Origin of the sequence: Streptomyces sp. A5-4, assembly GCF_051131715.1 — a bacterium.
Classification (GTDB): domain Bacteria; phylum Actinomycetota; class Actinomycetes; order Streptomycetales; family Streptomycetaceae; genus Streptomyces.
In genome coordinates this window covers 2,631,937-2,687,369 of record NZ_CP178591.1, presented here as the reverse complement: position 1 = coordinate 2,687,369, position 55,433 = coordinate 2,631,937, and the positions used below count along the sequence as shown (strand labels likewise).

At 70.7% G+C, this 55,433-nt stretch carries 51 protein-coding genes and 3 tRNA genes (2 of these 54 only partly in view); 22 read left to right on the top strand and 32 right to left on the bottom strand.

What is annotated here, in order from left to right; all coding sequences use genetic code 11:
• The 5 genes from ACLLJJ_RS12260 to ACLLJJ_RS12240 form a co-directional block, all read left to right on the top strand.
• A protein-coding gene (locus tag ACLLJJ_RS12260) for a lytic polysaccharide monooxygenase auxiliary activity family 9 protein (RefSeq protein ID WP_434589931.1) crosses the window boundary here: on the top strand, nucleotides 1-492 show its 3' portion. 99 nt of this gene lie to the left of the window's left edge; 492 of the gene's 591 nt are visible here — the last part of the coding sequence; its start codon lies beyond the left edge, outside the window; the stop codon is at nucleotides 490-492.
• A 26-nt stretch (nucleotides 493-518) separates the two neighbouring features.
• Nucleotides 519-2,192 (top strand): AMP-binding protein, encoded by a 1,674-nt coding sequence (locus ACLLJJ_RS12255; RefSeq protein ID WP_434589930.1) that lies wholly within the window; start codon nucleotides 519-521, stop codon nucleotides 2,190-2,192.
• A gap of 245 nt (nucleotides 2,193-2,437) precedes the next feature.
• The gene (locus ACLLJJ_RS12250) at nucleotides 2,438-3,355 is read left to right on the top strand and encodes an SGNH/GDSL hydrolase family protein (protein WP_434589927.1); all 918 of its coding nucleotides are present in this window, start codon (nucleotides 2,438-2,440) and stop codon (nucleotides 3,353-3,355) included.
• Between the two features lie 128 nt (nucleotides 3,356-3,483).
• On the top strand, nucleotides 3,484-4,767 hold the full coding sequence (locus tag ACLLJJ_RS12245; protein WP_434589924.1) for a sensor domain-containing protein: 1,284 nt from the start codon (nucleotides 3,484-3,486) through the stop codon (nucleotides 4,765-4,767).
• On the top strand, nucleotides 4,740-5,399 hold the full coding sequence (locus ACLLJJ_RS12240; protein WP_434589921.1) for a response regulator: 660 nt from the start codon (nucleotides 4,740-4,742) through the stop codon (nucleotides 5,397-5,399). Before ACLLJJ_RS12245 ends, ACLLJJ_RS12240 begins: the two co-directional genes overlap by 28 nt.
• 66 nt (nucleotides 5,400-5,465) lie before the next feature.
• On the opposite strand, the gene ACLLJJ_RS12235 is transcribed toward ACLLJJ_RS12240, so the two are convergent.
• From ACLLJJ_RS12235 to ehuB, 7 genes are all read right to left on the bottom strand, one after another.
• Nucleotides 5,466-5,539: transfer RNA gene (locus ACLLJJ_RS12235), tRNA-Lys, on the bottom strand.
• A gap of 56 nt (nucleotides 5,540-5,595) precedes the next feature.
• Nucleotides 5,596-6,354, bottom strand: coding sequence for an IclR family transcriptional regulator (locus tag ACLLJJ_RS12230; protein ID WP_434589919.1), 759 nt, complete (start codon nucleotides 6,352-6,354; stop codon nucleotides 5,596-5,598).
• 35 nt (nucleotides 6,355-6,389) lie between these two features.
• Nucleotides 6,390-8,009, bottom strand: a complete 1,620-nt coding sequence (locus ACLLJJ_RS12225; RefSeq protein ID WP_434588209.1) for an IS1634 family transposase — start codon at nucleotides 8,007-8,009, stop codon at nucleotides 6,390-6,392.
• 287 nt (nucleotides 8,010-8,296) lie between these two features.
• Nucleotides 8,297-9,121 (bottom strand): ectoine/hydroxyectoine ABC transporter ATP-binding protein EhuA, encoded by an 825-nt coding sequence (ehuA, locus tag ACLLJJ_RS12220; RefSeq protein WP_434589916.1) that lies wholly within the window; start codon nucleotides 9,119-9,121, stop codon nucleotides 8,297-8,299.
• Nucleotides 9,111-9,761, bottom strand: a complete 651-nt coding sequence (ehuD, locus tag ACLLJJ_RS12215) for an ectoine/hydroxyectoine ABC transporter permease subunit EhuD (protein WP_434589913.1) — start codon at nucleotides 9,759-9,761, stop codon at nucleotides 9,111-9,113. Before ehuD ends, ehuA begins: the two co-directional genes overlap by 11 nt.
• A complete protein-coding gene (ehuC, locus tag ACLLJJ_RS12210; protein ID WP_434589910.1) occupies nucleotides 9,761-10,501 on the bottom strand; it encodes an ectoine/hydroxyectoine ABC transporter permease subunit EhuC in 741 nt (246 codons plus the stop codon). The genes ehuD and ehuC overlap by 1 nt, the downstream gene beginning before the upstream one ends.
• On the bottom strand, nucleotides 10,498-11,421 hold the full coding sequence (gene ehuB, locus ACLLJJ_RS12205; protein ID WP_434589907.1) for an ectoine/hydroxyectoine ABC transporter substrate-binding protein EhuB: 924 nt from the start codon (nucleotides 11,419-11,421) through the stop codon (nucleotides 10,498-10,500). The genes ehuC and ehuB overlap by 4 nt, the downstream gene beginning before the upstream one ends.
• A gap of 150 nt (nucleotides 11,422-11,571) precedes the next feature.
• Here ehuB and ACLLJJ_RS12200 point away from each other — a divergent pair, with 150 nt between their 5' ends.
• Complete coding sequence (locus ACLLJJ_RS12200; RefSeq protein WP_283515961.1) at nucleotides 11,572-12,084, top strand: DUF3830 family protein; 513 nt, start codon at nucleotides 11,572-11,574, stop codon at nucleotides 12,082-12,084.
• Here the strand turns inward: ACLLJJ_RS12200 and ACLLJJ_RS12195 are convergent.
• Nucleotides 12,059-13,471: an amidase gene (locus ACLLJJ_RS12195; RefSeq protein ID WP_434589904.1), complete on the bottom strand. Its 1,413-nt coding sequence runs from the start codon at nucleotides 13,469-13,471 to the stop codon at nucleotides 12,059-12,061. The genes ACLLJJ_RS12200 and ACLLJJ_RS12195 overlap by 26 nt on opposite strands.
• Nucleotides 13,464-14,414, bottom strand: coding sequence for a D-2-hydroxyacid dehydrogenase (locus tag ACLLJJ_RS12190; protein WP_434589902.1), 951 nt, complete (start codon nucleotides 14,412-14,414; stop codon nucleotides 13,464-13,466). Before ACLLJJ_RS12190 ends, ACLLJJ_RS12195 begins: the two co-directional genes overlap by 8 nt.
• 98 nt (nucleotides 14,415-14,512) lie before the next feature.
• Here ACLLJJ_RS12190 and ACLLJJ_RS12185 point away from each other — a divergent pair, with 98 nt between their 5' ends.
• The 3 genes from ACLLJJ_RS12185 (at nucleotide 14,513) to ACLLJJ_RS12175 (ending at nucleotide 17,209) form a co-directional block, all read left to right on the top strand.
• Nucleotides 14,513-15,340 (top strand): maleate cis-trans isomerase family protein, encoded by an 828-nt coding sequence (locus ACLLJJ_RS12185; RefSeq protein ID WP_434589900.1) that lies wholly within the window; start codon nucleotides 14,513-14,515, stop codon nucleotides 15,338-15,340.
• The gene (locus tag ACLLJJ_RS12180) at nucleotides 15,337-16,056 is read left to right on the top strand and encodes a maleate cis-trans isomerase family protein (RefSeq protein ID WP_434589897.1); all 720 of its coding nucleotides are present in this window, start codon (nucleotides 15,337-15,339) and stop codon (nucleotides 16,054-16,056) included. Before ACLLJJ_RS12185 ends, ACLLJJ_RS12180 begins: the two co-directional genes overlap by 4 nt.
• A gap of 85 nt (nucleotides 16,057-16,141) precedes the next feature.
• A complete protein-coding gene (locus ACLLJJ_RS12175; protein ID WP_434589895.1) occupies nucleotides 16,142-17,209 on the top strand; it encodes an LLM class flavin-dependent oxidoreductase in 1,068 nt (355 codons plus the stop codon).
• A gap of 141 nt (nucleotides 17,210-17,350) precedes the next feature.
• Here the strand turns inward: ACLLJJ_RS12175 and ACLLJJ_RS12170 are convergent, their stop codons facing one another.
• The gene (locus ACLLJJ_RS12170; protein WP_434600388.1) at nucleotides 17,351-19,162 is read right to left on the bottom strand and encodes a putative bifunctional diguanylate cyclase/phosphodiesterase; all 1,812 of its coding nucleotides are present in this window, start codon (nucleotides 19,160-19,162) and stop codon (nucleotides 17,351-17,353) included.
• Between the two features lie 316 nt (nucleotides 19,163-19,478).
• On the opposite strand from ACLLJJ_RS12170, the gene ACLLJJ_RS12165 reads away from it, so the two are divergent.
• On the top strand, nucleotides 19,479-20,759 hold the full coding sequence (locus tag ACLLJJ_RS12165) for a M6 family metalloprotease domain-containing protein (RefSeq protein WP_434589892.1): 1,281 nt from the start codon (nucleotides 19,479-19,481) through the stop codon (nucleotides 20,757-20,759).
• Nucleotides 20,760-20,825: 66 nt separating this feature from the next.
• Here ACLLJJ_RS12165 and ACLLJJ_RS12160 read toward each other — a convergent pair.
• From ACLLJJ_RS12160 to ACLLJJ_RS12135, 6 genes are all read right to left on the bottom strand, one after another.
• Nucleotides 20,826-20,899 (bottom strand) — tRNA-Lys (locus ACLLJJ_RS12160).
• On the bottom strand, nucleotides 20,890-21,582 hold the full coding sequence (locus ACLLJJ_RS12155) for a hypothetical protein (protein ID WP_434589891.1): 693 nt from the start codon (nucleotides 21,580-21,582) through the stop codon (nucleotides 20,890-20,892). The genes ACLLJJ_RS12160 and ACLLJJ_RS12155 overlap by 10 nt, the downstream gene beginning before the upstream one ends.
• Nucleotides 21,583-22,076: 494 nt before the next feature.
• Nucleotides 22,077-22,418, bottom strand: a complete 342-nt coding sequence (locus ACLLJJ_RS12150; RefSeq protein WP_434589889.1) for a hypothetical protein — start codon at nucleotides 22,416-22,418, stop codon at nucleotides 22,077-22,079.
• A 75-nt stretch (nucleotides 22,419-22,493) separates the two neighbouring features.
• On the bottom strand, nucleotides 22,494-23,852 hold the full coding sequence (locus tag ACLLJJ_RS12145; protein ID WP_434600387.1) for an AAA domain-containing protein: 1,359 nt from the start codon (nucleotides 23,850-23,852) through the stop codon (nucleotides 22,494-22,496).
• Nucleotides 23,852-25,441: a hypothetical protein gene (locus tag ACLLJJ_RS12140; RefSeq protein WP_434589886.1), complete on the bottom strand. Its 1,590-nt coding sequence runs from the start codon at nucleotides 25,439-25,441 to the stop codon at nucleotides 23,852-23,854. Before ACLLJJ_RS12140 ends, ACLLJJ_RS12145 begins: the two co-directional genes overlap by 1 nt.
• Entirely contained in the window at nucleotides 25,432-26,685 is a 1,254-nt protein-coding gene (locus tag ACLLJJ_RS12135; RefSeq protein WP_434589883.1) for a hypothetical protein, read from the bottom strand. Before ACLLJJ_RS12135 ends, ACLLJJ_RS12140 begins: the two co-directional genes overlap by 10 nt.
• A gap of 339 nt (nucleotides 26,686-27,024) precedes the next feature.
• On the opposite strand from ACLLJJ_RS12135, the gene ACLLJJ_RS12130 reads away from it, so the two are divergent.
• A complete protein-coding gene (locus tag ACLLJJ_RS12130) occupies nucleotides 27,025-27,621 on the top strand; it encodes a histidine phosphatase family protein (RefSeq protein ID WP_434589881.1) in 597 nt (198 codons plus the stop codon).
• Nucleotides 27,622-27,783: 162 nt separating this feature from the next.
• Here ACLLJJ_RS12130 and ACLLJJ_RS12125 read toward each other — a convergent pair whose 3' ends face one another.
• On the bottom strand, nucleotides 27,784-29,205 hold the full coding sequence (locus tag ACLLJJ_RS12125) for a hypothetical protein (RefSeq protein ID WP_434589879.1): 1,422 nt from the start codon (nucleotides 29,203-29,205) through the stop codon (nucleotides 27,784-27,786).
• A gap of 355 nt (nucleotides 29,206-29,560) precedes the next feature.
• On the opposite strand from ACLLJJ_RS12125, the gene ACLLJJ_RS12120 reads away from it, so the two are divergent.
• Both ACLLJJ_RS12120 and ACLLJJ_RS12115 read left to right on the top strand, forming a co-directional pair.
• Nucleotides 29,561-29,941, top strand: a complete 381-nt coding sequence (locus ACLLJJ_RS12120; protein WP_434600386.1) for a hypothetical protein — start codon at nucleotides 29,561-29,563, stop codon at nucleotides 29,939-29,941.
• A 15-nt stretch (nucleotides 29,942-29,956) separates the two neighbouring features.
• Nucleotides 29,957-30,826, top strand: a complete 870-nt coding sequence (locus tag ACLLJJ_RS12115; RefSeq protein WP_434589876.1) for a spermidine synthase — start codon at nucleotides 29,957-29,959, stop codon at nucleotides 30,824-30,826.
• 25 nt (nucleotides 30,827-30,851) lie between these two features.
• Here the strand turns inward: ACLLJJ_RS12115 and ACLLJJ_RS12110 are convergent, their stop codons facing one another.
• Nucleotides 30,852-31,409, bottom strand: coding sequence for a hypothetical protein (locus tag ACLLJJ_RS12110; RefSeq protein WP_434589873.1), 558 nt, complete (start codon nucleotides 31,407-31,409; stop codon nucleotides 30,852-30,854).
• A 77-nt stretch (nucleotides 31,410-31,486) separates the two neighbouring features.
• Between ACLLJJ_RS12110 and ACLLJJ_RS12105 the strand changes: the two genes are divergently transcribed.
• The 4 genes from ACLLJJ_RS12105 to ACLLJJ_RS12090 all read left to right on the top strand — a co-directional run bounded on the left by ACLLJJ_RS12105 (nucleotide 31,487) and on the right by ACLLJJ_RS12090 (nucleotide 35,388).
• Nucleotides 31,487-32,176 (top strand): response regulator transcription factor, encoded by a 690-nt coding sequence (locus ACLLJJ_RS12105; protein ID WP_434589870.1) that lies wholly within the window; start codon nucleotides 31,487-31,489, stop codon nucleotides 32,174-32,176.
• Nucleotides 32,173-33,609, top strand: coding sequence for a sensor histidine kinase (locus ACLLJJ_RS12100; RefSeq protein WP_434589867.1), 1,437 nt, complete (start codon nucleotides 32,173-32,175; stop codon nucleotides 33,607-33,609). The genes ACLLJJ_RS12105 and ACLLJJ_RS12100 overlap by 4 nt, the downstream gene beginning before the upstream one ends.
• A gap of 209 nt (nucleotides 33,610-33,818) precedes the next feature.
• Nucleotides 33,819-34,880 (top strand): chitinase, encoded by a 1,062-nt coding sequence (locus ACLLJJ_RS12095; RefSeq protein WP_434589864.1) that lies wholly within the window; start codon nucleotides 33,819-33,821, stop codon nucleotides 34,878-34,880.
• A 214-nt stretch (nucleotides 34,881-35,094) separates the two neighbouring features.
• Nucleotides 35,095-35,388 carry a hypothetical protein gene (locus tag ACLLJJ_RS12090; RefSeq protein WP_434589862.1) on the top strand — a complete coding sequence of 98 codons (294 nt, stop codon included), beginning with the start codon at nucleotides 35,095-35,097 and terminating at the stop codon, nucleotides 35,386-35,388.
• A gap of 123 nt (nucleotides 35,389-35,511) precedes the next feature.
• On the opposite strand, the gene ACLLJJ_RS12085 is transcribed toward ACLLJJ_RS12090, so the two are convergent.
• Nucleotides 35,512-35,952 carry a CBS domain-containing protein gene (locus ACLLJJ_RS12085; protein WP_434600385.1) on the bottom strand — a complete coding sequence of 147 codons (441 nt, stop codon included), beginning with the start codon at nucleotides 35,950-35,952 and terminating at the stop codon, nucleotides 35,512-35,514.
• A gap of 197 nt (nucleotides 35,953-36,149) precedes the next feature.
• Here ACLLJJ_RS12085 and ACLLJJ_RS12080 point away from each other — a divergent pair, with 197 nt between their 5' ends.
• A complete protein-coding gene (locus ACLLJJ_RS12080; RefSeq protein WP_434589859.1) occupies nucleotides 36,150-36,977 on the top strand; it encodes an alpha/beta fold hydrolase in 828 nt (275 codons plus the stop codon).
• 61 nt (nucleotides 36,978-37,038) lie between these two features.
• Here the strand turns inward: ACLLJJ_RS12080 and ACLLJJ_RS12075 are convergent, their stop codons facing one another.
• The 7 genes from ACLLJJ_RS12075 to ACLLJJ_RS12045 all read right to left on the bottom strand — a co-directional run bounded on the left by ACLLJJ_RS12075 (nucleotide 37,039) and on the right by ACLLJJ_RS12045 (nucleotide 46,985).
• Entirely contained in the window at nucleotides 37,039-38,691 is a 1,653-nt protein-coding gene (locus ACLLJJ_RS12075) for a bifunctional aspartate transaminase/aspartate 4-decarboxylase (RefSeq protein WP_434589856.1), read from the bottom strand.
• A gap of 16 nt (nucleotides 38,692-38,707) precedes the next feature.
• Complete coding sequence (aspT, locus tag ACLLJJ_RS12070) at nucleotides 38,708-40,411, bottom strand: aspartate-alanine antiporter (RefSeq protein WP_434589854.1); 1,704 nt, start codon at nucleotides 40,409-40,411, stop codon at nucleotides 38,708-38,710.
• 2 nt (nucleotides 40,412-40,413) lie between these two features.
• On the bottom strand, nucleotides 40,414-42,090 hold the full coding sequence (gene aspT, locus ACLLJJ_RS12065; protein WP_434589851.1) for an aspartate-alanine antiporter: 1,677 nt from the start codon (nucleotides 42,088-42,090) through the stop codon (nucleotides 40,414-40,416).
• A 157-nt stretch (nucleotides 42,091-42,247) separates the two neighbouring features.
• A complete protein-coding gene (locus ACLLJJ_RS12060; RefSeq protein ID WP_434589849.1) occupies nucleotides 42,248-43,666 on the bottom strand; it encodes a glycoside hydrolase family 1 protein in 1,419 nt (472 codons plus the stop codon).
• Nucleotides 43,667-43,702: 36 nt separating this feature from the next.
• A complete protein-coding gene (locus ACLLJJ_RS12055; RefSeq protein ID WP_434589847.1) occupies nucleotides 43,703-44,623 on the bottom strand; it encodes a carbohydrate ABC transporter permease in 921 nt (306 codons plus the stop codon).
• Nucleotides 44,620-45,654 (bottom strand): carbohydrate ABC transporter permease, encoded by a 1,035-nt coding sequence (locus ACLLJJ_RS12050; RefSeq protein WP_434589845.1) that lies wholly within the window; start codon nucleotides 45,652-45,654, stop codon nucleotides 44,620-44,622. Before ACLLJJ_RS12050 ends, ACLLJJ_RS12055 begins: the two co-directional genes overlap by 4 nt.
• Nucleotides 45,654-46,985 carry an ABC transporter substrate-binding protein gene (locus ACLLJJ_RS12045; protein WP_434589842.1) on the bottom strand — a complete coding sequence of 444 codons (1,332 nt, stop codon included), beginning with the start codon at nucleotides 46,983-46,985 and terminating at the stop codon, nucleotides 45,654-45,656. Before ACLLJJ_RS12045 ends, ACLLJJ_RS12050 begins: the two co-directional genes overlap by 1 nt.
• A gap of 259 nt (nucleotides 46,986-47,244) precedes the next feature.
• Between ACLLJJ_RS12045 and ACLLJJ_RS12040 the strand changes: the two genes are divergently transcribed.
• The gene (locus ACLLJJ_RS12040; protein WP_434589839.1) at nucleotides 47,245-48,300 is read left to right on the top strand and encodes a LacI family DNA-binding transcriptional regulator; all 1,056 of its coding nucleotides are present in this window, start codon (nucleotides 47,245-47,247) and stop codon (nucleotides 48,298-48,300) included.
• Nucleotides 48,301-48,400: 100 nt separating this feature from the next.
• Nucleotides 48,401-48,613 (top strand): hypothetical protein, encoded by a 213-nt coding sequence (locus ACLLJJ_RS12035; protein WP_434589836.1) that lies wholly within the window; start codon nucleotides 48,401-48,403, stop codon nucleotides 48,611-48,613.
• Between the two features lie 90 nt (nucleotides 48,614-48,703).
• On the opposite strand, the gene ACLLJJ_RS12030 is transcribed toward ACLLJJ_RS12035, so the two are convergent.
• The 4 genes from ACLLJJ_RS12030 to ACLLJJ_RS12015 all read right to left on the bottom strand — a co-directional run bounded on the left by ACLLJJ_RS12030 (nucleotide 48,704) and on the right by ACLLJJ_RS12015 (nucleotide 51,561).
• Nucleotides 48,704-48,776, bottom strand: a tRNA-His gene (locus ACLLJJ_RS12030).
• A 93-nt stretch (nucleotides 48,777-48,869) separates the two neighbouring features.
• Nucleotides 48,870-49,472 carry an oligoribonuclease gene (orn, locus tag ACLLJJ_RS12025; RefSeq protein WP_434589834.1) on the bottom strand — a complete coding sequence of 201 codons (603 nt, stop codon included), beginning with the start codon at nucleotides 49,470-49,472 and terminating at the stop codon, nucleotides 48,870-48,872.
• 5 nt (nucleotides 49,473-49,477) lie between these two features.
• Nucleotides 49,478-50,719: a helix-turn-helix domain-containing protein gene (locus ACLLJJ_RS12020; protein ID WP_434589831.1), complete on the bottom strand. Its 1,242-nt coding sequence runs from the start codon at nucleotides 50,717-50,719 to the stop codon at nucleotides 49,478-49,480.
• Between the two features lie 368 nt (nucleotides 50,720-51,087).
• Complete coding sequence (locus tag ACLLJJ_RS12015; protein ID WP_434589828.1) at nucleotides 51,088-51,561, bottom strand: hypothetical protein; 474 nt, start codon at nucleotides 51,559-51,561, stop codon at nucleotides 51,088-51,090.
• A 319-nt stretch (nucleotides 51,562-51,880) separates the two neighbouring features.
• Here ACLLJJ_RS12015 and ACLLJJ_RS12010 point away from each other — a divergent pair, with 319 nt between their 5' ends.
• A complete protein-coding gene (locus ACLLJJ_RS12010) occupies nucleotides 51,881-52,402 on the top strand; it encodes a universal stress protein (RefSeq protein ID WP_347118055.1) in 522 nt (173 codons plus the stop codon).
• Between the two features lie 170 nt (nucleotides 52,403-52,572).
• Nucleotides 52,573-53,154, top strand: a complete 582-nt coding sequence (locus ACLLJJ_RS12005) for an acetate uptake transporter (RefSeq protein WP_434589825.1) — start codon at nucleotides 52,573-52,575, stop codon at nucleotides 53,152-53,154.
• Nucleotides 53,155-53,278: 124 nt separating this feature from the next.
• On the opposite strand, the gene glmS is transcribed toward ACLLJJ_RS12005, so the two are convergent.
• Nucleotides 53,279-55,096 (bottom strand): glutamine--fructose-6-phosphate transaminase (isomerizing), encoded by a 1,818-nt coding sequence (gene glmS, locus ACLLJJ_RS12000; protein ID WP_434589822.1) that lies wholly within the window; start codon nucleotides 55,094-55,096, stop codon nucleotides 53,279-53,281.
• 54 nt (nucleotides 55,097-55,150) lie between these two features.
• Nucleotides 55,151-55,433, bottom strand: partial view of a hypothetical protein gene (locus ACLLJJ_RS11995; protein WP_434589820.1) — the 3' portion only. The gene runs 2 nt beyond the window's last position; the window shows 283 of its 285 coding nt (coding positions 3-285); only part of the start codon is in view: it crosses the right edge, with 1 base visible at nucleotide 55,433; the stop codon is at nucleotides 55,151-55,153.

Here is a 55,433-nt window from a genome sequence, read left to right as displayed (position 1 = left end):
CCCATCAGCCGGCAGAAGCTCTGTGCCAACGGCACAGTGACCGGCTGCGGCAACATCCAATGGGAGCCGCAGAGCGTCGAGGGCCCCAAGGGGTTCCCCGGCGCAGGACCCGCCGACGGCAAGATCTGCTCCGGCGGAAACGGTACGTTCGCCCAGCTCGACGACCCGCGCAACGGAGCCTGGCCCGCCACCAAGCTCACCGCCGGGCAGGGCTACGGTTTCCGCTGGCAGTTCACCGCCCGTCATGCGACGAGCGACTTCCGCTACTACATCACCAAGAACGGATGGGACTCCAAGAAGCCGCTCACCCGCGCGGCCCTGGAATCGCAGCCGTTCATGACCGTGCCGTACGGGAACCAGCAGCCGCCGGCCACGCTGACCCACCAGGGCACGGTCCCCACCCAGAAGAGCGGACGGCACATCATCCTGGCCGTCTGGAACGTCGCGGACACGACCAACGCCTTCTACGCGTGCTCGGACGTTCAGTTCTGACGGAGTGTCAACTATGGTGCGGCGCCATGGAGAGCGCAGGTACCGTCGCGGAACTCGTACAGCGCCAATGGGGCGACCACCGGCCGGGATTGAGGTCCGAGGACCTCGATCTCAGCCACCACCTGGTGGCCGCCGGCGCTGCCGCGCGGGCCGCGCTCCTCGTGGAGCTGCTGCCACGGGGAGCCGAGCCGCACGTCGCCGTGCTGCTCGACAACACCCCTGAATTCCCCCTGTGGTTGAGCGCGGCGGCCCTTGCCGGGGCCGCCGTCGCCGGCATCAACCCCACCCGGCGCGGCGCCGAGCTCGCCCGCGACATCCTGCACACCGCTTGCCGGGTGCTGGTCACCGAGCGGGCCCACCTGCCGCTGCTCGACGGCCTCGACCTGCCCGGAGTGCGGATCCTCGTCACCGACACCGAGGCGTACGCACGGCTGCTCGCCCCGTACGCCGACGCCAAGCCGGGCGAGGCCACCCTCGCGCGATCCGGCTCCGTCGGCCCGTCCGCCCGGCTGCTGCTCTACTTCACCTCCGGCTCGACCGGCGCGCCCAAGGCGGCGATCTGCACCCAGGGGCGACTGGCGGCAGCGGGACAGTCGCTCGTCGCCCACTTCGGGGTGCGCCGGGACGACGTCCACTACATCTGCATGCCCATGTTCCACGGCAACGCGGTGATCGCGGACTGGGCGCCGGCCCTCGCGGGCGGCGCGGGCATCGCGCTGCGGCGGCGCTTCTCCGCGTCCCGGTTCCTGGACGACGTACGGGAGTACGGCGCGACGTACTTCACCTATGTGGGGCGGGCCGTCCAGTACCTGCTCGCCACCCCCGAGCGGCCCGACGACCGGGACAACCCGCTGCGGACCGGCTTCGGGACGGAGGCGGGCGCGGTCGACGCGGCACGGTTCACCGAACGCTTCGGAGTGCGACTCGTCGAGGGCTACGGATCCTCCGAGGGCGGCGCCGCGATCCAACGCACCGCCGACACCCCGCCGGGCGCGATCGGCCGGGCCGCGCCCGGGGACGACCTGGCGGTGGTCGACCCGGAGACGGGCCGCGAACGGCCGTCCGCTGTGTTCGACGCGGACGGGAAACTCGTCAACGGAACCGAGGCGATAGGCGAGTTGGTCAACCGCGGACCCAACCCCTTCGAGGGGTACTGGCGCAACGAGAGCGCCGAGGCGGACCGCAGGCGCGGCGGCTGGTACTGGACCGGCGACCTCTTCTTCCGCGACACCGACGGCTTCCTGCACTTCGCGGGCCGCACCGACGACCGGCTGCGCGTCGACAGTGAGAACCTCGCCGCCGCGATGATCGAGAGCATCCTCGCGCGATGGCAGGACGCGGCGGGCGTCGCGGTCTACGCGGTGCCCGACCCGGTCGCGGGCGACCAGGTGATGGCGACGCTCGCGATGCGCGAGGGCGCCGCGTTCTCCGCCGCCGCATTCGGCCGATTCCTCGGCGCCCAGGCCGACATGGGGACGAAGATGACGCCGCGCTTCGTACGCGTCGTACCGCGGATGCCGGTGACCGCGACGAACAAGGTGCACCGGGTCGCGCTGCGCCGCGAGGGCTTCCGCTGCCCGGACCCGGTGTGGTGGGCGCCGCCCGGCGAAGCCGGGTACCGGCCGCTGACCGGGGACGACGTGGCACGGCTGCTGGCGGAGTACCGCGTGCACGGGCGCGAGGCGGACCTGACGCGCTGACGGGCGGGCGCGGGTCCCCGCGCGTGGAACGGGTGGCGCGGACGGGCTGTGTGGGCGGGTGCGTGCGGGGGCCACGCCCGTGGACGTGCGCGGGGCGGCGCACTGACGGGCGATTGTGCGGCGCACGTGGGTGAATCCGCCGTGAATGTGGTGCGGGCGGGGCTCGGGCGGTGACTGGATTTCTGTTGATCACCCTTTTCCTCTTCCTCCCTTTACTCACTTCTTCCGCCGCCCGGAGGCATTCCTTGACGCCACGCCGTCGCCTGCTCGTCGCTCTCGCCACCGCCTGCGCGCTGACCGCCGCCGCGATGCCCGCGCACGCCGACAGCGCGAAACCCCGCTTCGGCGAGTACGTCGCGCTGGGCGACTCCTGGTCCGCGGACGTCACCGTCCTGAACGTCGCGACCGGGCACGCTCCGGTGGGCTGCGCCCAGAGCACCTGGAACTACCCCAAGCAGGTCGCCGAGAAGCTCGGCATCACCACCTTCCGCGACGCCACCTGTGGCGCGGCGACCACCGTGCACCTCACCGCCTCGCAGGACGTCAACCGCGTCCCTGTCCTGGCAGACGGGGTGAACGCCCCGCAGTTCGACCGGCTGACGCCCAGCACCGACCTGGTCACCATGGGCATGGGCGGCAACGACGTCGGGCTCGCGGCGGCCATCGGCGACTGCGTCAGCCTGCTGCCCACGCCCCTGGCCAAACCCTGCCGGGCGGCCTGGGAGGCCGGGGGCAAGGACCTCATGTCGGAGCGGATCGTCGCGGCGCAGCCGAAGATCGTGGCCGCGGTGGACGGCATCAAGCAGCGCTCGCCCGGGGCGACCGTCCTGGTGGTCGACTACCTGGCCGGTATCTCGCCGGACCGCGGCTGCTATCCCTATGTGCAGATGCTGGACGCCGACCTGCGGTGGTTCGGGGCGCGGCTGGTGGAGCTGAACGCGATGCTGCGGCGGGCCGCGCGGGAGTCCGGGGCTGGCTTCGTCGATACGTACAGCTCAAGTGTCGGACACGATGTGTGCCGGGCGCCGGGGGTCAAGTGGGTGGAGGGCCTGATCCCGGTGACGACGAATCCGCCGGGGCTCGCGGTCCCGTTCCACCCGAACAAGCTCGGAGCGGATCACCAGGCGCGGGCGGTGCTGGCGGCAGTGGGCAGCGGGAGCTAGCGGGTCGCCGCGCGGGCGGGCGCGTTCCCCGCCGCGCCCGCGCGGCCGCGGGGTAGGCCCAGCCCCACCCCGGGCACACCCCCAGGCCCCATCGCACCCCCGCGCCCCGGCCGCCTACCGTTGCCGCCATGACCGCCCGTACCCCCTGGCAGGCCCTGACCAGCCCCGACTATCTGCGCTCCGGCTGGCCCTGGCGCTCCGCCGGGTATCTGTTCGGCAGTGTGCTCACCGGACTCCCGGCGCTGCTCGCCCTGTTCGTGCTCGCCGTGTTCTCGCTGGCGCTCGTCGGGCTGCCGCTGCTGCTGCTCGCGGGGCTGCCGCTGGCGGCCGTCGAGCGGCGCCGGCTGCTGCTCGTCGACAAGGACGCGGCGGCGGATCCGCATCGCGTCCCCACCGAGCCGGGCCTCGGCGCCTGGGCGCGGCTGCGGCTTCGGGAACAGGCGACCTGGCGCGAGCTCGCGTACGCCCTGCTGCACGCCTTCGTGCTGTGGCCCCTCGACCTGCTGGCCGTGACGGTCGCGGTGGGCCTGCCCGTCATGATGATGGCCGCACCCGTGCAACTGGCCATCGACGGCGAGGAGGTACGGGTCGTCAAGGGGCCTCTGGTCACCGGCTATCCGGCGGCGTTCGCGGCGGCGCTGCTGGGGCTCGTAATCCTCGGCGTGCTTCTCTACCTGCTCGGTGCGCTGGCCGGCGCCCGCGCCCAGCTCACCCGGCTGCTGCTCGCCCCGCGCGAAGGCGATCTGCGCGACGAACTCACCGAGGTGACCCGCTCACGGGCCCGCCTGGTGAACGCCTTCGAAGCCGAACGGCGCCGCATCGAGCGGGATTTGCACGACGGCGCGCAGCAGCGGCTGGTCGCCCTCACCATGACGCTGGGCCTGGCCAGGCTCGACGTGCCGGCAGGGGCCGGCGCGCTGGCCGATCGGCTCACTCGCGCTCACAGCGAGGCGGGCAAGGTCCTCACCGAGCTGCGCGAGCTGATCCACGGCATCCACCCGCAGGTCCTCGCCGACTACGGGCTCGGAGCGGCGCTCGCCGACGCCGCCGATCGTTCGGCCGTACCGGTGGAGACCGACACCGGCGACAACACCGACGTCGAGCTGCCCCGGCTGCCCGCCCCCGTCGAGACCGCCGCCTACTTCGCCGTCTGCGAGGCCCTGGCCAACGTGGCCAAGCACAGTGGCGCGAGCCGCGCGTGGATCACCGCCCGGCACCGGGCGGGCCGGCTGGCGGTCGTCGTGCGCGACGACGGTGCCGGCGGCGCCGACCCGGCCGCAGGCAGCGGGCTGACCGGGCTGGCCGACCGGGTCGCCGTCCTCGATGGCACACTGTCGCTGACCAGCCCGCCGGGCGGTCCGACCGTGCTGTGTGTGGAGATCCCTTGCGAACCGACCGCCCCCTCAAGGTAGTTCTGGCCGAGGACAGTGTCCTGCTGCGTGAGGGGCTGACCGAACTGCTCTCCCGCTTCGGCCATCGGGTCGTGGCGGCGGTCGGGGACGCGGACGCGCTGTACGAGGCCGTCACCGAGCACGACCCGGACATCGTGGTCACCGACGTCCGGATGCCGCCCGGTTTCCAGGACGAGGGGCTGCGCGCCGCCGTCGCCCTGCGCGCCGAGCGCCCCGCGCTGCCCGTGCTGGTCCTCAGCCAGTACGTGCAGCGCTCGTACGCCACCGAGCTGCTCGACGCCGGTGACGGCACCGGCGTCGGGTATCTGCTCAAGGACCGGGTCGGTCAGGTCGAGGAGTTCCTGGACGCGCTCGTGCGGGTCGCCGACGGCGGAACGGTGGTCGACCCCGAGGTCGTACGCCAGCTGCTGCGGCGGCGCCGCGACCCGCTGGAGCGGCTGACCCCGCGGGAGCGTGAGGTCCTCGCCCTGGTCGCCGAGGGGAAGTCCAACGGGGCGATCGCCGCCGAGCTGGTGGTGTCGGAGGCGGCCGTGGGCAAGCACATCGGCAACATCCTGGGGAAGCTCGACCTGCCGCCGGCCGGGGAGACCCACCGCAGGGTCCTCGCCGTCCTCGCCTATCTGCGGGCGTGAGACCGGAGAGGGGCCGCGGGCGGGCATGCGAAAGGCCCCACGCTCTCGCATGGGGCCTTTCGTCGGTGCGCCGTCAGGGACTCGAACCCCGGACCCGCTGATTAAGAGTCAGCTGCTCTAACCAACTGAGCTAACGGCGCGCGACTCGTAAATAGTACCTGGTCCCCAGGGGTGGTTTCGACCGCCTTCGGTCGCCTCAGAGCGCCAGGGACAGGACCATCGGCGCTGCCCTGCGGTTGAGGGTGTCCGCCGCCGCCCGCAGTCGGTGGGCGTGCTCGACCGGCAGGGAGAGGGCCAGACAGCCCACCGTGGATCCGGCCGTCAGCGGCACGGCCGCGCAGACCGTGCCCACCGCGTACTCCTGCAGGTCGAGCATCGGCACCGTCGCGGGCTGGCTGTCCAGGGTGGAGAACAGCACGCGCTCGTTGGTGATCGTCCTGGAGGTGAGCCGGGCCGTCCGGTGCCGGGAGACGTGGTCGCGGCGGCCGTTCTGGTCGAGCTGGGTCAGCAGGCACTTGCCGATCGCGCTGGCGTGCGCGGCGGATCTGAAGTCGACCCACTCGTTCACCGCGGGGGTCAGCGGGCCGTCGGCGATCTCGGTGACCCGGATCTCGCCGTCGATGTACCGGCTGATGTAGATCGCCGCGCCCACCGAGTCACGGAGGTGGTCGAGGGTCTGCTGGAGCTTGGCCTGGAGCGCGTCGCGGCGGGTGGCGCCCGAGCCGAGCAGCACCAGTGAGTCGCCCACGACGTAGGCGCCGCCGGTGACCTGCTCGACGTATCCCTCGCGGCGGAGCATCAGCAGCAGGGACGACAGATGGACGGTGGGGAGCCCGGTCTCACGGGCGATCTGCGCGTCGGTGACGCCGCCCCCGTGCTTGGAGACGGCCTCCAGCACACGCAGGGCGTACTGCACCGAATGGAACGGCGCGGTGGACTCCGGCTTCAGCGCCACGGTTCCCCCTAGCCGGTGACTTCGCACATGGGGCTTTAGGTCTCCAGCCAGCGGGGCCGGGTTTCGTCGATGCCGAGGAGTTCGAGTAGGTGTGCTTGGACTCCTCGGCTGATGAGGATGACGGGTGGGTCGGTGGCGGTGCCGGGGCGGAGCATGAGGCCGTCGAGGTGGTAGAGGATCATGCGGCCGGTGGGTCGGACCTTGCGGTTGTCGGGGTAGAGGCCGGCCATGGTCTGCTCGGGGCCCAGGGCCTGGCGGACCTGGCGTTCGATCAGGCAGTAGACCAGCAGGGCCAGGCAGATCACGGTGATCAAGGCCGTGATGCGGCGGTTGTGCTCCAGGAACAGCGGCGCGACGGCCAGGGGGCCTTTGAACTCGCCGTAGCGGCGTTCGACCACTCCCTGGCCTTTGTAGCGCCGGAAGACCTCGGCCGTGTCGGCCTGCTCCGGAGTCAGAGCGGTGACCAGGGAGTACCAGCCGTCGGCGGCGGCTTCGGCGGCCAGGACGTCCTCGTCGAAGTGCCAGGCCAGAGTGGGTTTCCCGTCGGGGCCGGCGGTGACGGTGGTACGCAGGCAGCTGGCGACCCGGCGGGACTTGGTGATCACCCCGATCCGGGCCTGGACCTTCTCGGCGGTGGTGTAGTACCGGCCGCCGGCCGAGTTTTGCAGTTTCTCCAGATCCTCGGTGGCTCTGGCCAGACGCTTGGCGCGTGCTTTGCGCTGGCCCTCCGCGTTGCCGGTGGAGTGGACCAGGATCCGGCGCAGGTGGTGGACCGGGTCGCGCTTGCGTGGTCCTGCCATGGCGTGGACGTCTTCCAGGACCCGGTAGGACTCGCGCTGGTCGGCGGGGGTCTCCCGCTCGCGGTCGCGGTCGTTGACGTAGTCGACCAGCTCGGCGGCCCCGAGGTCGGCAGTGGCGTAGAAGCCGGCTTTGACCTGGGCCGCGGGTATGGGGGCGACGAATCCGACCCGGGCGTCAAGCAGGGCGGTGACATTCGGGTAGGACACCAGTTTGGAGTCCGCGACGAGCAGGAAGTCCTTGCGGTCGGCGATCTTCCGCAGGGCCTTCATCGCGCCGACGACCTGGGCGACCTCGCCCGCTCCGCCGTCGTAGGCACGGTGGAAGACGGGGATGCCACCGTCGCGGGTGACGGCCAGCCCGGCCTGGACCTGCTTCAGGTCGACCCGCCGGTCCTTGGGGTGACCGTATCTGACTTGCGCGTACTCCTCTTCCTGGTCCGGGTAGGCGCCGAACATGGAGATCGACGTCATGTCCCAGTGGATCTGAGCGGTATCGATGCCGAACTCCGCGATGGCCTGCGCGCCGACCGAGCCGGTGATCTCCTCCAGGTGCGGGGCGATCGCGTCCAGAGCGCGGGCGATACGGTCGTCGTTGAGCAGGTCCGGCTCGATGCCGAAGACCTCCTCGACAGCCCACTTCCGCGCCCAGTCCTCCACCCGCACCATCGAGGTCGGCGAGGACAGCCGGTTGGCGATCAGCGCCTCGACGACCTGCCCGTGCGTCAGATGAGCCACCTCACGGACAGGACACAGCTCGTCGATGATCCCGGCCACGTCCAGCCGGCGCAGAAACTCGGCAGAGGCAGGCAGAGCACCCAGACGCCTCTCCACCACAGGCGCCAACTCCACCGACATGCGGGGGCGCTGGACCCGGGAACGACACGAACGAGATATCGGCACGTCCAGAACAACGACCCGCACTTATCGAAGTACCGGCCAACTCATCAGTTCATCCGATTCAGCTATGTGCGGAGGATCGGCCTAGCAGGTTGTGACCGCTTGCATCCCGTCCACGATAGCCGCCAAGGCACGCCTCAGGGGCCGGTGTTGACAAGATTGGTGGCGCGCCCCATGCCCGTAAGCTGGGGCGCGCCACCCTGGCATATGCCAGGGGCAGAGTTACCGGCCAGTGCGCCGGGGGATCAGAGCACCGCGCTCAGGAACTCCCGGGTGCGCTCGTGGTCCGGGTCGCTGAAGATTTTCTCCGGCGGTCCCGACTCGATGACGCGACCCGCGTCGAACATCAGCACGTCGTCCGAGATGTCCCGGGCGAAATTCATCTCGTGGGTGACGCATAGCATCGTGATGTCGGTGCTGTGGGCGATGTCCCGCAGTACGTCGAGCACGCCGGTCACCAGCTCGGGGTCGAGCGCCGACGTGACCTCGTCGAGCAGCAGCACCTGCGGGCGCATGGCGAGCGCGCGGGCGATGGCCACGCGCTGCTGCTGACCGCCGGACAGCTGGGAGGGGTACGCGTCGACACGGTCCCCGAGCCCGACCAGGTCGAGCAGCCCCTTCGCCCGCTCCACGGCCTCGTCCTCGGACAGTCCCAGGACGTGCACCGGAGCCTCGGTGATGTTGCGCAGGACCTTCATGTTGGGGAAGAGGTTGAACTGCTGGAACACCATGCCGATGTTCTTGCGCACCTCGCGCACGTGCTTCTCGCCGGCCGGCCCGAGCTTGCCGTCCTTCTCCTCGTGCGTGAGGTACTGGCCGCCGACCTTGATGTGCCCCTCGTCCGGCTTCAGCAGCGTCATCAGCAGCCGCAGGATCGTGGTCTTGCCCGATCCGGACGGGCCGATCAGGGTCACGTGCTTGCCGGAGGAGACCGTGAAGTCCAGCGAATCCAGCACCGTGTTGGTGCCGAAGCGCTTGGTGACCTTGTCGAAGCGGATCAGCTCTTGGCCGTCCGCCGCGGGGTTGGCCGTCTCTTTCGACGTGTTCGCGGGATTGCTGTCAGCGGACAAGGCGACGCTCCAGTGCTCGCATGAGAAGGGATGCCGGGTAGGAGATGACGATGAAGGCGACACCGACGACGGTGAAGACCTCGACCGTCAGGAAGGTCTCTGAGGCGAACTGGCGCGCCTCGCCGAGCATTTCCATCACTCCGATCACAAAGATCATCGGAGTGTCCTTGAGCATCGCGATGACGTAGTTGCCCAGCGCCGGGATGACACGGCGGATCGCCTGCGGCAGGATGACCGCGCCCCAGGTGCGGACCCGCGGCAGGCTGAGCGCGGTGGCCGCCTCCCACTGTCCGGCGGGGACGCCGTCGATACCGGCCCGGTAGACCTCGGCGGTATACGTGGAGTAGTGCAGACCGAGGCCGATGACACCGGTGACCATCGCGCTGAGCGTGATGCCCCACTCCGGCAGTACGTAGTAGAGGAAGAACAGCTGCACCAGCAGCGGGGTGTTGCGCACGAACTCGGTGATGATGTTCACCGGCCAGCGCACCACCGCCAGGCTGGAGCGTTGAGCCATCGCCCACACCAGGCCGAGCGTGAACGCGACGAGCGCGCCCAGCACCAGGGCCTGCAGGGTGACGAGCAGACCGTCGAAGAACCTCGGCATGAAATCGCCGACCGCGGACCAGTCCCATGCCATCAGGCGTCACCTCCCGCGCTGATCGAGATCTCGGACTGACGGCGGATGCCGAGCTTGCGGGTGAGGCCGCCGGTCTTCTCGGGCCGCTGGCCGATACCGGCCTTCGCCTGGCGCTCCAGGACGCGCATGCCACGAGTGAGGACGAAGGCGAGCACGAAGTACATCACCAGGATGATCGTGTAGACGGGCGCGCTCTGGCCGGTCGCGTTGCGCACCAGCGAGGCGGCGAAGGCGATGTCGCCGACGCCCATGATCGAGACCAGGGCGGTGCCCTTGAGCAGCTCGATCAGGAGGTTGTTGAAGGGTGGGATCATCTCGGGCCAGGCCTGCGGCAGGATGATCTTCCGCAGCTGCTGTGCGGGGGTGAAGCTCAGCGCGACTCCCGCCTCGCGCTGGGCGGGCGCCACCGCGTTGATGGCGCCGCGCACGACCTCCGAGCCGTACGCGCCGTAGGTGAGCCCCAGTGCCAGCACGGCGGCCCACATCGGTACGAGCTGCCAGCCGAAGCCCAGCGGCAGCACGAAGAAGATCCAGAACATCAGAATCAGCGCGGACGTACCGCGGAAAATCTCGAAGTAGGCACCGGACAGAAAGCGCACGATCCACAGCCGGTGGGCGCGGGCGAGGCCGATGAAGAAGGCCACCGCCGCGGCGAGGGCGGCGCTGAGCACGGTCAGCTGGACCGTGATCCACACGCCTTTGAGGAGGAGTTCCCACAAACCAGCGCTGATTTCGCTCATGGCTTGCACTTCTCCTTGGCCGTGATGGTCGTCATCTGGTCCTTCCCGAATCCGAAGGGCCGCATGATCTCCAGCAGTTCACCGCTTTTCTTCAGCTTGTGCAGCTCACGGTTGAACGCGTCGCGGAGGTTGGTCTCCGGGGTGCGGAACGCGAAGGCGCCGACGTCGATGACGGGCTTGCCGTCGACGAGGGGCGTGACCTCGTCGGTGGCCTCGGCCTTCGAGGTCTCGGTCTCCTCCACGACGTTGCGCACGGTGACCGCCGTGCCGACGAAGACGTCGACGCGGCCCTGCTCGACGGCCAGCAGGCCCGCGAGCTGGTCCGGCAGGGTCGTCACGTTCTTGACCCCGGCCTCCTCGGCGTACGCGATCTCCGCGTAGCCCACGCCGGTCGCCATCCTGGCCCCGGACCTGGCGATGTCCTTGTAGGTGTGGAGGTTCTTGGGGTTCCCCGTGGGTACGAGGAACGCGTCGAGCATCTGGTACTCGGGATCGGCGAAAATCACCTGCTCGCAGCGCTCGGGATTGATGTACATCCCGGCGGCGACCACGTCGAACTGCAGCGAATTCAAGCCGGTGATCAGCGAGCCGAACTCGGTGGCGAACGGCTGTACGTTCTCCACCCCGAGCTCCTTGAAGATGCGCTTGGCGATGGTCGGGGCGGAGCCCGTCATCTCGCCGTCCTTGCCGATGTAGCTGTAGGGCTGCTCGCCCGCCAGCCCCAGCCGCACGGTCTTCTTCGCGCGCAGTTGGTCCAGCAGCGTTCCCCCGTCCCCGATGTCGGCGGTGGCCACCCGGCTGCACGCGCTCGTCGCACCCATGGCGCCGACGGCGCCGAGCGCCGCAGCTCCTGCGAGCAGCGAGCGGCGCCGTAGCCCGCGTCCTGTGCTTCTTGGATTGTTCCCCTGTGGTGGAGCCATGGGCGCGCTACTACCCGAGGCGGGAAAAGATATGCCGATCATTTCCGGCCCCGACTCGCGCAATGCGGACACAACGGCACGTACCCGATGAGGTGTTGCACCGATACCCGGGTGCCCTAACGTGCAGGAACAGGACTGTGAGGAGAGCGCATGAATGACCGCTTCATCGAAGTCTCGCTCGACAAGCGCGGTGTGCGCTGCACCGCGAAACTCCTCGACGACCGCGCGCCGCTGACCTGCGCGGCGGTGTGGGAGGCGCTCCCGCTGGGCGGGGACGTGTACCACGCGAAGTACGCGCGCAACGAGATCTACGCGCTGCTGGCCCCCTTCGCCGCACAGGAGCCGCCGCTGGAGAATCCGACCGTCACCCCCATCCCCGGCGACCTCTGCTATTTCGCCTTCTCCGACACCCAGCTGGGCACCGCGTCGCACGGCTACGGGCCGAAGGCCGCCCTCAAGGACGGCCACGGCGTCGTCGACCTCGCGCTCTTCTACGAACGCAACAACCTGCTGCTCAACGGCGATACGGGCTGGGTCCCCGGCATCGTCTGGGGCACCGTCGTCGACGGCCTCGACCGGATGGCCGAGGCCTGCCAGGACCTCTGGCGCTCGGGCGCGCTGGGCGAGACGCTCAGCTTCAGGCGGGCCGGCGAATCTCCGTGATCCCGCTCCCGTAGAGCGCGTGCGCCGCGCGCAGCACCAAGGCGTCCCGGTGGCGCGCGGCCACCAGCTGCACCCCGATCGGCAGCCCGTCGACGTCCGTGCCGCAGGGCACGGTCGCGGCGGGTTGCTGGGTCAGATTGAAGGGGTACGTGAAGGGCGTCCATCCTGTCCACCGCCGGTGCCCCGACCCCCTCGGCACCTCGACGCCCGCCTCGAAGGCGGTGATCGGCAGGGTCGGGGTGACCAGCAGGTCGTACGTCGAGTGGAAGCGGCCCATGCGCCGGCCCAGATCCATCCGGGCGTCAACGGCCGAGAGGTAGTCCAGCGCGCTGAGCCCGGCCCCCGCCTCGCACACCTCGCGCAGCCCCGGGTCGAGGAGATCCCGCTGCTCGGGGCCGAAGTGCTGCACCAGCCGGGCGGCGCCGCTGAACCACAGCGTGTGGAAGGCCTCCACCGGGTCGGCGCCGCCGTGCTCGATTCCCATGGCGGGGTCGGCCTCTTCGACGTACGCGCCGAGGTCGGCCAGCTTCTCCACGGCCCCGCGCACCGCCGCGGCGACCTCGGGCCGCACCGAGACCTGCCCGCCGAACGACGCCGAGTACGCCACCCGCAGGCCCCGCACCCCGCCCTCCAGCGACCCGCTGAGGCTTTCGCCGGGGCCCAGCTGCGACCAGTCGCGCCAGTCCGCGCCGCTGATGACGTCCATCAGCAGTGCCGCGTCCGATGCGTCCCTGGTCATCGGGCCCGCGTGCGCGAGCGTGCCGAAGGGGCTGGACGGGTAGAGCGGTACCCGCCCGTACGTCGGCTTCAGCGCGAAGATGCCGCAGAAGGAGGCCGGGATGCGCACCGAGCCGCCGCCGTCCGTGCCGAGCGAGAGCGGGCCCGCGCCCAGCGCCACGGCCGCCGCGCTGCCGCCGCTGGAGCCGCCCGCCGTGCGCGCGGGGGCGTACGGATTGCGGGTCACCCCGCTCTGCGGGGAATCGGTGACGCCCTTCCAGCCGAACTCGGGCGTGGTCGTCTTGCCGAGGAGGACCGCGCCGTGCTCACGCAGCCGCGCCACCGCGGGCGCGTCCTCGTCCCACGGCCCCTCGGTGCGTACGGTCCTGGAGCCCCGCAGGGTCGGGCCGCCGCGCATCAGGAAGATGTCCTTCACCGAAACCGGCACCCCGTCGAGCAGCCCCTGCGGCTCCTTCGCGCGCCGACGCGCGGCGGCTGCCTCCGCCTGCGCCATCGCCTCCTCGGCGTCCACCCGGACGAAGGCGTTGACCAGCGGATCGACGGCCTCGATCCGGTCCAGCACGGCGCGGGTCGCGTCGACGGGGGTGAACTCGCCCTTCTCGTAACCTGCCAGGAGTTGGCGGGCGGTCAATGCGCTCAGTTCAGTCATGCGTGGGGACGTACCCACGTTTCTTGTCGACCACGTTCGGCAGAGGGCTTCCGGCCGCCCACAACTCGTACAGCTCAACGAATTGGGTGCCCAGCTGGTCGCGCCAGCCGACTACGTCGCCGCTCATGTGCGGGGAGACGATGAGGCCCGGGACGTCCCACAGCGGGCTCTGCGGCGGCAGCGGCTCCTGACTGAAGACATCCAGCGCCGCGCCCGCGATCCACCGCTTCGTCAGCGCCGCGACGAGGTCGTCCTCGACGACGAGCTGCCCGCGCCCCACATTGATGAAACGGGCCGACGGCTGCATGGCGTCGAAGACCGCCGCGTTGAACATGCCCCGGGTGGAGTCCGTCAGCGGCGCCGCGCACACCACCCAGTCGGCGCGTGCGAGCAGTGCGGGCAGCTCGTCGGTGCCGTGCACGCCGGGGCGTGCGGTGCGCCCGACCAGCGCGGTGGTGATGCCGAGCGCCGTCAGCAGCCGGGCGGTCTCCCGGCCGATCGGCCCGGAGCCGACGACCACCGCGCGACTGCCCGCCACCCGCACGGTCTCCCGGTGCCGCCAGCGCCGCTGACGCTGGAGCTCCAGGCTGCCGGCGAAGTCCTTGGCCATGGCCAGGACCAGCCCCGCGACGTACTCCGCGATGGGCAGATCGAAGATCCCCCGGGCGTTGGTCACCACCGTGTCGGAGGCCACCAGCTCGGGGCACAGGAGATGGTCCACGCCCGCGCTGGCGGTGTGCACCCAGCGCGGCCTGGGGCCGTCCCCTGGCCAGGCGCGACACACCGCGTCCGAGGTGAAGTCCCAGACCAGAAGCGCGTCTGCCAGTGGTAGTTGACGAGCGAGCGTCCGCTCGTCACCGTGCAGGATGTGGGCCCGTCCGGCCAGCCGGCCGAGACGTGGCGGTGGATCGGCGTCCAGGACAAGAAGAGTTGCTTCAGACATGGAGTGGAAACCGTTTCGCAACGTCTGAGATGTACGGATTGACCACGCTCGCACCAGAAACTAACGTCGTCAATACCCGCACCTCCTAGGGGGTCGCATTGGACATCTCTTTCCTGGGCGGACCGAGGCCACAACGTGGAGTAGGCGTTGTGGCCCCTTTCGACTTCGCACTCGACCGGGAATTGTGGCGCTGGACTCCGGACGGGGTTTCGCTGCATCTCACCCGCACCCCTTTCGTGCCCGTCGAGGTCAGTCTTGACCTCGCCAGGCTGGTCAGCGAACACGAGACGCTGCGCGATGCGGTACGGGCCCTGATCGCGGTTGCCCCCGAAGTTGTCGCCTACGCCTGCACATCGGGAAGTTTCGTCGGCGGTGTCGCCGGGGAGCGTGCCATGTGCGAGGCCATGTCTCAGGCCGGGGAACTCCCCTCGGTCACCACATCGGGAGCGTTGCTCGACGCGCTCGGAGAGATCGGCGCCCGGCGCATCGCGCTGGTCACGCCCTACACGGAATCGGTGACCAGCTCCCTGGAGGAGTACCTGGCGGAGGCCGGAATCGCGGTGACGGGGCGGGCTTTTCTCGGCCTTACCCGGCACATCTGGAAAGTCCCGTACCGGGACGTGGTGGACATGGCACGCCAGGCGGTCGTGGGAGCCGCCGACTGTCTGTTCATCAGCTGCACCAATCTGCCGACGTACGACGTGATTCCTCAGCTGGAGGCGGAGCTGCGCATGCCGGTGATTTCCGCGAATCAGGTCACCATGTGGTCCGCGTTGCGGAGAATCGGTTCGCATGCCGTCGGCCCGTACCAGCAACTGCTGTTCGAACGCACGGAGCCGGTCGAAACGGATACCCAGGAGCAGCCCCGCGCGCAATCACCGGTACAGGCGCAGGGGCAGCCCGAAGGACAGGAAGGGTGGGCATGACAGCGGTCGGATTTCTCTATCCCGGACACTCCGCGGAGGACGATTACCCGCGCATCGAAATGCTCCTCGACAGCGATGTGAGACTGCCCCTGGTCCACACCGACATCGGCGAGGACGCGCATCGCGTCGACGCCCTGCTCGAAATGGGCTCGGCACCCCGTCTCGCGGCCGGCGTCGAGGAGCTGCGGCTGGCGGGCGCGGAGGCGGTGGTCTGGGCCTGTACGAGCGGGAGCTTCGTCCTCGGCTGGGACGGCGCCCACGAGCAGGTGCGCACGCTGGCGCTGACGGCGGGCCTGCCCGCGTCCAGTACGTCCTTCGCCTTCGCCCACGCGGTACGGGAGCTGGGCGCGACCCGGGTCGCGATCGCGGCGACCTACCCGCAGGACGTGGCGGCGTACTTCACCGACTTCCTCAAGTCCTCGGACATCGAGGTGGTCGCGGCGCGCGGCAGCGGCATCATCACGGCCGCCGAGGTGGGCACCTGGGGCCGGGACGAGGTGCTGGCCCTGGCCCGCGCGGGCGACCATCCGGACGCGGAGGTGGTGCTGCTGCCCGATACGGCGCTGCACACCGCCGAGCACCTCCCGGAGCTGGAGGAAGTCCTCGGCAAACCGGTCCTCACCGCGAACCAGGTGACGGTGTGGGAGGGGCTGCGGCTGGTGGAGCGGCGGGTGCGGGGACCGAAACTCGGCACGCTGTTCTCCCGGCGGCCGTGAGGTCGGGCCGGCCGGGAAGGGAATAACCGGAGAGCCCCTCCTGTTCGGTCTGGTGTTGTACGTACCGAACTAGGAGGGGCCAGCGGTGAACGCGATTCGAGGCACGGCGAGCGGAAGCGCGCCCGTACCCCTGTCCGTACTCGATCTCGCGACGGTCGGCAGTGGTCACACGGCGAGCGAGGCGCTGCGCACCAGCGTCGACATCGCCAAGCTCGCGGAGAACCGCGGCTTCCATCGCTACTGGGTGGCCGAGCACCACTCGATGCCCGGCGTCGCCAGCTCGTCCCCGGCGGTGATCCTGGCCCACCTCGCCGCCCACACCGAGCGCATCAGGCTCGGCTCGGGCGGTGTCATGCTGCCCAATCACGCGCCGCTGGTCATCGCCGAGCAGTTCGGCACGCTGGAGGCGTTCGCGCCCGGCCGCATCGACCTGGGTCTGGGGCGTGCTCCCGGCACGGACGGCGGGACGGCGGCGGCGCTGCGGCGCAGCGACCGGCTGCGCGAGGGCGCGGACGACTTCCCGCAGCAGCTCGCCGAGCTGACGCGATTCCTGGACGACGACTTCCCGGACGGCCACCCGTACTCCCGCATCCACGCGGTGCCCGGACCCGTCCAGGGCCCGCCGGGGCGCCCGTCGGTGTGGCTGCTCGGCTCGTCCGGCTTCAGCGCGCGCCTCGCCGGGTCGCTGGGCCTGCCGTTCGCCTTCGCCCACCACTTCTCCGCGCAGAACACCATCCCGGCGCTCGACCTCTACCGCGAGTCCTTCCGCCCGTCCGCGGTCCTCGACGCCCCGTACGCCGTCATCGGCGTCTCGGCGCTGGCGACCGAGGACAAGAAGGAGGCCCGCCGCCAGGTCCTCACCGGAGCCCTGTCGATGCTCCGGCTGCGCACCGGGAACCCGGGGCTGATTCCCACCCCGGAGGAGGCGGAGGCATACGAATTCAGCGCGATGGAGCGGGACTTCGTCGACAGCTGGCTGGGCAACGTCATCCATGGCACGCCGGACGAGGTGCGCGCGGGGCTCGACGACCTGACGAAGCAGACCGGCGCGGACGAACTGATGATCACGGCCAACGCGCACGGGGGCGCGGCGCGGCTGCGGAGCTACGAGCTGATCGCGGACGCGTACGGGCTGCCGGGCGGGCGGGGCTGAGCGGGAGGCTGAGCGCCTACGGCGGGCTGTTCCCCTGCCCGCCCCTTCCCGAAGTCCTCAATCGCCGGAGGGCGTCCGGGGCCGGGGGCTGCCCCGGTTTCGGGCAGGGGAATCGCGCCGCAGACACCCGCATCCCGCCCCCTACACCCGCTCCGCCGCCTCGATCATCTCCCCGATCCGCCCCGGCGCCACCGCCCGTGAGTACAGCCACCCCTGCCCCGTGTCGCACCCGATCCGCCGCAGCCGGGCCGCCTGCCCGGACGTCTCCACGCACTCCGCGGTGACGGTGAGCCCCAGCCGGTGTGCGAGCTGGACCATCGCTTCGACGATCATCTCGTCCGCCGGATTGGGATGCGCGCCCTCGTCGTACCGGAAGCCGCGTACGAACGAACCGTCCAGCTTCAGCACGGACACCGGCAGCCGGCTCAGATAGGCGAGGTTGGAGTACCCGGTCCCGAAATCGTCGATGGCGATGTGGACGCCCATGTCACTCAGCGCCTGCAGGGCCTCCAGCGGGCGGCCCGCCGAGCCCATCACCGCCGACTCAGTGAGCTCCAGCTGGAGCAACTCCGGCGCGAGCCCCGTCTCGGCGAGGATCGCCGCGACGTCGGCGACCAGGTCGGAGTCCCAGACCTGACGCACCGCCACATTGACGCTGACGAACAGCGGCGGCGCCTCGGGATGCTCGGTCTGCCACTGCCTGGCCTGCCGGCAGGCGGTGTGCAGGACCCACCGGCCGAGCTGGACGATCGAGCCGTCCTCCTCGGCGATGGAGATGAACCGATTCGGCGCGAGCATGCCGAACTGCGGGTGCGACCAGCGGACCAGCGCCTCCACTCCCCGCACCCGGCCGCCCTCCAGATCGACCAGCGGCTGGTACTCCAGCATGAACTCGCCCCGCTCGACGGCGGGCCGCAGTGTGCTGGACAGGGCCTGACGAGTCATCCGGTTGGCGTTGCGCTCCGGGTCGAAGAGCGTCCAGCGCGCCTTGCCGTCCTCCTTCGCCCAGAACAGCGTCGTGTCCGCCGCCTGCATCAGACCGGTCGCCGTGGTGCCGGCCGCCGCCCGCTCGACGACCCCGATGGACGCGGAGACCGAGAGCCGCTGACCGGCCAGGTCGAAGGGGAGCTGGAGCGCGGTCAGCACCCCCTGGGCGAGATCGGCGAGCTGCTCGGTGCCGGTGGAGTCCTCGACGAGCAGGGCGAATTCGTCGCCGCCGAGCCGGGCGACCAGGTGGCCGCGGCCGTTGGCGTGGCCGTACTGGTCGGCGCACCGGGACAGCCGGGAGGCCACCGCGGTCAGCAGCCGGTCGCCGATCGGGTGACCGAGGGTGTCGTTGACGGCCTTGAAGCCGTCGAGGTCCAGGTAGCAGAGCCCGACCCGGCCCGTGCCCCCGGTGTCGTACGTCGCGTTCTCCAGCGCCGACGTGAGCCGCTCGAAGAAGAGCGTGCGGTTGGGCAGCCGGGTCACCGGGTCGTGCATCCGCAGGTGACGCAGCCGGGCCTGCAGCTCGCGCCGGTCGCTGATGTCCGACACCAGCAGTAGCACGCTGCTGCTGTCCGCCATGGGCGTGAGGGTGACCTCGGCCCACAGGGACCGCCCGTCGGGGTGCTTGAGCCTGCGGGTGCAGCGGAAGCGGGTGCGCCGACCGGCGAGGACCTCCCGGTAGGCGCGCAGGCTGCGGGCGTCGGCGCTGAGGTCCACCAGATCGGCCGCGTCCCGGTCGTGGAGCAGGGCGGGCTCGATGCCGAAGAGGTCGGCCAGCGAGTGGTTGGCGGAGACGACGTGACCCTCGCGGTCGATGAGGGCCATCGCGGGCCGGGCGGCCTGGAAGGCGGCCCGGTAGTCACGCAGTTCGGACGCGGTACGACCGACCGCCAGTGCATGACGCTCAGTGACGGACGGGCGGAGTGTGTCGGGGACTGATCCCGGCCCTTCAGGGGTTCGGCTCACTGCTCGCTCCCGCAGTGCATTGACGCGTACAGGTTTCGTCAGGTCGTCGGCCGGGTGGAGGGCCGCCGTACGGGGGGCGGGCTCCACGCAGGAAAGTGTGCCGATCATAGAGGCTGGCGCCTCGGCCGATCCAGCTACCCGGTGGCGAGACCGGGTGGCGCGTGCCCACGGACGATCGTTTCTGCACGGGTGCGCCTTGAGGTGTTCCATTGTGACCGTTTGTGACTTTCCGTGATCTCGCCGGGGTGTCGGCCGGTCACCCGGGTGGGGCAGTGGAACAGGGCGTTTATTACCAAATCGGCACAAGGTGGGTGGGGTGTCCCGCATTCCGCACCCGGAGGTCGATGTGGATCGTCAGCTGACACCCGGGGGAGTCGACCGGTCCCGCCTGCGCCTTCGCAGTACGGCGGCCGTACTCACCTCCCTCACGGCGCTCGCCGCCACCTCGCTCGCCGCGGGGCCCGCGGTGGCCGCGCGGGCCGGCCTGCCCTGCCTGCTGCCCCGCACCCCCGCGCACCACTCGCTCGGCCTGGACACCTGGAACGCGTCCTACCCCCGCCCCGATCGCGACCTCGACGCCGCCATGATCTTCCTTTCGTTCCCGGACTCGCCGCCGACCATCCGCACCGACGAGCTCGCGGCCGACCACTTCCCGGCCACCAGCCGCTTCTTCGCGCGCGCCTCGTACGGGAAGTTCACCCTGCGCCCGCACCCGCAGCGCGAGTGGGTGCAGATGCCGGAGGCCTCCACCGCGTACGGGATACAGCGCGACTGGGGCGCGGAGCGGCGCTCCGCCTATCTGCGCGACGCGGTCGCCGCGTCCGATGCCCGGGTGGACTTCTCGAAGTACGACGTCGTCTATTTCGTCGCCGACCCGGACGCGCCGGGCGTCGACTCCGACGCGACCAAGGTGGTCAACTTCGACCGGCCGCTGCGCGCCGACGGCCGGGACATCAGGCGCATCGTCACCGTCTTCGAGCAGCACCCGCCGGACCGCAATGTGCTGGCGCACGAGACCGGTCACGTCTTCGACCTGCCCGACCTCTACCACCGGCCGGTGGACGGGAAGGGGGACTGGGACACGCATGTCGGGGACTGGGACGTGATGGGCAGCCAGTTCGGGCTCGCTCCCGAGCTCTTCGGCTGGCACAAGTGGAAGCTGGGCTGGCTGGACCGGCGGCAGGTGGCCTGCGTGTCGGACGCGGCCGGGACCCTGCTCACCCTGGACCCGCTGGGGGCCGCCCCGGTGCGGGCGGGGGCCGGCGGGACCCGGCTCGCGGTCGTCAGGACCGGGGACGGCAGCGCGATCGCCGTCGAGGCGCGGGGTGCGGCCGGCAACGACCGGTCCACCTGCACCGAGGGCGTGCTCATCTACCGGGTGCGCAACGAGACGGCTTCGGGCGGCGGGCCCATCGAGGTGGTGGACACCCACCCGGACACCGAGGCGTGCTGGGGCAGCTCGGTCTACCCGCCGCTGGCGGACGCGCCGCTGGGGGTGGGGGAGACGTTCACGGTGGCGGGGGACGGGACGCGGGTGGAGGTGGCGGACCGTACGCCGTCGGGGGCGTGGACGGTGCGGATCACGCCGGGCGCCTGACCGGCCGCCGGGCCCGCGCGGGCAACGAAAAGGCCCCTCGCTCTCGCGAGGGGCCTTTTCCGTCTGTGCGCCGTCAGGGACTCGAACCCCGGACCCGCTGATTAAGAGTCAGCTGCTCTAACCAACTGAGCTAACGGCGCCTGGTGACGTCGTAGACATTAGCATCCTGATCGGCGGGAGGAAAAATCGATATCCGCGCCGTGGGGGCCGGCCCGGACCTGGCCGCCCGTACACAGGCCCAGAGCATGACGTCGGGCCCCGGCAGCCACGGATGCCGGACGTCGGGGGCGACCACCCAGCGCGGCCCCGAGGTGACGGATGAGGTGGCCGGGTTGGTGAGCGGGGGGACCGTCACCGCGTCGCCCGCGCCGTGGCACAGCATCGGCGGCACGGGGCTCTCGCCGCTCGCGGCGCCCCATTCCTCCCAGTTCAGCAGCGAGGGCAGCCGCTGGGCGGTGCCGGGGCAGGCGAAGAGCAACATCCGGCCGCGATGGATGGCGACGGGGCCCGAGCCGGGGCCCTCGGTCCATAACCGGTCGAGCATCCGGCGGCCGAAGGTGGTGGGCACGTTCACCACGTCGAACACGGAGCCGCAGGGCAGGACGCCGGGGGCGGCGGGCCGGGTGTCCCAGAGCGAGAGCGTGGAGCGGGGGTAGACGGCGGCGGAAGCGAGCCAGGCGGCGCCGGCGGCGGTGACCTGCGCGGTGTGCGGAGGGCCCTGGTCCCGCAGGAGGCTGAAGACGTCCGCCTCCTCGACGCGGTGGTCCTCGTTGCCGGGAGGGCGGCCGGACAGGGGCGCGGTGTCTCGCTTCCATGCGGTCATGTCCCAGGTGTACCGGGAGTGACGATTCCGTTTCTGAGAGTTGACAGAAATCAGGACAGGGCGGGGCGGCGGAGAGTATCTTGCGGTCCGGCATATGCCACGAGCCAAGCCAGGCCGCCCCAATCGCCCCATGCGGCACACTCGCCCCGGTGGCGCGGTGGGCGCCAAGCCCTCACCGCTTCCGGGGCGTTGGACAGAGCGGCCCGCGCGGGCTGCCATCGGGCCCTCCCGGCTCCTCTTCGGCCGACCCGGGCCGACCCCGGCCGACCCCGGCCGATTCGGCGCGTCCGGTTGTTTCCGGCGTGCGAGGACATGCCAGAAGGGCGTGCGGGGCCCGGGTCGGAGCCCCGATTACGGGAAGGGGGCGGGTGGGGGAAGAGCGCCGCAGGCACTCCGGCCGCCCGGCAAACGCGGTGCGCCGCGCGGAGGCCGGCCGGCGTACGAGAAGCGAGGTCCGGGGAGTCCGGGGGCGGAGCCCCGGCCGCGGGCACCGCTCAGCGCGGCGGCGCGTTGCGCAGCAGGTCGCGGCCGAACTCGACCATCTTCTTCGCGTAGTCCTCGGTCCACTGCGCCCGCTCGGCGATGTCCGCCGCCGACAGCCGGTCGAACCGCTTCGGATCGGCGAGCTGCGCCGCCGCGACCGCCTGGAACTCCACGGCCCGATCGGTCGCCGCCCGGAACGCCAGCGCCAGCTCCGTGGCGCGCTCCAGCAGCTCCCCAGGGTCGTCCATCGACTCCAGGTCGAAGAAGTGCTCGGGATCGGTGGCCGCCTCCGAAGGCTCGAAGAGCAGCGGTGCGGGGCGCAGCCGCCGCTCGGTGCGCTCGGGTTCCGCCATGTGTCGTTCCTCCCTCTCACAAGTCACCAGGGCTCGATGACCACCCTCCATTGTCCGGGTGGACGCAAGTGCGCCTCAGGGGCGGTGGGCGACCCGGTGCTCCGACAGATGGGCCAGCACCGCATGGTTCGCCTCCCAGCCGTCCGGGAATTTCACCGTCACTCCCAGCTGGACCGGCTCCGTCGACGGGTGCTCGTCGAGGAGGTCCGCGACGCCCTCGCGGCACACCACGATGCACGCGTGGCGGTGGCGCGAGGTCAGGACGCACAGGCGGCCCGTCTCCAGGTGGAACGCCGTCGCGTCGGGCCGCCCCGACAGCGGATGCAGGACCACCGTCACGTCGAACTCGCGGCCCTGGAGCCGGTTCGCGGTGTCGACGGCGACGCCCGTGACACCCAGCTCCGCCAGCGCCGCGCGGACGGCCGCCGCCTGGTCGCGATGGGCCGTGCCGACCGCGACACGGTCCGCCGTCAGCGGGACCGGGTCCTCGGAGCGCTCGCTGACCGTCGCGCCGCCGCGGTCCAGCAGGCGGCGTACGACCTGGGCGATCGCCCGGACCGCCTCCGGGTCCGTGCGCGGGGTGTGCCGGGCGGGCAGCTCCAGCAGGCCCCAGCCCGCCTCGGCCGCCTCGTCGAGCACCCGGTCGGCGCCGGAGCCGTCGGACGGGACGCCGAAGGACAGCCGCCGGTCGCCGTGGCCCGTACCGCTGCGGAACGGGGTGTACGGGTAGAACGCGTCGGAGACCAGGGGCGCGGCGGACGCCGGGAGGCGCCAGGAGACGGGCAGGCGGTGCTGCGGCAGCTCCGGGTTGTGCGCGAGGAGCGTCGAGACCGCGCTCGCCGACGGGTCGTACGACAGTCCCGCCCACTGGTCGGCGCCGACGATGGAGAATGGGTCGAGCTGCCCCGGGTCGCCGACGAACAGTGCGCGCTGGAAGAGCCCGGCGACGGCGAGCAGCGCGTCCGAGCGCATCTGGTACGCCTCGTCGACGATCGCGTGCGTCCACGGCTCGACACTCTTGACGTGCGCCCACTTCGCGGCCGTTGAGATGACGATGTCCAGGCCCGCCAGCTCGGCGGCCTTCGCGGACTTGCGTACGTTCGCCAGCTCGTCGAGCGCCTTGTCGTACGGATCGGTGTCGTTGCTGTGCAGCCGCCCGACCGGCAGCTCGGGCTCCTTCTCGGCGAGCCGCATCACCAGGTCGTCCACCTGCGCGTTGGTCTGCGCGATCACCATCAACGGGGAGCCCGCCGCCGCCAGTTCGAGTGCGGCGCGCACCACCAGCGTCGACTTTCCCGCACCGGGCGGCGAATCCACCACGACGCCCCGGTGTGCTCCGTGCAACGTGTCGTGCAGGATCGCGGCGGTCGCACGGCCGGCCGCGGCGCCGGGGTCGAAGGCCGCGGCGGCGGACCCGGCGGGGGCGGGGCGGATCACAGCAGGTCCTCCGGGGTCACGGGGTCGGGGCTCTCGGCGCTCGTGGCGGGCGGGCCGCCGTGGGTCCACGGGGTTTCCTCCGGGTCCGGCAACTGCGGCCCGCCGCGCTGGTCGTGCTCGAAGAGCGTCCAGCACACCTGCTCGCCCCTCGAAGGCACGGACCCGGGCGCCGGCTCCTTGCCGCGGCCCATTTTGTCCGTCACGCGCAGCACCAGGACGCCCGCCTCCTCCTCGTACCGCACGAACTCGGCGCTCTGCGCCTTGCCGTCCAGTGAGCGGTAGACCTTGACCCGCCCGGCGAGCTGCGGCTGGTCGTCGGTGCGGACGGTGAGCAGCGGGCGGGGGCTCGGCCGCTTGCCCTCGCTCATCGCCATCACCACTTCGAGCACCTCGCTGGTGAACGCCTCGCCCGCGAGCCGCCTCCCCGCCATCACCAGCGGGTCGTCGAGTGCCTCCTGCGCCTCCAACTGTGCCTGCGCGCTCTCGCGGGACGCCAGCTTCTGCGCGGCGGACACCGCGCCGTCGCGGCGGGGCTGCGGCGGCTCACCCGCCCTGACCCGGTCGCGGTGCCCGGTGAACGACCAGCGGTCGCGCGTCCAGCGGTCGGTCGCCCTGGGACCCTCGGGCAGCGCCCGCACCAGGTCGAGGCCGCGCCACACCGCGTCCCAGGTGGGTAGCATCTGGCGGGCCAGCAGTGCGCGTATGTCGCTCTCGGCGGCGGCCAGTTCGCTCAGCCGGGCATCGGCCGCGAGCCCGTCCTCGGCGGCGGCGAGCGCCCTGCGCGCCAGGTCGTACCGGTCGATGGCGGGGGCCAGCAGCCTGTTGTCGAAGGCCGGGTCGGTGGCGGGCCCGGCCGGCGGGCACTCCAACTGCCCCTGCGCGTCACGCGTCAGCTCCGCACGCAGCGCGCGCTCGGCGCCGGACTCGTCCTCGGGCGGATCGATCCAGGCGAGCAGTGCGCCCAGGTGCTGGTCCTCCAGCTGGGACTGCCCGGTCGCCCAGTGCCGGCCGAGCAGGTCGGTCGCCGACAGCAGGAGCGAGGACCCGGGCACCCGGGCCCGCTCGGCGTAGTGCGTCAGCCAGCGGCCGAGCAAGGGGATGTGCGGGGGAGCGGGGTAGGGCGTGTCGGGGTCCTGCTCGGCCGTACGCCGAAAACGCATCGAGCGCCCGAGCAGCCGTACGTACTCGACGCCGGCCCGGCTGGGCACGATCAACTGCGGTGCGTCCGCGCACACTTCGACCTCGACCTTGACGCGCTTGCCGGTCTCGGGGTCGGTCTCGTTGCGCTCGGCCGTCTCGACGGCGCCGGCGTACCCGTCGACGTACGGCAGGACGGCCTCGGCCAGCTCCGCGAGGAACGCGAAGCGCAGGTCGCGGTCGCGCGGCTGCGCCACGGCGAGCAGCCGGGGCGCCTGCCGGTCGGTGCCGACGAGCGCCCCCAGGGGCGCGCCCGCCTCACCCGCCGTGGTGAGCGGCACGAACACCATGGGGTGCTCGGACAGATGCCGGTGCCGGACGGTGGCCATGGGCTGCGCCCGTCCGGTCCGCACGGCGTCCAGCCGCGCGAGTGTGCCGATCAGCGACATGCGGCGGCCTTCCCGGCGATGGCCAGCGCCTCGGACCGCAGGGCCGCCGCGCGGCGCAGGGCCACGACGGTCGGGTCCAGCGGGTCACCCGCGGCGCCCTCGGCGGCGGCGAGCACTTCACCGATCGTGGTCAGCCCGCCGAGCTCGCCGCGCACACTGCGGCCCAGCGCCTCCACGGCGCCCGCCGCGCGTGCCTTCCGGCGGCAGTGGAAGGCCAGCTCGCAGGCGGCCAGGCACTCCGGCGCGTACGCCGCGTCGACCGAATCGACGGCCGCCGTCAGCTCCTGCGCCGGGCGCTCCAGGTCGAAGGTGGTGCCTTCGGGGAGGGAGTCGGCGAGGTCCTCGATGCGGGTCAATCGCTCCAACTGACGCCGGGTCACCGAGCGCTGCTTGCGTACGTCGACGACGCAGGCGGTCGGCAGGTTGGAGAAGTCCTTGGGGCAGACCAGCAGGACCGAGTGGCCCACGTCCACGGCGGCGACAGGAGCCGCGTCCGCACTGCTCTCGGCGGCCGTGCCCACCATCGCCGCGACCCGCTCCAGCGCCAGGACGTACACCGCGGACTGGCGGGCCGCCGCGCCCACCTTCGCCGCGTCGGCCGAGTCGTCGATCATCGGGAAGGACTTGATCTCGACGACCGTCCAGCGCCCGTCGGGGTGCACCACCACCGCGTCCGGCTCCAGATACGCGGGGGAGCCCGCCACCTCCAGGGCCAGCATCGGGTGGTCGAGCAGGGTCCAGGCGCCGGCCGCCGTCGCCTCGCGCAGGGCCAGTGCGGTACGGGCCGCGCGGCCCTCGGGGCCGGCCGCCGTCAGATCCGGAAGGCGCGTCCCACCGGGGGCCGGAGGCTCGCTGCCCGCGCCCATCCGCTCGTACAGCAACTGCATCAGCACCCCGGCGCCGTCCGCCTTGACCTTGGCCTCGAACGCGTTGCCCCGCATGAAGGCGAACTGGGACTGACCGAACGCGGAGGGGGCGCCCAGCGCCGCGGCCAGCGCCGTCTTGTCCACCCCCGCGCCGTCGAGCAGGGCGCGGCGTCTGCAGCCGGGGTTGGCGGCGAGGGCGGCCAGCGCGCGGGCATCGAGCGGCAGCGGCGGGACCGCGGGGCCGCGCAGCTCGGCGAGCCGCTGCCGGAGCGCCGTGGTCGATGTCGCCGGTGTCTGCTGCGCCGCCCCTCGCGAAGATGCGTGCGGGGGTGCCTGCAGAGGTGTTGGCGCGGGTCCGCCGCCCAGGGAATCGCTCACCCGGCGAAGTCTCCCATCCACCACTGACAACACCACCGACTCCACCGAGAACCATCGAAATCCACCGAGAATCATCGGGAACCACTGGGAACGGCCGGGAGCGGGTGCTTCGCCGCGCGTGAGCCGCGTACGAATCAACGCGGGTGCGGCGACGCCGGTATCGCCCCGGGGGCTGCCCGCGGATCAGGTGCGCGATGATGGTGGGGGCGGAGTGATCTGCCCGTAAATGCGCCACCGGCGCGCCACCACGCAACATCGACGCTCCGACGACGCACCACCGCACGCACACGCATCATCCACGCACCTCGTGCACCACCACTGCCCCAGGGAGACACCGTCATGGCATCGCGCATCCTGCTGGCCCGGCACGGACAGACCGAGTGGTCGCTGTCCGGGAAGCACACCGGCAGGACGGACATCCCCCTGCTCGACGAGGGCCGACGCGGCGCGAAGCTGCTCGGCGAGCGGCTGCACCGGGCGCCGTTCGACGGGCTGCCGGACGTCGAGGTGCGCACCAGCCCGCTCGTGCGGGCGAGCGAGACCTGTGAGCTCGCCGGGTTCGGCGAGCGGGCGCAGCCGTGGGACGCGCTGATGGAGTGGGACTACGGCGCGTACGAGGGGATGGCCCCGCCCGAGATCAAGGCGCTGCAGAGCGACTGGTTCATCTGGCGCGACGGGGTGCCGGACGGGGAGACGCTCGCCGAGCTGTCCGCCCGCGCCGACGAAGTCGTCGCCTGGGCGCGATCGGCCGACCGGGACGTGCTGATCTTCGCCCACGGCCACATCCTGCGGGCGATCGGTGCGCGCTGGCTGGGTGAGGACGTGTCCTTCGCGGCTCGCGTCAAGCTGGACCCGACGTCCCTCTCGGTCCTGGGCTGGGCGTACGACGCCCCGGCGATCGAGCGCTGGAACGACACGGGGCACATGTCGACCTGACCTGACCTGACCTGACCTGACCTGACCTGACCTGACCTGACCTGACCTGACCTGACCTGACCTGACCTGACCTGACCTGACCTGACCAGACCAGACCAGACCAGACCAGACCAGACCGGGCCGCGCGCTCGACCTGTCCTCGGCGGGCCGCGCGCCCCCCCTTCAGGCGCTGATCCGCGCCGCCGCGTGGCGGGCCAGGAACGGAGCCACCGAGGGCGACCTGCGGTGGGGGAGCAGCGTGCGGGCCGTGCCGGTGAGCATCGCCTGGATGCGCGAGGACTGGACCTCCGCGAGGAGGTCGAGGACTCTGAGCCCCACTGCCGCCGCCTCGTCCGGCGCCCCCGCATGCGCCAGGTCGTCGGCGAGCTCCGCGCTGTAGAGAGCCAGATTCCGTACGAAGTGGGGGTCCTGGAGGTCCGCCGCCCGCCGGGCGTGCCGCACCGCGCGGGGCCAGTCGCCCAGCGCCGACCAGCACTGCGCCTCCAGGCCCTCCAGCTCTGCCTCGCCGAAGAAGCTCATCCACTCCGGGTCGGCGTGCGCGGGGCCGCGCGCGAAGAGGGACTGGGCGCGGGCGAGCGCCTGCTCGCAGCCCGACCGGTCACCGGACCCCGCCCAGCCGCCCGCCTCGCGCAGCGTGAGCAGCGAGAGCAGTCGCGGCGATGCCACTTGCGCCGCCGCGCGCTGCCCCGCCTGGGCGGCCCGCACCGCCTCGCGGGGGCGGCCGGTGTCCCGCGCCAGGAACGCCGAGTTGCTGAACGCGTGCGCCTCCAGCGCCGGGTCCCCGCACACCCGCGCCGTCGCCAGTGCCTCCGTGTAGTGCGAGCGGGCCTCGTCGAAGCGGCCCGAGTCGTGCGCTAGCCAGCCCACCGACAGGGCGAGTTCACCGGCGCCGGTGTGCAGTCGCTCGGCCATCGATCTGCGGGCCGTGGTGCCCGTGTCGAGCAGGGCGTACGCGGTGCGCAGCGGCTGTGCGGCCCGCTGGTAGAGGCTGTCGGCGCCGTGCCGGTCGTCGAGCAGCCGGATGGAGCGCACCGCCTCCTCGACGGCGCTGACCTCGGCCTCGCCGATCCGGCGGGGCGGTGGCACGGACGCGGACGGGGACGCGGTGAAAGGACGCCGCGGGTCGTACGTGTTGCCGTACGGGCCCGGCGTGCCGGAAGCACTCGGCGCACTGCCGAGTCCCAGGGACGCGGCGGCCACCGTGGTGGTGCCGCTCGTCATGAACGCGCGACGCAGCACGTCGCTCTCCTCGTCGCTATGGATCGTGGTGTGCGCCGGGGGCGTGACGCCCCCGGCGCGTGCCCCCCTGCCGCGTACCGTTTCGCGGGCCGAGAAGCCCAGGCCCGCCAGCGCGAGGCCGGGGAACATATGCAGGAAGACCCGTTCGTACGCGTAGTTGGGACAGCGGATTTCGCCGGCCTCGACGCGCCCGATGTACCGGGCGTCGCACGCGACCTGCTCGCCGATCTCCCGCGCCGCCCTGCGGACGGCGGCGGCGAATTCGCCCGGTGAACGCGATCCTCGCAGTCGGCGGAAGTGCATGTTCGGCTCTGTCGACCGACGGTGCGCTGGTGGCGACGTCATGGGTCGGCCCTCCCGCAAGGTTCGCGTGCTTCGGCGGAGCAAAAACGTACCGTCTGTGACGACCCATATACACGGAGTTTGCCTACAAAACGGATGTATCACCCTGGATCTGCCATGAACTGCCATCCTTTGCGGCGGCTTGCCGCCGTAGCTGTTGACAACTCCGCGCGTTGAACCAAGTGGAGTGGGAGTCTCGCTCCCACTTGAGCGAGGAGGGGTTCCCTTGTTGGACGCCGGCATGGAGATCAGCGGCTCACGAACGACGGCCCAGCACAGGCCCACGCACGAGTTCAGCGCCGTCCCGCCGGGGTCGTGCGCGGTGGTCGGGCCGGTCGGATCGCCCGGCCCGAACCCGATGGGCGTCAACGTCGCGGAGCCGTGCGACCTGGTGACGGTCCCCGCGCGGCAAGGCCTGGAGGCCGTCGACATCCTGCGCCGCGGCGCCGTCTCCGCCCCCGCGGTCGGCCCCGTCCTGCACGACGGCCCCTGCGACACCCTCGGATTCCTGGTGCCCCCGGGCACCGCCGACGCCTGGGACCTGCCGGGCAGCGCCTGTACGCAGACCTCGGGGCGCGGTCTGCGGATCTCCGCCGCCGACATTCCGGAGCCGCCGGTTTCCGGCGCCGGGTGGCTGCTGCCGCCCACCGACACGGGCCCGGTCACCGACCCGGCCGCGCTGCGGGCGGCCCTCGGCGAGGCCACCCGGCTCATCGAGGCGGCCGACCGCTGCCACTGAGCCGATACTGGCCCCGTGGCAAAGAACAAAGGACGGCGCGAACGTGCCGCACCCGAGACCGTCGTCGAGCAGGTCGACGGCGGGCTCGCCGAGCTGATACCCGACCGGGACCGTCCGCGCGGCTGGACACTGCGGCTCGACGGGGCCCCGCAGTCCCATGTCGACCTCGACGACCCGGCGTACCTCGACTTCGCGTACCAGCGCAGGCTCGGCCATGTCGTCGACCTCACCGCCCCGCCGGGACAGCCGGTCCATGTCCTGCATCTGGGCGGCGGCGCCTTCACGATGGCCCGCTACGTCGCGGCCACCCGCTCCCGGTCGACCCAGCAGATCGTCGAACTGGACGCGGCTCTCGTCCAACTGGTCCGCAAGCACCTGCCGTTGGACACCAACGCACGCATCCGGGTCCGCTCGGCCGACGCCCGCGCCGGGCTCGGCAAAATCGCGGACGGCTGGGCGGACCTGGTGATCGCCGACGTGTTCGGCGGCGCCCGCACCCCGGCCCACCTGACCAGCGCCGAATTCCTCGCCGAGGTACGCAGGGCGCTCAAGCCCGGCGGCGGCTACGCCGCCAACCTCGCCGACGGGCCGCCGCTCGCGCATCTGCGCGGCCAGATCGCCACCGCCGCCGCCGTCTTCCCCGAGCTGGCCCTGGCCGCCGACCCGGCGGTGCTGCGCGGTCGGCGCTTCGGCAACGCGGTGCTGCTGGCCTCCGACCGGGCGCTGCCGATCGCCGACCTGACCCGCCGCATCGCGAGCGACCCGCACCCCGGGCGGGTGGAGCACGGGCGGGAGCTGGTCGCCTTCGCGGGCGGCGCGACGGTGGTCACCGACGCGAGCGCGCGGCCCTCACCCGTACCGCCGGAGTCCGCCTTCAAGAAGTGACGGCGCGTCATTGCCCCTGCGGGTGTCAGGAGTTGATGATCTCGACCGACGGCGCGTGGTCGTGCCAGGTGGTGAACACCGTGACGGTCGCCGCGCCCCCGGTGAACTGCACCCGGATCCAGGTCGGATCCTTCCAGACCTGGATCGACCAGCCCGTCGCGGGTGTCGCGGACACCAGGGTGGCGGACTTCTCGCCCATGTCGAGGACGACCCGCCCCCCTGCGGTGTTGTAGCTCTTCACCGTGCCGGCCGACCCCGAAGGGCCCGCGCCGGAGCCGGCCGGTGGGTCGGGCGCGGTGCTCGGAGCGGGCGGTGTCTTCCTGTCCCGCGGAGCGCCGGTCGAAGCGGCGGGGCGTCCCGGCTTCTTCATGGACGGCTTGTCGTCGGGTCGCCGGGTGGAGGACGACTGCGGCTTCGCGCCCTGCGCGGTGCTGCTCTGCACCACATCGGTGGGGATCGGCAGGGCCTGCGGCGGGTCGTACGCCGTGCCCGCCATCACCGTGTGCACGCCCCACCACGACAACGTGACCGCCGCGCCGGTGGCGAACGACCACGCTATGCCGTGTACGAGTCCTCGTTGCATCCGGGCCATACTGCACCACCCGTCCCGCGGCTGTCCCCATGGGCCCGAGCTCCCCGACATGGCGTACGGTGCCGCGCATGGCAAGTGTGCTCGTGGTCGAGGACGACCAGTTCGTACGTTCCGCCCTCATCCGGCACCTGACCGAGGCCTCCCACACGGTGCGCAGCGTCGGTACGGCGCTGGAGGCGCTGCGCGAGGTCGCGCATCTCAGTTTCGACGTGGTCATTCTCGACCTCGGTCTGCCGGACCTGGACGGGTCGGAGGCGCTGAAGATGCTGCGCGGCATCACCGACGTACCCGTGATCATCGCCACAGCGCGCGACGACGAGGCGGAGATCGTCCGGCTGCTCAACGACGGCGCCGACGACTACCTCGTCAAGCCCTTCTCGGTCGAGCACCTGTCGGCCCGGATGGCCGCCGTGTTGCGCCGCTCCCGCGCGCTGGCGGGCGCCGAGCCGCCGTCGCGCATCATCCAGGTCGGCGGCCTGTCCATCGACCCGCTGCGCAGGCAGGCCGAGCTGGACGGCGGACAGCTGGACCTGACCCGCCGCGAATTCGACCTGCTGGCGTTCCTCGCCGGGCGGCCGGGCGTCGTCGTACCGCGCAAGGAGCTGCTCGCCGAGGTCTGGCAGCAGAGCTACGGCGACGACCAGACCATCGACGTGCATCTGTCCTGGCTGCGCCGCAAGCTCGGCGAGACGGCGGCCAGCCCGCGCTATCTGCACACCCTGCGCGGAGTGGGCGTGAAGCTGGAGCCGCCCCGATGAGGTGGGCACTGGTCAGGGTGAGCCTGGCCGTGACCGTGATGGTCGTGCTGGCCTTCGCCGTGCCGCTCGGGCTCGTCATCAAGGAGATGGCCAAGGATCGGGCCTTCTCCAACGCCGAGCGCTGGGCCGCCACCATCGGGCCCACTCTCTCCATCGCCACCGACCGGGGCTCCCTGGAGAAGGCGGTGATGTCCACCGACGTCGGTTCCGCCGGCCAGATGGCCGTGCACATCCCCGCCGCGGACAAGGCGGACAAGGCCGACGACGCGGGCAGGGCGGCCGGCGTTCCGCTGGAGATCGGGCAGCGCCGGGCCTCGCAGCGGGACCTGGACACCACCCGGCGACTGGGCCGGGCCTCCATCTCGGAGGTGCCCGGCGGCTCCGCGCTGCTCCAGCCCACCGCGCTCGCCAGCGGCCAGATCGCGGTCGTGGAGGTCTTCGTACCCGAGCAGGACGTCTCCAACGGGGTCGCCACCGCCTGGCTCGTCCTCGCGGGCGTCGGCGTCGCGCTGATCGTCGGCTCGGTGGCGGTCGCCGACCGGCTCGGCGTACGGATGGTCCGGCCCGCCCAGCGGCTCGCGGGCGCCGCGCACGACCTGGGCGAGGGCAAGCTCGGGGCGCGGGTGCCGGAGGAAGGGCCGACCGAACTGCGGTCCGCCGCCGTCGCGTTCAATTCCATGGCCGACCAGGTCGTTCAACTCCTCGCCAACGAGCGGGAGCTGGCGGCCGACCTGTCGCACCGGCTGCGCACCCCCCTCACCGTGCTGCGCCTCAACGCCGCCTCGCTGGGCGAGGGGCCGGCCGCCGAGCAGACCAGGGCCGCCGTCCAGCAGCTGGAGCGCGAGGTCGACACGATCATCCGTACCGCGCGTGACCAGCGCCCGCAGACCCAGGGCCCGCTCGGCGCCGGGACGGGCTGCGACGCCTCCGAGGTCGTACGGGAACGGATGGCCTTCTGGTCGGCGCTCGCGGAGGACGAGGGCAGGAAGGTCCGGCTCGCGGGCGTCGACCGCCCGGTGCGCATCCCGGTCGGGCGGCCCGAACTGGCCGCCGTACTCGACGCGTTGCTCGGCAATGTCTTCCGGCACACCCCCGAAGGCACGGCCTTCTCGGTCGATGTGCACAACGGTGACGACGCCGTCATCGTGCTGGTCTCGGACGCGGGCCCCGGCATCACCGACCCCGAGGCGGCGATGACCCGCGGCAACAGCGGCGAACGGGCCGGGTCCACGGGCCTCGGCTTGGACATCGTGCGCCGTGTCGCCGAGTCGACGGGCGGCGACGTACGCATCGGGCACTCCGTGCTCGGCGGCACGGAGGTCCGGATCTGGATCGGCCTCGACGGGCGGCGCGCCACCGACGGCCGGCAAGGACACCGGCTGGGGCGACGCAAGCGCGGCGCGGGCAAGCGGTCGGCGAGCCTGAACCACTAGGGGCCGGACCTTCGCTCCGTGGGCCGGCCTGCGGGCCCGAACCTTTCGTGGGCCCCATGTCTTCCTTAACCCCGCCCTAAGATCGCGAACCCCGGGCGCTACAGGCCGTTTGTCCGCTTCGCTGCCACTAGCGTGCTGCCCACCCCACGGAATCCCCCCACGGAATCCGCCCCCACAAAATCCCCCCACGAGGCAGAGGCATACACGCGATGAGCAGCACGACGGCGCACCGGCGCAGGGCGAACGGCAAGACCAAGGCTCTCGGCGCGGTCGCCGCGGCGGCGATGATCGGTGGTGCGGCCTTCGCGTTCACCGGGACCGCCCAGGCCTCCAGGGCCTCGGACGGCGCGCCCGCCGTCTCGGCGCCCACCGCCGCCGCAGGCGCGCGATTCGCCCCGTACGTCGACACCTCCCTCGCCCCGGCCTATGACCTGCTGGACACCGCGGCCAAGACGGGCGTGAAGGAGTTCAACCTGGCCTTCATCACCTCCGGCGGCGGCTGCGCCCCGCTGTGGGGCGGCGTCACCGCCCTGGCCGACGACAAGGTCGCCTCCCAGATAGGGGCGCTGCGCGCCGACGGTGGTGACGTCCGGGTCTCCTTCGGCGGCGCGGCGGGCAAGGAGCTGGCGCTCAACTGCTCCTCGGCCTCCGACCTCGCCGCCGCTTACGGCAAGGTCGTGGACGCGTACGAGCTGACCAAGGTCGACTTCGACATCGAGGGCGCGGCCCTGCCGGACACCGCGGCCAACACCCGCCGCGCTCAGGCCATCACGCGGCTCCAGAAGGAGCACCCGGGCCTGGACGTTTCCTTCACGCTGCCGGTGATGCCCGAGGGGCTGACCCAGCCGGGCGTGGACCTGATCGCCGACGCCAAGAAGAACGGCGTGAAGATCAACGCGGTGAACATCATGGCCATGGACTACGGCCCGGCGTACAGCGGCGACATGGGTACCTACGCCATCGAGGCGGCGACCGCCACGCAGACGCAGCTCAAGGACGCGCTCGGGCTCGATGACGCGGCGGCCTGGCAGACGGTCGCGGTCACCTCGATGATCGGCGTCAACGACGTCGCCGCTGAGATCTTCAAGGCCGACGACGCCGCGCAGTTGGTGGAGTTCGCCCAGGAGAAGAAGCTCGGGTGGCTGTCGATGTGGTCGTCGACCCGTGACAAGGAGTGCGCGGGCGGCGCGCAGGACACCGCGGACGCCACCTGCAGCTCGATCCTGCAGGAGCCGCTGGCCTTTACGAAGGCATTCGCGGCGTACAAGTAGGGCTCGAAGCACAGCGCCTGAGCAGCGTTTTCCTCCGACCCGCGCGTCCCGGCCGGACTTCCCCCCCACCCGGCCGGGGCGCGCGTACAGGCTCGGACGGAGGATGAGATGTTGCCGCCTTGATCACCTGAAGCGAGGCTGAGCGGGACGCCACGGGCTTCACTGAGCGCGGTTGGAACCGCGCCGGCCCTGGCGCGCCGAAGGAGTGAGCGCGATGAGGGTCATGCTGCGAGCCTGTCTGGACACCAAGATCTCGAATGAGGCCATCAAGAACGGCACACTCCCGAAGGTCATGGAAACGATGATCCAACGGCTCAAGCCCGAGGCGGCCTACTTCGGCCCTACCGAGGGCGGCCGGTCCTGCACCTTCGTCTTCGACATGCAGGACAGCTCCCAGATGCCCACCATCGCGGAGCCGCTCTTCCAGGAACTCGGCGCGAGGATCGAGATTCACCCGGTCATGAACCCCGACGACCTGCGGAAGGGCCTGGCAGCACTGCAGGGGTAGGCAGAAGGATGGAACGATGAATGGTGGCGCCCCGGGACGGCCTGCGGGCAGCCCCGGGATACCGCTCATTCACCGTGCGTCGGGTCAGCCGTGGGTTAGCTGCGGCTGCGAGCCAGCCGTGGGTCAGCCGTCGGCTGCGGCGTACACGCGAGTTGCGAACTCAGCGATCTGCGCGTCGCTGAGGTTTTTGGCGAGATTGGCCTCCGTGATCATTCCGACCAGACTGTGGCCCTGCTGGACATCGATCACCGGTAGACGCTTGATCTGGTGTGTCTCCATGGTCTCCAGAGCCTCGCTGGCGTCCGCATCGGCATCGATCCAGTGCACATGCCCGGCCAGGGAGCCGGCCTGCACCGTTCCCGGGTCGATATCTTCGGCGCAGCACATGACGACGATGTCACGATCGGTGATCAAGCCCGCGAGCTTGTTGTCGTCACCGCAGATGGGCAGGCAACCGACATTCAGGTCGCGCATCATCTTCGACGCGTCGAACAGCGACTGGTGTGCACCTATGCACTGCACCCCGCTGGACATGATGTCGCGGGCCTTGAGCTGCTTGGTCATCGCCATGATTTCTCGACTCCTCCCGCTTTCGAGCGTTGCTTTCTCCTCCATCGATCACAACACGAATGGCTCATCGACGCCCCTCGGCGCTGTTGTGCTGCCATGTCCGGGTCCGTTGTCGGGACCGCTGACGGGGTCATCGGCGGGATCATTGTCGGGACAGCTGTACGGACGAGGACGAGCGAGGGTCACCGCATATGAGCGAATGGCACCTGACCAGGACGTTCCCCAGCGCATCGGGAGAGGTCCGCTGGGACCGCATCGGTGACCCGGCGGGCCCGCCGTTGGTCCTGCTCCACGGCACCCCGTTCTCCTCGTATGTCTGGCGAGCTGTGGCCCGCGCGCTCGCCGCCCGCGGATTTTGGGTGTACGTCTGGGACATGCCGGGCTACGGCACCTCGGAGAAGACGGCGGGCCAGGACGTGTCCCTGGCCGCGCAGGGGCGCATTTTCGCCGACCTCCTGATCCACTGGGACCTGTCGGAGCCCCAGGTCGTGGCCCACGACTTCGGCGGCGCGGTAGCCCTGCGCGCGCATCTGCTGCACGGCGCCCGCTACCGACGGCTGGCGCTGGTGGACCCGGTGGCGGTGGCACCGTGGGGCTCGCCGTTCTTCCGGCTCATCGGTGAACACGCGTCTGTCTTCGAGCAGTTGCCGCCTGCCCTGCACGGTGCGCTCGTACGTGAATACATCACGTCGGCGAGCGGCCCCGGCCTGCACCCGGCGGTCCTGGACCGCCTCGTCGAGCCCTGGCTGGGCGAGCTCGGGCAGCCCGCTTTCTACCGCCAAATCGCCCAGGCCGATCAGCGCTACACCGACGAGGTCCAGGTACGGTACGGCGAGATCGGTATCCCGGCGCTGGTTTGCTGGGGCACGAACGACACCTGGATCCCGATCGCGCAGGGCCGGGAGCTGGCCTCCTTGATCCCCGGGTCGGCTTTCCAGCCGATCGAGGGCGCGGGCCATCTGGTCCAGGAGGACGCCCCGGCCGAACTGACTGCATCGCTCCTCGGCTTCCTCCGTTGAGCCGGTGCCAATCCCCGTTCCCCGGGGCACCCCGTCTCCGCCCGCTACCTCAGCGACGCCGCTACTTCAGCGAGGTCTGCCACTCCTCCTGGTAGTCCTGGAAGATCGCCCGCAGATGATGGCCGATCTTCAGGTAGTCCAGGTCGTCGAGGTTGGCCAGGGAGACCCGGACCGACCACTCGGGGCCGTCGAAGCCGCCGCCGTTGAGCAGGACCACCGAGGTCTGCTCCGCGAGGCGGAACAGCGGGTCGACCGGCTCGTAGTTCTTCTCCAGGTAGTCCGCGAATTCCTTGCCGTGGACGCGCTCGGCCTCCGCCAGCAGGTCGAGTTCGATGTAGTAGGCCGCCCGCTTCGGGTCCTCGGAGATCTTCATCTGGGCGCCCTCCAGGAGGAGTTCCAGACGCTGCCGCACGATCGCGCGGATCCTCGCCTTGTACGCCTGGCCCTCGTCCTGCATGTCGAAGAGGGAGAAGAGCACCATCATGACCTGCTGGGGGAGCGAGAGGCCCGCCGTGTGGTTGAGGGCGACCTGGCGGGAGTCCGCGACCATCCGGTCGATGAATTTGATCTTCTCCGGCTCCAGGGTGAGCGTCCCGTACCGCTTGTTCAGCCGGTCCTTCTCGGACTGCGGGAGCCGGGCCAGCAGCTCGTCGATGACATTGTCGTCGTGCAGGCCGATCACGCCGAGCCGCCAGCCGGTCGCCCCGTAGTGCTTGGAGTACGAGTACACCAGGAGGGTGTTGCGCGGCAGTTCGGCGGCGAGTGAGCGGAAGCCTTCCACGAAGGTGCCGTACACGTCGTCCGTGACGATGATCAGGTTCGGGTTCGGCCCGGCGACGATGGCCTTGATCTGGTCGCTGACCCGCTCGGAGAGCGCCAGGGACGGGGGGTTGCTCGGATTCACGCAGCAGACCAGCTTGATGTCCGGGTCCTCCAGCTTGGCGATCTCCTCCGCCGGGTAGCGCCACTCGCGCACTCCCGTCTCGGTGAAGAGGCTCGCCGCGACGTGCACGACCTCGAACTCGTACGTGTCGAGGTCGGGGATCTCCAGATACGGCGTGAAGACCGGCACCATCAGGGCGATCTTGTCGCCCTTGTGCAGGACGCCGTTCTTCATGAGGGAGTCGAAGATGTAGCACATCGCCGCCGTGCCGCCCTCGGTGGTGAACAGGCTCAGGTTGTTGTCCTGGGGCGGTCGTTTGTCGAACATCTCGTCGGCGAGGTACCCGCGCACGATCTGCTCGGTGTGCCGCAGGACGCGGTCCGGCACCGGGTAGTTGTCCCCGGTGATCGAGTCGGTCATCTCATGGATGAACGGGTCCCGTTCGAAGCCGAAGCGCTCGATGGCCAGATCGAAGCTCGACTTGAGCAGCTCGATGCCCGGCAGGTCCGGGTGCGCGCGCACATAGGTCTCGAAGCGGTCCGCCGCTCCGACCTCCTCCGGCATCCCGCCCAGGTTGTCCGCGGTCCACACCCGCCGGGACTCGGACAGCGCGAAGTAGCCGAGGGCGTAGAAGGCCTCGCGCGGGCCGGTCGCGACCCAGTTGGGATTGCCGCGGCCCGCGTTGAGCATGGCCCTGGACGTCTTGCCCTTCTGGCCCGGCTTGTCGCTCTGCGCGCTCTGGGCCATCCTGATGAACTTGTCCTTCAGCTCGAACGGGCTGAGCTGGGCGAAGGACTGGATCTCTGCGCGGCTGAGGCTGGTCTTCGGCATGGGGGACAGCTCCCTGTCAGTGGTTGAGGATGACGATTACCGCGCCCCACACCGTCAGCAGCACATTGCCGATCGCGTACGGGATCGTGTAGCCGAGGGTCGGGATCTGGGACTTGGACGTCTCGTTGATCGCACCGATCGCCGCGGTCGTGGTCTGGCCACCGGCCAGTACGCCCATCAGGATCGGGAAGCGGATCTTCTGCACGTAGTGGCCGAAGAAGAAGCCGACGAGCAGCGGGATCACGGTGATGCAGGCGCCGAAGATCAGCAGCCCCCACCCGGCCGTGGACAGTCCGCTGGTGAAGCTGGGGCCCGCGTTGATGCCGACGACCGCGACGAACAGGCAGAGCCCGAGAGTGTCCATGAACCACTGGGCGCCCGGCGGCACATTCCCGTACGTCGGGTACTTGCCCCGGATGTAACCGAAGATCAGGCCCATGATCAGGCCGCCGCCGGAGGTGGACAGCGAGATCGGCACGCCGCCCGCGGTGAGCGCCGGGATGCCGACGCAGCCGCCGAGGAAGATGCCGAGCCCGATCCACACCATGTCGGTGGCGAAGCTGGTCGGCACCGGCTTGCCGAGCTGCTTGCCCGCCGGGTCCACCAGCCGCTTCGGACCGGTGAGGATCACGGTGTCGCCGCGCTCCAGCTTGGTGGAGAGGCGGTACGGGAACTCCGCGCCCGACCGGTAGAGCTTGTCGACGTACACCCCGGTCATGAAGGGCTCGCGCCGCAGCTCCCCGATCGTCCTGCCGAGCTGCGCCTTCTCCGAGGCCACCACGTGCAGCGTCTCGGTCCGGTAGCCGAGCAGCTCCACGTCGTCGGCCTCGCCGCCCACATGTGTACGGGCGTCGTAGCTGACGAGGTCGCCGCGGATCGCGCTCATCGCGACGGTGTCACCGGTCTGGAGCGCCGTCGACTGGGAATGTTCGAGGATCTTGCCGCCCCGCCGCACCTGGGTGATGTAGATGCGTCGGCCGAGTTCCTTCTGCTGGTTCTCGAAGTCGTCGATGGAGCGGCCGACGATGTCGGGGCGCTCCACCTTGTACGCGCGCAGGACGACCTCGTAGTAGCCCTCGCCCAGGTCCGGGTTGGCGTCCGGGGCGTCGAGCTCGGCGGCCAGTTTGGTGCTCTCGGCGGCCAGGTCCTTGCGGTACAGCCGGGGGAGCACATTGGCGAGCAGCATCGCGCACAGGATGGTGCCGAGCGGATACGTCACCGCGTACCCGACGGCGACCAGGTTCTCCTCCGACTTGACCTGCCCGGCGGAGAGCCCGGGGAGGGTGCCGATGGCGTCCTGGGCGACACCGATGGCCGCGGACTGGGTGAGCGCGCCGCTCATCAGGCCGGCGCTGAGCCCGGGGCCGTAACCGAGCATCGAGGCGAACAGCCAGGACACGAGCAGGCCGGTGACACAGACGATGACCGCGTTCAGGACCTGCGGCAGGCCGTCCCTCTTCAGGCCGCGGAAGAACTGCGGGCCGACCCGGTAGCCCAGGGCGAACAGGAACATGATGAAGAAGAGGTTCTTCACCGTCCCGTCGATCTGGACCTTCAGCTGCGCGCCGAAGAACAGCCCGGCGACCAGACAGCCGGTGACGGCGCCGAGCGCGATGGCCTTGTAGCGGACCTTGCCGATGAGGAAGCCGAAGGCGACCACCAGGAAGACCAGCAGCTCCGGGTGGGGCGTGAAGATGTTCCGGTCGAGGAAATCGATCATGATCAGGCTCCCAGCACGCCGACGAGGACGGGACCGGTCAGGGGAAGCAGGAAGTTCGAGAGCGTGTACGTGATCGTGTAGCCGAGCAGCGGTACGGAGCTCTGCGCCACCTGCGTGATCGACGTGATGGCGGGGGTCGAGCACTGCTGGCCCGCGATCGCGCCGATCAGCAGCGGCTTCTCGATCTTCAGCAGCTTCAGGCCGACGAAGAGCGAGATCATCGCGGGGATCAGCACCATGCCGATGCCCGCGAGCGGCAGCAGCGCGCCGTACTCCTTGAGCAGCGGCCAGGCCTGCGGACCCGCCGCCAGGCCGGTGCAGGCGATGAACACCGCCAGGCCCAGGTCCTTGATGGTGGTCGCGGCCTGCGGCGGGAACGCGCCGAAGGTGGGCCTGCGGGAGCGGAGCCAGCCGAAGAAGAGGCCGGAGACCAGGCAGCCGCCGCCGGTGCCGAGCGAGAGCGGCACATCGCCGAGCCGGACGACGATCTGTCCGACCAGGACACCGACCGCCAGGCCCAGCCCCAGGTAGATGAAGTCGGTCGCATCGTTCTTGACGAGCGCGCCGATCCTGGTGACCACCCGGTCCAGGCCCGAGCGGGCGCCGACGAGGGTGAGGATGTCACCGCGGTGGACCGTGGTCTCGGGCACCGCGGGCAGGTGCTGCTCGGCCCGCAGGATGTCGGTGACGTACACGCCCGACTTGATGAAGTCCGGGTTGGCCTTCTGGAGGGCGTCGATGGACTTGCGGTCCATCGCCTTGTCGGTGAGGACCACCTGGCGGATGGCGAGCGGGGTGTCGAGCCCGGGGATGGCCGGCGTCTCGGGGCCGATGACGCGGCCCGCCTCGATGGTGTTCGCGCGGCGCCCGACGACCAGCACGAGGTCGCTGAGCGTCAGCTCGAAGTCCGGCGATGGCGTGACGAGTCTGCTGCCGCGTTTGATGCCCTCGACGGTGACCCGCCCGCCGAGCCCCGACTCCAGATCGCCGACGGTGCGCCCGTCCGCCTGGGTGACCAGGTACGTACGCCCGACCAGGCCCGGCTGCGACTCGCGCTCGTCGGACTCCAGGGCCGCCGAGTCGCCGCGCATCTTCTCCCACATCTCACGGGAGGCGTCGCGCAGGTTGATGCGCAGCATCATCGGGATGATCTGGCTGGTCAGCAGCACAATGGTGATCAGGCCGAAGAGATAGCAGACGGTGTACGCGGTGGCCACATGGCCCTGGTACTGGGTGATCTGCTCGGCGGTCAGGCCATCGAGCTTGCCGATGGCCTCGGACGCGGTGCCGACGACGGCCGACTCGGTGGCGGCGCCCGCGAGGATGCCCGCCGCGGTGCCGACGTCCAGGTCGAAGGCCTTGGCCAGGCCGTACGCGATGAGCAGGACGCTGGCCATCTCGATCAGTGACAGCACGCCGAAGCGCAGGCCCTTGCGGTTGAGGTGGGCGAAGAACTGCGGTCCGGCCATATAACCGAGGGCGAAGATGAAGAGCGCGAAGAAGATGGTCTTGACGTTTTCGTCGACCGAGACCTTCTGAGTGCCCAGGAGCAGCGAGACGATCAGTGTGCCGCAGATGCCGCCGAGCGTGATCGGACCGACGCGCAGCTTCCCCACCAGATAACCGGCGGCGAGACAGAGGAAGAGCGCTAGTTCAGGATGATCGCGGATGACTCCCATGCCGGGCTCAGCCGAGATTCCGTGCAAAACCGCCAAATAGGGACATAGGGGCGAAGTTAACAGCGGTGGGGCGCGGCGGCACTTCGGTCCGCCGCGCCCCACCGCCCGGTCCGGCTCACTCCGGACGGCTCACCTCTTACGGCCTCTCACCTGCGGCTCACCCGGCGGGAATCCCGGGCAGCTCACCCGTCCGAGCGAGCTGCGCGTACCACCGGGCGCTCGACTTGGGCGTACGGGCCTGCGTCTCGTAGTCCACGTACACCGCGCCGAACCGCTTGCTGTACCCGTAGGCCCACTCGAAGTTGTCCATCAGCGACCAGAGGAAGTAGCCGCGGACATCCGCCCCGTCCTCGATCGCCCGGTGCACGGCGGCCAGGTGCCCATGCAGATACCGGATGCGGTCCGGGTCGTGCACCGCGCCCTCGGGGTCCGGCTTGTCGTCGTACGCCGCGCCGTTCTCGGTGATCAGCAGCGCCGTGCCGGGCACCTCCCGGGAATAGCGCATCAGCAGGTCGTAGAGTCCGCTCGGGTCGACGGACCACTCCATGGCGGTCAGCTCACCGGGCGGCTGGTGGAAGCAGACGGACTCCGAGCCGGGCCAGGGGGAGTGCTCGCTCGCGGCGTGTCCGTCGTTGCGCGGCCCCTCCTCGGCGGCGTTCTCCGGCGCCGCCGAGACCACGGCCGGCGCGTAGTAGTTGATGCCCAGCATGTCCAGCGGCTGCTTGATCGCGGCCGTGTCCCCGTCCTGCACGAACGACCAGTCCGTCAGGTGCGCGGTGTCCGCCAGCAGGTCGGCCGGGTACGCGCCCTTGAGCATCGGCCCCGTGAAGACCCGGTTGGCGAGCGCGTCGATGCGGCGCTGCGCGTCCGCGTCCTCGGGCGAGGCGCTGAGCGGCCTGACCGCGCTCGGGTTGAGGCTGACCCCCAGGCGGGCACGGGCCGGCAGGGCCGCACGCAGCGCCTGGACGGCCAGGCCGTGCCCCAGGTTCAGATGGTGGGCGGCGCGCAGGGCGGCCACCGGGTCGGTACGGCCCGGCGCGTGCACCCCCGACCCGTACCCCAGAAAGGCGCTGCACCAGGGCTCGTTGAGGGTGGTCCACATCTCCACCCGGTCGCCGAGCGCCTCGGCGACGATCTGCGCGTACTCGGCGAAGCGGTACGCGGTGTCGCGCTCGGGCCAGCCGCCCGAGGTCTCCAGCTCCTGCGGCAGGTCCCAGTGGTAGAGCGTCAGGCTGGGCGAGATGCCCTGTTCGAGCAGCTCGTCGACGAGACCCCGGTAGAAGTCCAGGCCGCGCTGGACACCCGGGCCGCGACCGGTGGGCTGCACCCGCGACCAGGACACCGAGAAGCGGTACGCGGTCAGGTCCAGGTCGGCCATCAGCCGGACGTCCTGGCTGCGGCGGTGATAGTGCTCCACGGCGTCGTCGCCGGTGTCGCCGCCGAGCACCTTGCCCGGCGTATGGCTGAACGTGTCCCAGATCGACGGAGTACGGCCGCCCTCGCGGACCGCGCCCTCGATCTGGTACGCGGCGGTGGCGGCGCCCCACAGGAAGCCGGGCGGAAAGCTCTCAGGCATGGAAGTGCTCCCGGTAGAAGAAGGGGTGAGGTGGCGTCAGCCCTTGACCGCGCCCTGCATGATCCCGCCGACGATGTGCTTGCCGAAGAGCACGAAGGCGATCAGCAGCGGCAGGGTGCCGAGCAGTGCGCCGGCCATGACGACCGACTGGTCGGGGACGAAACCCTGGCCGAGGTTGGCGAGCGCCACCTGCACGGTCGGGTTGTCCTGGGTCAGGGCGATGATCGGCCAGAAGAAGTCGTTCCAGGCGGCCACGAAGGTCAGCATGCCGAGGACCGCCATCGCCGGCCTGGCGGCCGGGAAGACGATGTGCCAGATGACGCGCAGACTGCTCGCACCGTCCACCCGCGCGGCCTCCACCAGCTCACTGGGCAGCGCCTGCACGAGGTACTGGCGCATGAAGAACACCCCGAAGGCGCTCACCAGCGTGGGCAGGATGACGGCCTGCAGCTGGTCGGTCCACTCCAGCTCGGCGATGGTCATGAACAGCGGTACGACGCTGAGCTGCGGCGGCACCATCATCGTCCCGATGACCAGCAGCATCAGCAGATTCTTGAAGCGGAAGCGCAACTTGGCGAAGGCGAATCCGGCGAGTGTCGAGAAGAGCACCGTGCCCAGCGCGATGGTGCCGGCCACCACCGCCGTATTGAGCAGTGCCAGACCCATGTTGGCGTCGGTCCAGGCGGTCTGGAGATTCTTGAAGAGGTTCCCGCCGAACCAGAACGGCGGCGGGGTCTGGGACAGCCGGGTGTTGTTGCGGGAGGCCGCGATAGCCGTCCACACCAGCGGGAAGAGCGACCCGACGGTGAAGACGATCAACACGGCGTAGGTGATGGGCCCGCCGTGCATCGTGCGCCCGGCCTTGGAGCCCTTGGGACCCTTGGTGCTCTTCGGGTCCTCCGCGGTCTTCGGGTCCTGGCGAACCTTTGAATCCCGGGTAAGCGAAGGCATATTCATTGGGTCTTCCTCAGCCGGCGGACGATCAGCAGATTGACGGCCGCGATGATCAGCAGCAGGAGGAACATCGTCCAGGCGATGGCGGAGGCCCGGCCCAGATGGAAGTTGAACCAGCCCTGCTCGTACAGATAGAGGCCCAGCGTCTGGAACTGGTGCGACGCGCCGCCCTTCTGGCCGCCCGCGCCGCCGAACAGCAGCGGCTCACCGAAGAGCTGGGTCGCGCCGATCGTCGAGACGACGACGGTGAACAGGATCGTCGGCCGCAGCGAGGGGATGGTGACGTGGAGGAACTGCTGCCACCTGGTGGCCCCGTCCAGCGCCGCCGACTCGTACAGATCGTTCGGTACGGCCTGCATCGCCGCCAGATAGATCAACGCGTTGTAGCCGGTCCACCGCCAGATGACGATCGAGGAGACCGCGATCTGTGAGGACAGCGTGCCGCTCTGCCAGTCGATCTTGCCGAACCCCACTGATTCGAGCAGCCAGTTGATCATCCCGTAGTCGCGCCCGAAGAGCAGCACGAACACCAGCGTCGCGGCGGCCACCGAGGTGGCGTACGGAGTGAGGATGGCCACCCGGAAGAAACCCGAGGCGCGCAGCCGGTAGTTGAGCAGATGCGCGATGGCCAGCGCCATCAGCAACTGCGGCACCGTCGAGATGATCCCGATGGTGAAGGTGTTGCGCAGAGCGTTCCAGAAGAACTCGTCCTCAATGAGACGGGTGAAGTTGCCGAGCCCGACCCATTCCATGTCGTTGGGCGAGGTCAGCGACACCCGGTGCAGCGAGGTCCAGCCCGTGTAGAGCAGCGGGAAGACCCCGAAGGCCGCGAAGAAGACGAAGAAGGGGGCGACCAGGGCGTACGGGCTGTACTTGATGTCCCAGCGATAGCGCCGCCTGCGCCACGCCTTGCCGCGGGCGCTCTCCAGCGGTTCCTTCGGAGGCTCCTGCGAAGGAGGCTCCTTCGATGTGCGGTCGGGGACCGCGTCCCCCGTACCTGCGGGGGACGCGGCCTGCGGGGTGAAGGGACGCATCAGCCGTCCACCGCGTTCTCGATCTCCTTCATGGCCGCGTCCCAGCCCTGCTGGGGGCTCTTGCCCTGCTGCTCCACCTGGAGGATGCCGACATCGTTGATGGCGGTGCCGATCTGCTGGTCCTTCGGGCCGATCACCAGGGTCGGGATGCCCTTGGCGGCGGTGGCGTACAGCCGGCCGGTCGGGGCGTCACCGAAGTACGGGTTCTTGGCACCGGCGACGGCCGCCATGTCGTACGCCGACGGGGTGGAGGGGAAGCTCGCCTGCTTGTCGAAGAGCTTCGCCTGCTGTTCGGGCGCGGTCAGCCAGGCGGCCAGCTTGACGGCCTCGGCCTTGTTCTTGCCGGCCTTGGGCACTCCGATGAAGGAGCCTCCCCAGTTGGCGGGCTTGGGCGCCGCGGCGACGTCCCACTGGTCCTCGCCCGCCTTGCCGGCCTTCTCCTTGATGTAGCCGAGCATCCACGGCGGGCAGGCGACGCTGGCGAAGGTGCCGTTGGCGTACGCCTGGTCCCAGGACTTGTCGAACTGCTTGAGCTTGCCGGTCAGTCCGCCCTCGGCGGCCTGCATGGCCAGGTCCCACGAAGTCTTCACGGCGGGGCTGTCCTTGTAGATCAGCTCGCCCTGCTCGTCGTAGAAACGCTGCGCGAAGCCGTTGTTGACGGCGGAGAACAGACCGGCGGCCGAGTCGGTGAAGGTGGTGCCCTTGGGCGCCTTGGACTTGTACTTCTTGCCCGTGTCGACGTACTTCTGCCAGTCGCCCGCCCACAGCTTGCCGACGGCCTCCCGGTCGGTCGGCAGACCGGCCTTCTTGAAGAGGTCCTTGCGGTAGCACATGGCCATCGGCCCGATGTCCGTACCGATCGCGATGGTCTTCCCGTCCTTGGCGGACCCCTGCGCCCACTTCCAGTCCAGCCAGTTCGCCTTGTCGACGCCCTCGGCCTTGGACAGGTCCTCGAACTTGTCGGCCTGCGTGGTGACGACCTCGTTGATGTTGCCGACCTCGATGGCCTGGATGTCCTGCAGGCCGCTGTTGGCCGCGAGGTGCGTGAGCAGCTCCGGGTAGTACGTGTCGTTGCGCTCGGTGACGTCTTCCTTGATCAGGATCTTCGGGTTCAGCTTCATGTATTCGTCGTAGAGCCCGGCCTGCTTGTAACCGAAGACGCCGAAGGTCCCGATCTCGATCGTGGTCTTGCCGGCGGTGTCCTTCTTGCCGCCTCCGGCGCCACCACCTCCGTCGCTGTCCTCGGCGCAGCCGCCGAGGAGACCGGCGCCGAGTGCGACAACTGCGGCAACGACCACCACCCGACGGGACGAACGGGTGCGGTTTGGCATGGCGTCCTCCTTGTGCCCGAGGTGCTTTCCGCCCATCAACCCGCTGGATGTGCCAGCGAGTTGCGGCCACGAGGGTGGCGGAGCACATGCGGGGTATTTATGAGTCAGGTACCGTGGGAGCGCTCCCACCTGTGATGTGTTGAAGGGTCGCGGCTCCCCGCAGGGGTGTCAAGGCACCGGACGGCGAGAGTTGAGGTCCGAGACCTCTATGAGATATTGCGCAGCGCCGGACAGGCGCACAGTGTGGGGAGGTCGGGACATGGTGACTCGTGGAATCAGGGGCCGCAGCGGTGGGCGGCCGACGCTGGAAGAAGTGGCCGCCCGGGCCGGTGTCGGGCGTGGCACCGTCTCCCGGGTGGTGAACGGCTCGCCGAGCGTCAGCGAGGAGACCAGGGCCGTCGTCGAGGCCGCCGTCGCCGAGCTGGGGTACGTACCGAACCGGGCGGCCCGCGCGCTGGCGGCCAACCGGACCGACGCCATCGCCCTGGTGGTCCCCGAGGTCGAGGCCCGCTTCTTCGCCGAGCCGTACTTCTCCGACATCGTCCGCGGGGTCGGCGCGGCCCTCGACGACACCGAGATGCAGCTGCTGCTGACCATCGTCGGCAACGACCGCGAACGCAGCCGCCTCGCCCGCTACCTGGCGGGACACCGCGTCGACGGCGTGCTGCTCGTCTCCGTGCACGCCGACGACCCGCTGCCCGAGCTGCTGGTCCAGCTGGGCATCCCGGCCGTCCTCAGCGGCCGGCGCTCGAAGGAGGAGCCGCTCGCCTGGGTCGACGCGGACAACGTGGCGGGCGCGCGCAGCGCCGTCGACCACCTGATATCCCGTGGCCGCCGCACCATAGCCACCATCACCGGACGACTCGACGTGTACGGCGCCCAGTGCCGCCTCGACGGCTACCGCCTGGCCCTGGCCGAGGCAGGGCTCGGCGGGGACGAGGGCCTGATCGCCCCCGCCGATTTCACCGAGGAGGGCGGCCGTCGCGCCATGGCCGACCTGCTGGAGCGCCGCCCGCGGCTGGACGCGGTCTTCGCCGCGTCCGACGTGATGGCGGCGGGCGCCCGCCAGGTGCTGCGCGAGCGTGGCCGCAGCGTGCCCGGCGACGTGGCGCTGGTCGGCTTCGACGACTCGTCCATCGCCCACCACATGGACCCGCCGCTTACCAGCGTCCAATGGTCCATCGAGGAGATGGGCCGTGAGATGGCCCGCGTCCTGCTCAAGGAGATCGCCGAGGAGCGCCCGGCGGGCCCCCGCGGGGCCCGGAACCGGCAGATCATGCTCCCCACCCGGCTCATCGCCCGGGCCTCGTCCTGACGCCGGGCGGGACGCCGGATGGGGCGCGCGGGAAGGGGCTCGGCGGAGCAGCGGGGGCCCCCGATGTGCGCCGGCGCCGAGCGCGCCGCAGGCTGGGACCATGGACGGACAGCCTGTGATCGTGTATCCGCCGGAGCCGGACGGCGGGCGCCGGGTCGTGGTCGGCGGCGAACCGCTGGGCCGCGCGCACCGCGTCGAGGACGTGGTGGAGTTCCTGCGCAGGGCCGGCCTGGACCAGATCGAGGTCGAGGAGACGGAGCTCATCGACTGGCGCGGCGTCGGCCCGGAGCAGTGGGCCACCCCGGCCGACTAGGGGGGCCGTTCGTGATCGGGCCGGGCTCGCGGCCTGCGCGAACACGAAGAAGCCCCGGTCCGCTTTCGCGGACCGGGGCTTCTTCTTCAGGGTGAGTGACGGGACTTGAACCCGCGGCCACCTGGACCACAACCAGGTGCTCTACCAACTGAGCTACACCCACCATGACCGGTCGTTTCCCGTGACCGGCTGAGAAAAAGTGTACAGGGTTCACGAGGGTGCTCGCGCCCGGGTATATCCGGGCCTTGGCGTGCCCTTATTCCGCGGGCAGGACGTGCTTCGCCGCGATGGTCCGCGCGGTCTCGGAGTCGGGTCCGGGCTGCGGTACGAACACCGCTTCCCGGTAGTAGCGCAGCTCGGCGATGGACTCCCGGATGTCGGCGAGGGCCCGGTGGTTGCCGTTCTTCTCGGGGCTGTTGAAGTACGCCCGCGGGTACCAGCGGCGGGCCAGCTCCTTGACCGACGACACGTCGACGATCCGGTAGTGCAGGTAGGCCTCCAGCGTCGGCATGTCGCGCAGCAGGAAGCCGCGGTCGGTGCCGACCGTGTTGCCGCACAGCGGCGCCTTGCCGGGCTCCTTGACGTGCTTGCGTACGTACGCCAGGACCTGCTCCTCGGCGTCGGCCAGGGTCGTGCCCCCCGCCAGTTCGTCGAGGAGCCCCGAGGCGGTGTGCATCTGCCGCACCACCTCGGGCATGGTCTCCAGGGCCGCGTCCGGCGGACGGACGACAATGTCCACCCCGTCGCCGAGCACGTTGAGCTCCGAGTCGGTGACCAGTGCGGCCACCTCGATGAGTGCGTCGTCCGTCAACGAGAGCCCGGTCATCTCGCAGTCGATCCACACCATGCGATCGTTCATGCGCCTCACCCTACGGGGCGTTCCCGCTGGCCGGGCAGCGCGGGGCGACCGTGGGTGTACACGTCGGAGTGCGGCTTGCCCGGTTCGTGCGCCGCCGAGCTGGTCGCGGCGGGCCCCGACGGCATGCTCGCCGCCGCCGTCCGCCTGGCCTGGTGCGGCACGGCGTCCGCCGCCTGGGCGGCGATCTGGGCCACCTGGACCTGGGCGGACGCGGACTGGACCTCGCCGGACGACGGCCTGCGGGCCCGGTAGGCAGCCCGGTAGGCCGCGGGGGAGGACCCCAGCTGGCGCCGGAAATGCCCGCGCAGCGCGACCGGTGAGCGGAAGCCGCAGCGGCCCGCGACCTCGTCGACCGAGTAGTCCGACGTCTCCAGGAGCCGCTGTGCCTGGAGTACCCGCTGCGTGATCAGCCACTGCAGGGGAGCGCTCCCGGTGAGCGAGCGGAACCGTCGGTCGAAGGTCCGCCGGCTCATGTAGGCGCGCGCCGCCAGCGTCTCCACGTCGAACTGCTCGTGGAGGTGCTCCAACGCCCAGGCGACGACCTCGGCCAGCGGGTCGGCCCCGATCTCCTCGGGGAGGGATCTGTCGAGGTAGCGCTCCTGCCCGCCACTGCGGCGCGGCGGCACGACGAGCCGGCGCGCCAGGGCGCCCGCGGCCTCGGTGCCGTGATCCGTGCGCACGATGTGCAGGCACAGATCGATTCCGGCCGCCGTGCCGGCCGAGGTGAGCACGTCGCCGTCGTCGACGAAGAGCTCCCGCGGATCGACATGCACGGACGGATAGCGCTTCGCCAGCGTCGGTGCGTACATCCAGTGCGTGGTGGCGGGCCGGCCGTCCAGCAGCCCGGCCGCGGCGAGCACGAAGGCTCCCGTGCACAGGCCGACGATCCGGGCCCCCTCCTCGTGCGCGCGGCGCAGCGCTTCCAGCGCCTCCGGCGGCGGCGGCGAAGTGATCGACCGCCATGCCGGTACGACAACGGTGCCGGCTCTGCTCATCGCCTCCAACCCGTAGGGCGCGGTGAGTTCGAGCCCCCCGGTGGTGCGCAGCGGGCCGTCCTCGCCCGCGCACACCAGCAGTCGGTAACGGGGCACTCCTGCGTCCTGCCGGTCAATGCCGAACACAGAGAGTGGGATGGAGCTTTCGAAGATGGGGCCGCCGCTGAACAACAGCACGGCGACGATCTCCCGGCGGCGGCGTCCGGAGAGCTTACGTGCGGCCTCCGGCACAGCAGTGGAGTCCTGGCTCATGGCGCTAAGCCCCCCTTGGTGTTCGCGTCCTCTCGGTCCTGCACTTTTCCCCTCGGTCCTGCACGATTCCCCCGCCGTGTATACCCATGATCGAATCTACTGCGTCCTGTGCTGTCGGCGTGACAAGTTCGGTATCCGGCACTATGTCGACAAGGCAACTTGGCGCGAAGCATTCGATCACGAAGCGTTCCACTCGTAGGCCCCGCAGGGAAGTGCGCCTCTCGCTCATGGCCCGTCCCCGTAGGGTGTGAGAGCCGGATTCGGTCCTTTCATCCCTGGTGGCGCGGGGGTTGGGAAGTCATTACGCCAAGGGTGGGGTAGTGGCCCGAAGTTGGCTGAAAAGATACGGGAGCGTGTGTGCGATCGCGTCATTCCCCCGGCGCGCTTCCCCCGGCGTGACGTCCGCTGCGGTGCGCCCCCGGCGCGGTCCGGTCGGGCCCGCCGGGACACGGCTCGCCGGGCCCGGCCCAGTCGGGCCGGTCGATCTGTCGGGTCTGTCCGGTCTGTTCCGCTACGGCTCCCGCCCGGACCCCGGCGGCGGCGCGCTCGGACTGGCGCAGCAGCACCCGGCAGACCATCGTCACGGCGACCAGCCCCAGCGCGGCCGAGGCGGCGCCGCCGAGCGAGGTTCCGTATGCGACGAGCACCACGGGGACGAGGGCGCAGCTGAACGCCGCCCAGCGGACCACATCGCCGGCCGCGTCCCCGCCGGGGCTTCCCCCGGAGCCGGCATCGGCCGACGGCGGCCCGTACGGCGCCGGGTGCGGCGCCGTACGGCCGGGTGCGCGGCGCCGGCCGCGCGGGGCGGGCACGGGCGCGGGGGCGGTCGGAATTCCGGACACGGCGGGCTCCCTCACGTACGCGGGTCGGTGCCCGGCCTAACGGACGGCGGCCCGCCGGGTCACTCGGATCGTCCGGGCTCACTCGGGTCGCCCGGCAGACGGCTGTACCGGCCAACCGGCATTGCCTTACGGCCCGGGCTCGGGCATGCTCCCTGAAACGCCGCGTGAAGGGCGGCGGGCTCTGGGCAGGAGAGGAGTGTCGCCGTACCCTTGGGGTAGGGCTTGGGAAGATGATTCCCGGACACAGCTCCACCACCCCTAGCCGCTCCCTCCCTCAGTAAGCGACTCATCCCCCAGAGGATTCCTCGCCGAGACACCGATGGCCGGTCACGAAATCCCAGAACCCGCAGACCGCAAGCAGGTCGCCGATCCCCTGGACGACCTCCGCGCGGCGGAACAGACGCGCCATTCCTGCGACCCCGCTTTCCAGCACGGTGTCGTCGTCGGATTCGACGGCTCGACATCCAGTGAGCGGGCGCTCGCGTATGCCATCGGCATGGCCAGACGACTCGGTTCCGGCCTGATCATCGTCCATGTCGCCAACCGGCTGCCGACCACGGTCTGGGCGGGCTGTGAGCCGCCGGTTTTCGTCGATGTGCCGGATCACCGCACCGAGGTGCTCGGTCTTGAGCTCGCCTGCGCGGACTATCTGGCCGAGGTGCCGTGGATCCTCGTCGAGCGCGGCGGCGACATCTGCCACGAGCTCGAAGAGGTCGGCAAGGAGTACTCGGCCGACGGCATCGTGGTGGGCTCCACGCACGGCATCGTCGGCCGCATCTTCGGCTCGGTCGCCGGCCGCCTCGCGCGGCGCGCGCAGCGCCCGGTCATCGTGATCCCCTAGCCCCTTCGCGGCTCGTGCCCGGACGCCCTTACCCCCAGGTGGGAGGGCGTGGTCCGGGGTGCCGTCGGCGACAAGTCTACTGACGCGTAGGGGGTGATTGTGCGCTTGTGAAGGGTAGATATCGGGCGCACGGCAGTACACGCACCACAGCACTCTGAAGGGAGCCCGCCGTGGACACCAACGACGTCTCTGCGGGAAGCACCACCACCGCCCTCGGACATCTCGCACTCGGCCTGACCCTGCTGGCCTTCGGCCTCGGCCACACCGAAGTCATCGACGGCGTGACGGCGGCGGGCGCCGTCCCGTTCGCCCTCTTCGTCGGCGGCATCGCCCTCTTCGTCGCCGGACTGTTCGAGTTCCGCGCGGGCAGCGCGTTCACCGGTACCGCCTTCGCCGGGCTCGGGGCCTTCTGGTTCACCTGGGGCGTGGCGGCGGACGCGGGCGGCGCGGCCGTCTCGGCGGAGGCCGCCGGTCTCTTCCTGCTCCTGTGGGCCCTGCTCGCCCTGAGTCTCACCCTCGGGGCGGCGGGCAGCGGGCTCCTCACACAGGGCGTGTACGGCCTGCTCTGTGTCTCGCTCCTGCTCCTCGGCATCGCGCAGTTCGCCGACAGCGGCGGCCTCGCGAAGGCCGCCGGCTGGGTGGCCGTGGTGGCCGGAGCGGCGTCCTGGTACGCGGCGACGGCGGCCCTGGCCCACTGGCCGAAGGTCCTGCCGGGCCACGCCCACGGTCACCGGATGACGGCCACCGGCTGACCGTCGGCGGTCGACGGCCACACGCCGGCGTTGGGCACGCCGGCATGCGAAAGGGCGGTCTCCGTGCGCACGGTGGCGCGCACGGAGACCGCCCTTGTGCGCGGTGGGGGTAACCGCCCTGTGACTATTCGACCGTTACGGACTTGGCGAGGTTGCGGGGCTTGTCGATGTCCCGGCCCATGGCCAAAGCCGTGTGGTACGCGAACAGCTGGAGCGGGATGCCCAGCAGGATCGGGTCCAGCTCGGTCTCGTTCTTGGGCACCACAATGGTGTGGTCGGCCTTCTCCTGCTCGCGGTGCGCGACCGCCAGGATCCGGCCGCTGCGCGCCTTGATCTCCTCCAGCGCCGCCCGGTTCTTCTCCAGCAGATCGTCGTCGGGGACGATCGCGACCGTCGGCAGCGCGGGCTCGATCAGCGCGAGCGGACCGTGCTTGAGCTCCGAGGCCGGGTACGCCTCGGCGTGGATGTAGGAGATCTCCTTCAGCTTGAGGGAGGCCTCCAGCGCCACCGGATAGCCGCGGACCCGGCCGATGAACATCATCGACTGGGCGCCCGCGTACTCCTCGGCGAGCTTCTTGATCTCGGCCTCGCCCTCCAGGATCTCGGAGATCTGACCGGGCAGCCTGCGCAGGCCCGCGATGAGCCGCTTGCCGTCCGCGACGGACAGGTCGCGGATGCGGCCCAGGTGCAGGGCGAGAAGTGCGAAGGCGACCACCGTGTTGGTGAAGCACTTGGTGGAGACGACGCAGACCTCGGGGCCCGCGTGCACGTACATGCCGCCGTCGGCCTCCCGGGCGATGGCGGAACCGACCACGTTGACCACGCCGAGGACGCGGGCGCCCTTGCGCTTGAGCTCCTGCACGGCGGCCAGCACGTCGTACGTCTCACCGGACTGGGAGACCGCGACATAGAGGGTGTCGGGGTCCACGACCGGGTTGCGGTAACGGAATTCGGAGGCGGGCTCGGCGTCGGCGGGGATGCGCGCCAGCTCCTCGATCAGCTGGGCGCCGATCATGCCCGCGTGGTACGAGGTGCCGCAGCCGAGGATCTTCACCCGGCGGATGCCGCGCGCCTCGCGGGCGTCGAGGTTCAGCCCGCCCAGGTGCACGGTGGAGAAGCGGTCGTCGATGCGGCCGCGCAGCACGCGGTCCACGGCCTCGGCCTGCTCGGAGATCTCCTTGTGCATGTACGTGTCGTGGCCGCCCATGTCGTACGACTCGGCCTCCCACTCCACGGTGGTCGGCGTGGCCGTCGTGCGCGAGCCCTCGGTCGTGTACGTGCGGAAGTCGTCGGCCTTGAGGGTCGCCATTTCGCCATCCTCAAGGGTGACGATCTGGCGGGTGTGGGAAACGAGCGCCGCGATGTCGGAGGCGACAAACATTTCCTTCTCGCCAATTCCGAGAACGACCGGCGAACCGTTGCGCGCGACGACGATGCGGTCGGAGAAGTCGGCGTGCATGACGGCGAGACCGTACGTGCCCTCGACGTGCCGCAGCGCTTCGCGGACCTTCTCCTCCAGCGTCTCGGCCTCGGAGCGCGCGACGAGGTGGACGAGGACCTCGGTGTCGGTCTCGGAGAGGAACGTGATGCCGTCGGCGCTCAGCCTGGCCCGCAGCTCGGTGGCGTTGTCGATGATGCCGTTGTGTACGACGGCGACCTTGCCCTCGGTGTCCAGGTGCGGGTGCGCGTTCTCGTCGCTCGGGACGCCGTGGGTGGCCCAGCGGGTGTGCGCGATGCCGGTGGTGCCGGCGAAGCGCTTGGGGACGCGGGCCTCCAGGTCGCGGACGCGGCCCTTGGCCTTGACCATCCGCAGGCCGGCGGCCTTGGGGCTGGTGATCACGATGCCCGCGGAGTCGTAACCCCGGTACTCCAGCCGCTGCAGGCCTTCGAGCAGCAGGGGAGCGACGTCACGCTTGCCGATGTAACCGACGATTCCGCACATAAAGTATTGCCTCCGAGGGTTGCCTGTGGGTGCCCGGCCGTGACGTGGCCGTGCTCAGCCGTAGACGAGGCGGCGCAGTTGACGGAGCGAGAGCTCCGGTGGCGCCACCGCGCGATGCGGCAGCTCGGCCGCGATCCGCTCGAAGATGTCCGTGTTCACCAGGCCGCCGGACTGCAGTTCACGGTGGCGGCGGCGGACGAATTCCTCGGTCGTCTCGTCGAAGTACGCCAGTACGTCCAGCACCACCCGGGCGGCCTCACCGCGCGGGAGCGCGGTGCTGCGTACCAGGTGATCGATGAGGTCGTCGTGCGACGAGCTGGACGGTCGGCGTTCGAGC

Bases quoted from the DNA above. Each gene is read 5' to 3' on its own strand.
- ACLLJJ_RS12255 (WP_434589930.1), top strand. From the start codon at position 519: ATGGAGAGCGCAGGTACCGTCGCGGAACTCGTACAGCGCCAATGGGGC.
- ACLLJJ_RS12245 (WP_434589924.1), top strand. From the start codon at position 3,484: ATGACCGCCCGTACCCCCTGGCAGGCCCTGACCAGCCCCGACTATCTG.
- ACLLJJ_RS12225 (WP_434588209.1), bottom strand. From the start codon at position 8,009: ATGTCGGTGGAGTTGGCGCCTGTGGTGGAGAGGCGTCTGGGTGCTCTG.
- ehuD (WP_434589913.1), bottom strand. From the start codon at position 9,761: ATGGCATGGGACTGGTCCGCGGTCGGCGATTTCATGCCGAGGTTCTTC.
- ehuC (WP_434589910.1), bottom strand. From the start codon at position 10,501: ATGAGCGAAATCAGCGCTGGTTTGTGGGAACTCCTCCTCAAAGGCGTG.
- ehuB (WP_434589907.1), bottom strand. From the start codon at position 11,421: ATGGCTCCACCACAGGGGAACAATCCAAGAAGCACAGGACGCGGGCTA.
- ACLLJJ_RS12200 (WP_283515961.1), top strand. From the start codon at position 11,572: ATGAATGACCGCTTCATCGAAGTCTCGCTCGACAAGCGCGGTGTGCGC.
- ACLLJJ_RS12195 (WP_434589904.1), bottom strand. From the start codon at position 13,471: ATGACTGAACTGAGCGCATTGACCGCCCGCCAACTCCTGGCAGGTTAC.
- ACLLJJ_RS12190 (WP_434589902.1), bottom strand. From the start codon at position 14,414: ATGTCTGAAGCAACTCTTCTTGTCCTGGACGCCGATCCACCGCCACGT.
- ACLLJJ_RS12180 (WP_434589897.1), top strand. From the start codon at position 15,337: ATGACAGCGGTCGGATTTCTCTATCCCGGACACTCCGCGGAGGACGAT.
- ACLLJJ_RS12155 (WP_434589891.1), bottom strand. From the start codon at position 21,582: ATGACCGCATGGAAGCGAGACACCGCGCCCCTGTCCGGCCGCCCTCCC.
- ACLLJJ_RS12150 (WP_434589889.1), bottom strand. From the start codon at position 22,418: ATGGCGGAACCCGAGCGCACCGAGCGGCGGCTGCGCCCCGCACCGCTG.
- ACLLJJ_RS12140 (WP_434589886.1), bottom strand. From the start codon at position 25,441: ATGTCGCTGATCGGCACACTCGCGCGGCTGGACGCCGTGCGGACCGGA.
- ACLLJJ_RS12130 (WP_434589881.1), top strand. From the start codon at position 27,025: ATGGCATCGCGCATCCTGCTGGCCCGGCACGGACAGACCGAGTGGTCG.
- ACLLJJ_RS12125 (WP_434589879.1), bottom strand. From the start codon at position 29,205: ATGACGTCGCCACCAGCGCACCGTCGGTCGACAGAGCCGAACATGCAC.
- ACLLJJ_RS12120 (WP_434600386.1), top strand. From the start codon at position 29,561: ATGGGCGTCAACGTCGCGGAGCCGTGCGACCTGGTGACGGTCCCCGCG.
- ACLLJJ_RS12110 (WP_434589873.1), bottom strand. From the start codon at position 31,409: ATGCAACGAGGACTCGTACACGGCATAGCGTGGTCGTTCGCCACCGGC.
- ACLLJJ_RS12105 (WP_434589870.1), top strand. From the start codon at position 31,487: ATGGCAAGTGTGCTCGTGGTCGAGGACGACCAGTTCGTACGTTCCGCC.
- ACLLJJ_RS12100 (WP_434589867.1), top strand. From the start codon at position 32,173: ATGAGGTGGGCACTGGTCAGGGTGAGCCTGGCCGTGACCGTGATGGTC.
- ACLLJJ_RS12095 (WP_434589864.1), top strand. From the start codon at position 33,819: ATGAGCAGCACGACGGCGCACCGGCGCAGGGCGAACGGCAAGACCAAG.
- ACLLJJ_RS12090 (WP_434589862.1), top strand. From the start codon at position 35,095: ATGAGGGTCATGCTGCGAGCCTGTCTGGACACCAAGATCTCGAATGAG.
- ACLLJJ_RS12085 (WP_434600385.1), bottom strand. From the start codon at position 35,952: ATGACCAAGCAGCTCAAGGCCCGCGACATCATGTCCAGCGGGGTGCAG.
- ACLLJJ_RS12080 (WP_434589859.1), top strand. From the start codon at position 36,150: ATGAGCGAATGGCACCTGACCAGGACGTTCCCCAGCGCATCGGGAGAG.
- ACLLJJ_RS12075 (WP_434589856.1), bottom strand. From the start codon at position 38,691: ATGCCGAAGACCAGCCTCAGCCGCGCAGAGATCCAGTCCTTCGCCCAG.
- aspT (WP_434589854.1), bottom strand. From the start codon at position 40,411: ATGATCGATTTCCTCGACCGGAACATCTTCACGCCCCACCCGGAGCTG.
- aspT (WP_434589851.1), bottom strand. From the start codon at position 42,090: ATGGGAGTCATCCGCGATCATCCTGAACTAGCGCTCTTCCTCTGTCTC.
- ACLLJJ_RS12060 (WP_434589849.1), bottom strand. From the start codon at position 43,666: ATGCCTGAGAGCTTTCCGCCCGGCTTCCTGTGGGGCGCCGCCACCGCC.
- ACLLJJ_RS12055 (WP_434589847.1), bottom strand. From the start codon at position 44,623: ATGAATATGCCTTCGCTTACCCGGGATTCAAAGGTTCGCCAGGACCCG.
- ACLLJJ_RS12050 (WP_434589845.1), bottom strand. From the start codon at position 45,654: ATGCGTCCCTTCACCCCGCAGGCCGCGTCCCCCGCAGGTACGGGGGAC.
- ACLLJJ_RS12045 (WP_434589842.1), bottom strand. From the start codon at position 46,985: ATGCCAAACCGCACCCGTTCGTCCCGTCGGGTGGTGGTCGTTGCCGCA.
- ACLLJJ_RS12040 (WP_434589839.1), top strand. From the start codon at position 47,245: ATGGTGACTCGTGGAATCAGGGGCCGCAGCGGTGGGCGGCCGACGCTG.
- ACLLJJ_RS12035 (WP_434589836.1), top strand. From the start codon at position 48,401: ATGGACGGACAGCCTGTGATCGTGTATCCGCCGGAGCCGGACGGCGGG.
- orn (WP_434589834.1), bottom strand. From the start codon at position 49,472: ATGAACGATCGCATGGTGTGGATCGACTGCGAGATGACCGGGCTCTCG.
- ACLLJJ_RS12020 (WP_434589831.1), bottom strand. From the start codon at position 50,719: ATGAGCCAGGACTCCACTGCTGTGCCGGAGGCCGCACGTAAGCTCTCC.
- ACLLJJ_RS12010 (WP_347118055.1), top strand. From the start codon at position 51,881: ATGGCCGGTCACGAAATCCCAGAACCCGCAGACCGCAAGCAGGTCGCC.
- glmS (WP_434589822.1), bottom strand. From the start codon at position 55,096: ATGTGCGGAATCGTCGGTTACATCGGCAAGCGTGACGTCGCTCCCCTG.